The following is a 57,671-nucleotide window of genomic DNA, read 5'->3' on the forward strand; positions in this document are numbered from 1 at the left end:
CAAAATCAATACCTATCCAGGACTCCGAAGACAAATTAAGTCCTGGCTTAAAAGCGGGGTATTAGACCAAGGTGAAATCTTCCCAACTAAAGAAGGCACACCACAAGGTGGGGTCATTTCCCCACTTCTGGCTAACATAGCCTTACACGGAATGGAAGAACGGGTTAAACAATTCGTTGGAAATTCTATTAACCGACGGAGCGAAATTAGTTTAATCCGGTACGCCGATGATTTTGTGATTATTCACAAAGACATTGAAGTAATACTAGCCTGTCAGAAGATAATTGCAGAATGGTTAAGTGATTTTGGCTTAGAATTGAAGCCAAATAAAACAAAATTAACCCACACCCTCAACGAATACAATGGAAATGTTGGGTTTGAGTTTCTAGGATTCCACGTACAACAACATAAGGTAGGTAACTACCGAAGTGCTAATAGTACAAATGGAACTCCACTTGGTTTTAAAACATTAATCACTCCGTCCAAGCCCAAAGTCAAAGCCCATCTGGTTAAAATTGAAAAAGTAATAGACACTCATAACCATTCCCCACAATACGCCTTAATCAAAAGGCTGAATCCAATAATTAGGGGATGGTCAAACTATTACTCAACAGTAGTAAGTAAGGAAACCTTCTCAAGGTTAGACGACCTTATTTACGACAAGTTAAGAGCATGGGCTAAAAGACGGGGAAAAGGTAGCATCAACAAAGACAAATACTGGCGAACAGTAGGCGACAGAAATTGGTGTTTCAGCACAGAAGAAGGTTTAGAGCTAACTCAACACTTAGCAACGCCTATTATAAGGCACGTCAAAGTAAAGGGCAACTCAACACCCTATGATGGGGACTGGATTTATTGGAGTAAAAGACGCGGAGAATACCCTGAAACACCAACAAAAGTGGCAACACTGCTTAAGACACAAAAAGGTAAATGTACCCACTGTGGTCTGTACTTCACACCTACAGACATCGTAGAAGTTGACCATATCCAACCCCGCTCTTTAGGCGGTAAGGATGAGTACAAAAACCTCCAACTTCTGCACAAACATTGTCACGACACAAAAACGGAAAATGACGGCTCCCTCCAAAAGAGCTATGGTGATAACCCGTTTTGAATTGAACCCTTAACAAAGGATGGAGATATCAAGGAGCGGAATGAAGCGAAAGTTTCACGTTCCGTTCTGAATGAGAGGTAGGGGTAGAGATGCCCCTATCGACTCTAACCACCAGCGAAACTGCTGCTACTACCCAAGTTAATAAAAAACTTAGCATATCGTTTTTTTCATCTCCATCACTATTAATTGAGATTTTAACTCTTGAGTCGATCGCCCAAAGTTCGGAATACACTACCAAATATCCACCTTGCCATAACACCCAACTTATGAGACTCCGGCTACTAGCTACCTTCCTATTGACACTCTGTATCTTAATCTTCCCCCTGCCGGCTTGGGGCCAATCTAAATATTATGCCCCACCCCTGTCCTTTAGCAACGCCGAACTGACAAGACGCGATTTTTCCGGTCAAGTCTTGCGGGCTGCGGAATTTTCTAATGCTAACATGGACTTGACTAATTTTTCTAAGGCCGATTTGCGGGGAGCAATTATGAGTGCTTCGGTGATGACTCAGGCGAATTTGCATGGAGCAAATTTAACTAATGCAATGATCGATCAAGTTAAATTTACTAATGCAGATCTCAGTGACGCCATTTTAGCAGAAACTATTTTGCTGCGTTCTACCTTTGAGGGAGTTGACATCACGGGGGCTGATTTTACTGATGCCATTATGGACGGCGCACAAATCAAAGAATTGTGCAAAATAGCTAGTGGGAGTAATTCACAAACGGGCATTGATACTCGCGATTCTTTGGGATGTCGCTGAAGTCCTCGGAGGGCCGGCACTCTTGGCACAACCCCTACCAAGAAAAACCACCTTGGGGGGTTCTTCTTCCTTCTTCCTTCTTTTCCCCCCTTGGGGGGGGCAGGGGGGGGGTTCTTCTTCCTTCTTCCTTCTTCCTTCTTCCTTCTTCCTTCTTCCTTCTTCCTTCTTCCTTCTTCCTTCTTCCTTCTTCCTTCTAATTATGAACACCAAAACTTCTAAATCTGGCAATTTGATGATGCGGTTGGCATTAAGCGCGATCGCCTTTTCCACTCTTTTCCTACCTCAACCAACCTTCGCTCAAGCTAGTAGCTTAACCAATGGTCAGCCACTGCAAGACTTTCAAACTAACGACAATCCCGACCCTTTTTCCGGCGGCAATGGCGGCAGCCGAGTATTGGATTTAATTCACCGATCCCGATTGGGAAACGGCCGCAGCATGGAAGAATTTAGTAGCGAACAGCGACAAAATTTAAACGATGCAGCCGCGGAATTTCGGAATAAACAGCGCCTACTGCTGGAAAAACCAGCAGTACCTTCACCAGACGCCACACCCACTGACATTACCGCACCTGTTCCCTAAATTTCCTCCTACTCTGTTAGTGCGCCCACCATCGGGACAAAAGTTTGTGTAAACGCGGTTTTTAACCGCCTGGATTAGCCTTGACAAAACCCCCAAATACGGCCATACCGTAATATTTCCAAGGGACTGCGATCGCCTCAAATCCCGCTTGGGCTAGCATGGCCAAATGTGTATAGAGTGTCGCTAGGCGATCGGGATGAGAATACCCATAAGATACACTCGTCCCCACATTCCCGCGAATTTCTGCCAACTTTTCCCCCTGACTTGCAGCCCACTCTTCCCGCGCCACTTGATAAATCTTTTGCACGATCGCCGATTCTGCTAACATCGGATCGGCATTCCAAAAACAGCCATTAGGATTCAAATTTTCATAAATACGTTCAAACAATTTCAACTTCATTTCATCATCCAGATGATGAATTGCCAGAGATGAAATACAAGCATCAAATTTATCACGCAAACCCGAAAAATTGGGATTAGTCGCCCATTCTCCAAAATCCAACTCGACTCCAGTCCACCTAGCTCCATATCCTGCCAACTCTATTTTGGCACGAGCCAAATCAAGCATTCGTGGTGAATAATCCAAAGCCACTATTTCCGCAGATGGATAGCGTTGCAGAACTTTTAAACTAAGTTCTCCGGTACCGCAACCCAATTCTAAAATCCGGTGGTTTGCATTCAATATACAACCTGCTAATACATCCAGCATTTCATCATATTTAGGCAAAATTCGCCGAATGCCGATATCAAAATCCGCAGTATTGATAAAAACTTCTCCCGGCAATATCTCCTTGTTTACAGGTGAGGCAGTAGAATCAGAATTCACGATCGCTAACCATAGACTACAATTGTTATCTTAACCGACATACATAAATAACTACAACTAGCGTTATTAAGTTATGCGTACTTTTACGGATAACTCAAGCCATTGCAGTAAACAATCATAAACAACCTCTGACACTCTACTGTCTTTCTTTAAATCTGATGCCCTAAAAATCCCCTAAAAAAGCAGTGTTATGTTGGTAGTAAATCAAAATAACCATCAAACCTCACACTTGAGGATACCATGCAACACTTAATTTCTGGCAGTCTGGCGGCGATCGGCAAATTAGTTTACAAACGAGTTATCCTAGCAGTAACAATCCTATTCTGTGTAGGTGTAGCCATAGCGATGACCAATATGTCGGAGCTTTCATCCACCCTAATTACATCCCAAGCACTCCAAAATGCCACCCTCTATGCCCAAGCCATTAAAGAAGCCCGCACCCTTTACAGTTCCGATGCTATCAAACCCCTAACCACCGCTAATGCGATTAGCTTCACCCACGACTACAATCCCACAAAAACCAAAGTAACAGTTCCTGTACCAGCAACATTTTTGATAGAACTCGGTCAACATATCACCAACAAAAATCCAGAATTGTCAGTTCGTCTGTACAGCAACTACCCATTTCCTTGGCGGGAAAAAGAAGGTGGGGCTAAAGACAATTTTGAACGAGAAGCCCTCAGCTATTTGACGAAAAATCCCACAGCCAAATTTTTTAGAAGAGAAGATTATCTCGGTAAACCAGCATTTCGATATGCAGAAGCAGACATTTTAACTCCTAGCTGCGTTAATTGTCACAACACCAACTCCTACAGTCCCAAAAAAGACTGGAAAGTAGGAGATGTGCGGGGTATATTAGAAATAACTCAACCTCTCAATACCATCACTCAAAAGACTCACAGTGGACTCAAAAACTTGTTTTTCCTGTTAGTCGGACTTTCAGTATTAGGGATATCAGGCTTAAGTTTAGCTATCAGTAGATTGCGCCAAAACGCTAAACAATTAGAGCAGCGTGTCCGGGAACGAACAGCCCAATTGCAAGAGACAAATATAGAATTGGTAAAAGAACAAGAAAAGAGCGATCGCCTGTTGCTCAACATTTTACCAGAATCCATTGCAAATAAGCTAAAAGACGGTCAAAACACGATTGCTGATGCCTTTGCCGAAGTCACGATTTTATTTGCTGATATCGTCGGCTTTACCGTACTTTCATCTCAGATATCTGCGGAAGAATTGCTCATTTTTCTGAATGAAATATTTTCAGGCTTCGATAGTCTGACAGAAAAATACGGCTTGGAAAAAATTAAGACCATTGGCGACGCTTATATGGTAGTTGGAGGCTTGCCAAATCCCAGTACCAACCATGCCGAAAAAATTGCCGAAATGGCTTTAGATATGCAGCAGGAATTAGTTAAATTTAACGCGAAATATCAGGCGGCAATTAACCTTCGCATCGGCATCAATACAGGCCCAGCAATCGCCGGAGTTATTGGCACTAAAAAATTCATTTATGACCTGTGGGGCGATGCCGTCAATACAGCAGCACGCATGGAATCCCACGGACTTCCTGGCACTATTCAAGTCACCAAATCTACCTACGATATTTTGCGAAATAAATATCTGTTTGAAGACAGAGGAATTATCCATGTTAAAGGAAAGGGTGATATGAATACCTATCTGCTGGCGGGTAGATTAGTTAGTTCACAGTCAGTTTAAATTGTATATGATAAGTCAGGGGGCATTCTCATAAATACTGACTGCTGATTTTTTCCTTCTCATAATTAGCCATTTGCCAAACAGTAATTTTATGTCATTCAGGATGTTGTCATTTTTAGGTTTTTTCAAATCTCGCTTATCTCGGCAAATAGCCCTGTGGGTATTTGCGAGCATTTTAGTAATAGAAGCAATTATTTTAGTTCCCTCTTATTTTCGGCGGGAAGATGAACTATTAATGCAATTAGAACAGGTGTCTCGCGCTACGATTGATTCCCTAGTATTTTTGCTCAAACAAGATATCTCCGATCGCCTGTTTTTGGAAAACCAAGTAAAAACTGCTATCAAACAATCAAAAATCATCTTAGGATTATCTATTTACATGACCAATGGTCAGCTAATATATACATTTGGCGAACCACCAGAAATTAAATTAGAACAAACAAAAAATGAGCGAATTTTACGCAAGCACTCTCTAGATTGGAAACGCTATGATGTTGCTTGGACTAATGAATATCTGGGAGGAAATTATACTTTAATTGTGCGCCACGATGCTTCATCTGTTCAACCAGAATTATACGCATTTATCTGGCGCATCTCAATTTTAGTTTTGATTATAACAGCTTTTGTTACTACTGTGACCATGCTATTTTTAGGAGGAACAGTAATTGCACCTATCTTGAGACTGCGGGATGACTTGATAGCTGCGGGAGAGGCTTTAAGCCAAAATCGCATACAACCAGATTTCTATTCTTTTTCAGTCAAGCGCGATGATGAATTAGGAGAAGTAATGGTGGCTTTCAATCAAATGTTTTGCCGAGTCTATAAAGAAATTGCCCAGCGGCAAGCAGCGGAAGAAATATTGCGTGCGGAACAAGAAAACTCCGAACGTTTATTATTAAATATCTTACCAAAAACTATTGCCGATCGCCTAAAAACAGGTCAAATCAACATAGCTGACGGATTTGCCGAAGTCACAATTTTGTTTGCGGATATTGTGGGATTTACTGAAATATCATCCCGCACATCTCCTCAAGAATTAGTAGAATTACTGAACAAAATATTTTCAGCCTTTGACCATTTGAGCGAGCAATACGGACTGGAAAAAATCAAAACAATCGGTGATAATTATATGGTAGCTGGCGGTTTACCAGTCTCCTGTGCAAATCACGCCGAATCTATTGCAGAAATGGCCCTAGAAATGCAGCAAGAAATTATGAAATTTAGCGACGAAAGCGGCCAACCACTCCAGATTCGGATTGGTATTAATACAGGCCCAGTAGTCGCCGGTGTCATCGGCACAAAAAAATTTATCTACGACTTATGGGGAGATGCTGTCAACACAGCAAGCCGCATGGAATCCCAAGGATGGCCTGGTAAAATTCAAGTGAGTGATTCCACTTATCAATTGTTGTGCCATAAGTATTTATTGAAAACACGCGGTACAATCAATGTCAAAGGTAAGGGAGATATGACTACTTATTATCTAATAGGCAGAAAAATTTAAAAAAGGAGAAGTGGTGGACAAAGGTGAGTCAGTAGAAAGCTAACAACAAATAACCAACAACCAACAACAAATAACAAATAACAAATAATATCAAATCCGGTAGCATCTGAATGATTCAGATCTCTATTCTCTCCCTCTGTGTCCTCTGTGTTCTCTGCGGTTAAATCATTCCGATGCAGCCGGAAACGATATAACCCTTCGACTTCGCTGGCTGGCGACGCCAATTACCAATTACCAATTACCAATTACCAATTACCAATTACCAATTACCAATTACCAATTACCAATAACTACCACTGTGGCCGAGAAGCCATCAAAGCAGTGGCCGCCTCACTCGGTAAAGGCTTAGCAAAAAAGTAACCTTGCCCGTACTCGCAGCCGATCGCCCTTAACCTAGCCAATTGTGCCGCCGTCTCCACACCCTCAGCAATCACATCCATACCCAAAGCATGGGCGAGGGTAACAATTGTCCGCACGATCGCCACATTCTCCCCCTCGCTTTCTATCTCCATCAGCCCCACAAACGACTTATCAACCTTCAAAGTATCCGTCGGAAACCGACTCAAATAACTCAAAGAAGAATAACCAGTACCAAAATCATCAATTCCTAACTTGACATTCAGGGCTTTCATATGCTTTAAAACCGCGATCGCCGACTCCACATCATCCATCACCACACTCTCAGTAATCTCCAACTTCAAACTCTGGGCACTCAAACCCGTGGTTCCCAAAATCTCCTTAATTCGCGCCACCAAATCCGGCTGCGCAAACTGCTTCCCAGACAAATTTACACTCATCATCAAAGGTCGATCGAAATCAAACATCCCCTCCCACAGACGCAACTGACGACAAGCCTCCTCCAACACCCACTCACCAAGCGGTACAATCGCCCCCGTCTCCTCAGCCACCGGAATAAACTTCACCGGCGACACCAAACCCCGCACCGGATGCTGCCAACGCACCAAAGCCTCAAACCCAATAATCCTCCCAGTTGCCAAACACACAAACGGCTGGTAGTGTAGCAAAAACTCCCCACGCTTGAGCGCCATCCGCAAATCCGTCTCCAACTGCAACCTCTCCAGGGCCAAATCGTGCATCGAAGCATTAAACAACTGATACCTTCCCATCCCCAAAGCCTTCGCCCGATACATCGCCGTGTGGGCATCCCTGAGCAAATGTTCCGGCTGTTCCCTGACAGTAGCTGCGGTTTCGCCCCCCACCGCAATGCCGATGCTAGCAGTGACAAATACCTCTTGTCCTCTCAACTCAAAAGGTACAATTAAAGCTTGGTGAATGCGATCGGCCAAATTCACCGCACTATCAACATCGGTATTTCTCACCAAAATCGCAAAATCGTCACCCCCCACCCGCGCCACAGTCTCCCCATGGCAAAGACTAGCTCTCAAGCGCAGCACAACGCCCATCAGCAGTTCATCCCCCGCCAAATGACCCAAAGAATCATTAATCACCTTGAACCGGTCTAAATCCAAAAACAGCACCGCAAACAAATGGCTGTGGCGACCTCTAGTATTGCCGATCGCCCGCCCCAGACACTCCACAAACAAATCCCGGTTAGGCAAACCTGTCAGCGAATCGTGAAAAGCATCGTAAAGCTTTTTGTAAGCACTGACACCCACACCAGTCATCACCAAACCCAAAGTCGGCGACACCAGAGGCACCCACCCACCCACTGTAAAAATGCCAAAACTCATCCCCAACAGTGCTATCAATACCCCAACCCCACACAATCCAGCCCGCAGAGGGTGCTGAATCCGCCAAGCTATAGTCCCGCCGATCACCGCCCAGGAAGCATTCCACAAAATTTCTGCCCAAGATGGCCACATCCAAAAAAGCGATCGCCCATCCAACACTGCACTCAACAATTGGCTCAGCATTTGAGCGTGCAGCAGCACCCCCGGCATTTTTGGACTTTGCTGAAGCGCTGGGCTATAGGGTGTTAGAAACAAATCTCTGGCACTAGGTGCTGTCGTCCCAATCAACACAATCTTGTCTTTCACCCAACTGGGGTCAATTTCTCCCTTCAACACCTGGCTGATACTCACCTGTCGTGCCACGTTGTTAGCAGAATGATATTGGAGCAGAATTTGATAGCCTTTGGTATCAATATTGGCATAGCCACCACTGTTAGGTTTTAAAGGTTGGAATTGTGCCTTACCCCAGTTGATTTGGTTGGGATGAACAGGGCTATCTTCTGGTTGCAACCTGTCTTTGAGATAAAGCAAAGCTAGTTGCACAGAAAATGAGAAAGCGATCGTTCGATCGGGTTTCGACACAGAAATCAAATTGCGACGCACCACACCATCAGCATCGAGCACAAAGTCGTTAAAGCCCACTCGCTCTGGTGGTATCCCCCGTGGTGCAGATACTCCCGGACTTTCCCCATCGCTCAATTTGTCGATCGCCACCACATTCGGTGTTTTCAATTGCGCCAACAATTCCTGATTTCCCGGTGCTTGCGGCAAATCACGGTACAAATCCAAACCGATCGCCTTTGGATGATATTTTTGCAATTTTGTCAAGGTTTGAGCAAGGGTTCGATCGGTAATCGGAAATCTGCCCAAGGCTTGAATATCCGCCTCAGAAATGCCCACTACCAGCAGTCTCGGATCGGCACCCTTCGATGGCTGCAAGCGCACTAAGGAGTCAAAACTGCCTAATTCCCAGCTTTGGAACCCTCCCAACCGACGCACTCCCAGATTCAGTAGTGTTACTGTTGCGCCCGCCAATACAGCAGGCAAAACCCATACTCGCCCACCTTGACAACTCAAACCCATGGGAGTTAGGACAGAAAACAGCGATCGAATATTTTGAGATAATTTGGAACTCATCCGACAGTAAATCGCAGAAAGCAGAAGGTCGAAGGCATAATTAAACCTCATAAATTCAGAGAGAGAGCTTTGAGGCGGGCAGCAACTTCTGCCATCGGCAAAAATTGACCTATACAAATTTGCTTCTCCCAGTCTGTTTTCACAGAATGGTTTCAGAAATTGTGGCAAAAACGAGTTTGCCTCAAATAATTGCTTGATTTAACAAAGTTTATACGAACCTTAAGAGTGTGTCAGTCCTGGTAGGGTTAAAATTTAGTCGATAGACTTTCAGAATTTTTTTTTGAGATTATGGCGAATCAACTTCCAATTCCGGTGATTGTTAACGGTGCCGCAGGCAAAATGGGCCGCGAAGTAATTAAGGCGATCGCCAACGCTCCAGACCTCACCCTATTCGGGGCCATAGACCACTCTCCTGAAGTCCTCAACGCCGATGCCGGAGAATTAGCAGGGTGCGGGCCGTTGGAAGTTCCCATTACCGACGATTTGCAAGGAATGCTGGTATTAGCAGCCCAGGAAAAACAGCCAGGGGTGATGGTAGATTTTACACACCCGAAGTCAGTTTACGAAAATGTGCGATCGGCTATAGCCTACGGCATTCGTCCCGTCGTCGGCACTACGGGTTTGAGTACCGAGCAAATTCAAAAATTAGCTGAGTTTGCCGACAAAGCCAGCATTGGCTGTCTAATTATACCCAATTTTTCCATCGGCATGGTTCTGCTACAACAAGCTGCCGTCACAGCATCTCAATATTTTGAACACGTAGAAATTATCGAACTCCATCACAATCAAAAAGCCGATGCACCCAGCGGTACTGCCATTCAAACTGCCCAAATGCTAGCAGAAATGGGAAAAACATTCAATCCCCCACAGGTAGAAGAAACCGAAAAATTAGTGGGAGCTAGAGGCTCTTTAGCCGACGAAGGAATTCGGATTCACAGCATCCGCTTACCCGGTTTAATTGCTCACCAAGAAGTAATTTTTGGCGGCGAGGGTCAAGTTTATACTTTACGCCACGATACGAGCGATCGCGCTTGTTATATGCCCGGAGTCGTATTATCTATACGTAAAGTAATTGAATTGCGATCGCTCGTTTACGGCTTAGAAAAGATACTCTAGGGAATTGGGAATGGGGAATTGGAAATGGGGAATTGGGAATAGAGGGGTGTAGATATGAGTAGACCAGATTTTGAGGATTTGGATGTTTACAAGTTGGCTGAAAAGTTAGCAAATGAGGTTTGGTTTATCGTCAAACAATGGGATTATTTCACGAAAGATACTATGGGCCAGCAAATTGTACGCTCCGCCGATAGTGTTTGTGCTAATATCGCAGAAGGACGTGGCAGGTATAATCATCAAGACAATCGGCGTTTTATTAAAATTGCCAGAGGCTCTTTATATGAAACAATCAGTTGGTTGAGATTGGCATACGCCAGACAGTTGTTAGCAGATGAACAAGTAAAAAAAAATCAACCAATAATTGATGAACTGCCACCAAAACTCAATGCTTATCTAAACTCAATAGGTGACAAAAAAGATCGAATGAGTGATTGAAAACTTGGGAGAGATAGCCAATTCCCAATTCCCCAATCCCCAATTCCCCATCCCCAATTCCCAATTCCCAATTCCCAATTCCCCATTCCCAATTCCCCATTCCCCATTATGCTAATTCCCTTAACCCGCGAAACATTTCAAGAACTAATTCCCGCCGTCGCCACCGGAGCCCAATACAAATACTTCTGGGGAAAACCCCCCGACTTTCTCAGAAGAATGTTAATCTCTGCTGTCGCCGTAGTTTTTCTAGTTGTCCTCTACAACTTCGCCGGTTCCGATGTCGGGCCCCTAGTATTAATCACCGGATTAATCGCAGGTTTGTACTGGTTGTGGGGCCCGATTTTGTGGGCCAGTTTGCGCAATGCAGAATGCCGCAAATATAAATACTGTGGTTTTTGGCAAGGACGAGTTTTGGATATTTACATCACAGATGAAGTCACAAGTCAAGAAGAAACAGTCAATCAAAAAGGACAACTCGTAATTGTTGACAACTTAGAACCGCGAATCAACTTAGAAGTCGGCGACAAAACGGGATTTACTACCACACTTACAGCGCCATTGCAGAAAATTCACCAAGGAATTGTCCCCGGCCAAGCTGCTTTAATGTTAATCATGTCGAATCAAGAAGATTTGGGACGGATTGCCAAAGTTTCGGATATTTACATTCCCAGCCGCGAAGTGTGGGTTAGTGATTATCCTTATTTGCGTAAAGATGTATTTATTGAAATGAGCGAACAGATTAAAAAAGGTAGGAAAAAAGACCGCGATCGTGATAATAGAAGCACAAAAAGGCGATCGCCCGCTGATTATTAATCCGACTTAAGCGCGGGTTGGTGGCCAGAAACCGGGTTTTTGCCAGAGTCTTTGTGACGATACGGAAATTTGATAAAAAACCCGGTTTCTCGGAACTCACCGATAGCCAAACCCAATGTACCCAGGGCTCGTAGGGGCGGGTTCATCAACAATAATTGCCCATAATCCACCATCTCGAAAACCCGCCCCCACCCAACCAAAAATACCAACCTACATTTTCCGATGCGATGCAAATTCCAGGTTGATATAGGCGATCGGTGGTGGGGGGCGGGTTTATCAAGATTGTCGGTATTCGTTAGATATGGTTGGTGAACCCGCCCCTACAAAATTTGGTTCCATACCACAAACCAACCCCAAATCCATCCGCTAAATCCGCTACAAAATCCGCTGCCAATCTTGCATTCCCCCCCACAAACAATGTAAAATATCCCAAACACGGATAGTGCAATGAACAACCAACCAACCTATCTCACCCTAATTCAATCCCTCCTCAACTCCCCAGAAGACGAACAAATCACCATCCTGCAAAACAATCTCGAACTAATCGACGATAACTTTGCCCGATATCTGCGCGAGTGGGCAACTCAAACTCTCGCAGAAATGGAGTCCGAGGAAGCTACAAACATTACTATTAATATTCTTAACTTCTGTAACTTGATTCAACAGTTCCCACGGGGTAGTAAAAGCAGCAATATGGAAATTGCCATTGCAGGCTATGAAGTGGGAATGCAAATTTTTAAGCGAGATACTTATGCCGAATTTTGGGCAACTATTCAAAATAATTTAGCAGCAGCTTACTCTGACAGAATCAGGGAAGACAAAGCCGAGAATATCGAAAGGGCGATCGCCTGTTTTGAATTGGCTTTAGAAGTTTACACCCGCGCCGATTTTCCCCAACAATGGGCGACGACTCAAAATAATTTAGCAACTGCTTACAGTGACAGAATCAGGGAAGACAAAGCCGAGAATATCGAAAAGGCGATCGCCTGTTTTGAATTGGCTTTAGAAGTTTACACCCGCGCCGCTTTTCCCCAAGATTGGGCAATGACTCAAAATAATTTAGCAATTGCTTACAGAAACAGAATCAGGGAAGACAAAGCCGAGAATCTCGAAAAGGCGATCGCCTGTTATGAATTGGCTTTAGAAGTTCGTACCCGCGCCGCTTTTCCCCAACAATGGGCCATGACTCAAGAAAATATTGCCTATGCTTATCAGAAAAAAGGACTAATTCCAGAGGCTATAAAATGTTTTAAATCATCTTTAGAAATCTTCAAACCAGATGCTTTACCCCTTAGCTGTCTCAAGGCTGCGCGAAATCTCGGCAATACCACCTTTGACATAGAACAATGGGAAACCGCCATCTTCGGCTACGAAAAAGCCATCGAAGCAGTCGAACAAAGCCGCGAGTGGATTGCCTCCGAAAACCGCAAACGAGAAATCATCGAAGAAAATCTCAACGTCTACGAAAAAATGATGCAATCCTGCATCAACCACCAACAATATCACAAAGCAATTCAAACAATCGAACGCAGCAAATCCCGCTACCTAGTCGAACTCTTCACCAACAGCGAAATCTACCCCAAAACAGCCACCGCCACCGAAAAACAGCAACTCCAAAACCTGCGCCGCCAAATCGCCTCCCTCCAACAATTCCTAGAAACCCAAACCCCTATCTCCCCTCTTCCCACCCCTGTTTCCCATCTTCCTCCCCCCCTTACCAAGGGGGGGCCGGGGGGGGTTCCAGACTCTCCCTCCCAACGCACAACCCAAACCCGCCCTCACACTCCCGAATTATCCCAACAACAAGAAAAATTAGTAACAGCATTACAGCAACTAGAACAATTCCTAGAAACCTTCAAACAACGAGAACCAGAATTCAAACTAACTCAAAAAATCCAACCCATAGACATCGCCGAATTCCAGAAAACATTAGATCCAAAAACAGCAATTATAGAATGGTACATCGGTAACTCTAACTCCCCCCTTCTTAAGGGGGGCTGGGGGGGATCAGATCCCAGCATCACCACCAACAACTCCAACTCCAACTCCCCCCTTCTTAAGGGGGGCTGGGGGGGATCGGCCTTCATCATCACCCGCGACAACATAGAATTAGTCACCTACACCACAACCGAAATAGCCGAATTAGAAACCTGGAAAGACAACTATCTCAACCAATACCGCGACCAAAAAACCAACAAAATTTGGCAACAAACCCTCTCCCAAAAACTCGAACAACTCTCACAAATCCTGCGCCTCAACGAAATAGTCGCCCAAATCCCCCCAACCAGCAAACAAGTAATCCTAGTCCCCCACCGCTACCTGCACCTATTCCCCCTCCACGCCCTACCATTAGAGGGCGGGCACGCACCATCCACCGCCCCTACAGACGTGGGAGGGCCGAGGTATTTGTTAGACAGCTTCCCAGACGGCGTGAAATACAGCCCCAGTTTGCAACTACTGGAACTCGTAAAAAACCGCATCACCACCAGAAAATCTACCCCAAAAAATCAACAACAACTATTCGCCCTCCAGAATCCCACCGAAGACTTATTCAACGCCGATATGGAAGTAGAAACCATCAAAACCCGATTCGACTTGCATCAAATATTACTCAAAAAACAAGCCACAAAAATCGCCCTCAACGCCAACGGAGAAAACCTCGCAAATGCCAACTACCTACACTTCTCGTGTCACGGCGTATTCGACTTCGACTATCCGCTACAATCATCCCTAGTCTTAGCCGATTCCCTGGAACCAATATTAGAAATTAACCCCCCCCAACCCCCCCTTGCTAAGGGGGGGCTAAGAGAAGAAAATACCCTTGCTAAGGGGGGGCTAAGAGAAGAAAATACCCTTGCTAAGGGGGGGCTAAGAGAAGAAAACTCCTTTGCTAAGGGGGGGCTAAGAGAAGAAAAACCTCTTGCTAACGGTGGGTTAGAAAAAGATGGACTAGAAACTAAACGCTACGTCACCCTACGCAGCGGCAGAAAAGCCATCCCCGAAAAATGCCTCACCCTGGGCGACATCTTCGGCGAATTGCAGTTACCAAAATGCAGTCTCGTGACACTTTCCGCCTGCGAAACCGGGTTGACAAGTTCAACCACAATGACGGATGAATACATTGGTTTACCCAGCGGTTTCTTGTATGCCGGTAGCATGAATGTTGTCAGCAGTCTCTGGGCCGTCGATGATTTTGCCACGGCAATTTTGATGATTAAATTTTATCAAGAATTGCCCAATGCAGATTCGGTTGCGATTGCCTTGAATGCCGCCCAAAACTGGATGCGCGGCGTGAATCGGGAGGATTTTCTAGTTTGGATAGGATTGTTAAAATTAGATAAAAAATCGATGAAAACAGTCAAAGAGTGGTTAAGCTATTCATCAAAGGATAAACCACCATTTAAAGACCCCGAATATTGGGCAGCATTCTGTGCTACTGGATACTAGGGATCAGCATTGAGGCAATACTCGCTTACTCGTTCCCAGGCTCTGCCTGGTAACGCAGATCATGAGGCTCTGCCTCCCACTTTTATGCTATAAAAGCGAGGCAGAAACAAGCGAGGCAGAGCCTCTAGACATCGGTTACCAGGCAGAGCCTGGGAACCAGTTAAAACAACCCTAACATTTTATTAATGGAGAATTGTTCTATGACTCTTGACAAAGATATAACAAGCTTTATCTACTTACTTAACGAAGAACCGGAAATTTTTCAGCCGACAGCATGGCAAGATTTACCCAAATTAAACACAGACATTCTAAAGTTAGCAGACAATGAATCTTCCATTGCCCAAACAATCAAAGATTGGTGTATAGAACACGATTTGGGGAAAATCTTAAGAGATTGTGTGCGGAAAGAAATTGATGATCCGGGCGAACCCACCCCAACTACCATGAAGCCCCTAACCAATATCACTCAAACTCTGCGTACCAGCATCGAAGAGAGTTACAAAAAACTTCAAGAAAGCGCAGCAGAAAATAAATCAGATACCAGCAATGACTCCAAGTAGCAAAATCTATGCCCCTAACGTCTATCTGTTTGCCTTTCACCCCTGCAACGCCCTAGAATCACAGTCTAATTCCCCCGTGGAATTCGCCAGTTTGTGGCAAAAGTGCGATGAAATTTTGCAAACTAAATTAGCAGTCAGTAGCAAATTTTATGACAGCTATTTTCACAAAAAAGATGAACCAGTTGGCCGGCGTGTTAACTTAATTGATAAATCAAAAGTTAACGGCCGCAATTCTCTGGCCTTTGCTAAGGAGATTATGGTTGACAATCAGCCAATTCCTGTCAAAGGTTTCGTGGCACCGATGCGAATTGATGACAGTTATGCCTTGGGTTTGCAAATTCGCATTCCCGAAAAAGATGGAGACGTTAAAACAGCCGATGTCGATGTTAGCATCTTCAAACAGTTTAATCCCGATAATTGCTTGCTACCGGATTTTGTGCAGAGTTATTTCGGGCAAACTTTGCTGATTACGGCTAAGCAGAGTGTGGAACCAAATCAGGAGGCGCGGGAAGATTCGCAGTTTATTAAAAAATTAGGCAAACAGTGTCTAGAAAACTTGATTTCTGGCGATAATCTCCCGGATTTCTGTCGTCAAGGCGAGTTATTCGGTAGTCCGATTTTGGAATACGGGGATCTCAGTCAACCCGATAGTTACTGTCACGTTATTATCTGGTTTTTCAACAGTGCGACAACTGATGATATCTGGGATGAGACGCGCTACAGCGATTTTATGGATTTGTTTTTGTACCGCAATAAGATTCTGCGGGCTGATCAGGATAGCCGCAAGCTTTACGCGGTGATTCGCGAGGAATACAAGCATATTCAATTGGATATTGACAAGACTTTTGACTATTTGGAGAGGGATAGGGCCCAGCAACGACAATCGAAAGGTGCGGGTTTAAATGAGGAGGAATTGGAATATCTGGAAACTCAGATGATTAAGCTTCCGCAGCGGGCTGTGAAGTATGCCCGGATGCTTAGTGATTTGCAGTTTTGCGAAAATACGATCGCCATTAATGCCCAAAATTACCAAGATAAATTAAATCAAATAAGTCTTGACATCAAAGCCTGTAAAAAGTATAATGATAGTGATGCCGATTTAAGTTTTCTCGCAACATTCGGAACTCAAAATTGCCCGCAGTTTCAAAGGCAGATTCAGGCAGATTTAGGCTATTTCCAACACGGTTCGGGTTTGCTAGATAAGGCAATGGAAGCAATTCGAGGCGTTGTCTCCATTGAAGAAGCTTATCGGGATGCGAAACTTGAAGTTACGATTCAAGCAGTGGGCTTTGGTTTGGGAGTAGCGGGAGTAGTGGCTGGTGGCGCTCCTTATCTGATTAAACAAGACGCGCCCGATCGCAAATTTTACTTGCCATTATTGAGTAGTGTTGAAATTCATCCTTTTGTGTTAGTGCTATTGATTAGTTTGGGAGCCGGTGGCGCAGTGTGGTTTGTGTTTATGTTTGGAATCAAAATCAAGCAACTACTGCCTAAAATCAAGCAGCAGTTGCCACCTTTCAGGTAATATCAACTATTCCCCTCTTGGCCGTAAGCCTGCCAAGCCAAATCCACCAGCCCATTCACAATCGCCACAGCCACCACCGCCGAACCCTTCCGCCCCTCAATCCGAATATGAGGAATCATCGAATCGTGTAAGCGAGACTTAGCCACATCCACCCCCACAAACCCAGAAGGAGTCCCAATCACCAAAGCAGGGCGAATTTCCTCAGACTCAATTAAATCGACAATCGCCGACAGAGAAGTTTGAGCTTGGCCAACTACAAAAATTCCCTCTGGATAGCGTTTAGCCAAGGTTTCAATCCCCCAAGCAGCCCGCGTTTTTTCCTTTTGAGGGCGCGTCAAAGCTTCCATTGAACAGTACACCGGATTGGCAAAGGTACTTTGGAGCAGTGGCGTAATCCCCACCTGGACCATGGGCACATCTACCACAATCGTAGTCCGAGCAGCCAAAGCTGCCGCCCCAGCTTGCAAAGCCTGATCGGAAAAACTGATTAAAGACTTATATTCAAAATCAGCGGTTGCATAAATCACACGGCGGACAATTTCATATTCCGCCGCCGAAAAACCATGATCGCCAATTTCGTTATCGATTAATCCCAGACTCTGGGCATCGCTTAAGTGCCATTCCATGTGTTGAATAGCTGTCGCCTGTGAATTATCAAGTATCAGCTTATCAGCTTTTAGTTAACTGCCAACTCCCAACTGCCAACTGCCAAGGTAGAAACTAACTTTCTGATGAGGGTGAGGACTTGCCGAGTACGGGAGTGAGGAATGCCACCAAAGCCCCGATCGCAAAACCAGCCACATTCCGCACCAAAGGCAGCCACTCAGAAGTCCGAATCACCACAGGGCCGACACCGAAGGCAAAAAACAAGATGCCCCACAGAGGCGAAAAAATCAGCGCCCACTGCCAAGCCACCAACTGTCCCGGTTTCCGTGGTTGAGCTGCAAACCCGCAGATGACCCCGCCTAGCACCGAAGAAATTAAAGTCAAAATCCACTGTTCCCTAGGCAAACCGGGAACCACGCGACATCCACCTTGACGCAGACAGCCTTCGATCGACTCCAAAGATTCAATAATCGCTCGATCTTCCCCATTGTCCCGCACAAAAAACTGATTACCGTAGCGGGTTTGCAGTTCCACCCAAAAAGTGCGCGGCAACAGAGGATACAAAGAGTCTCCCACATTAAAGTTCAGGAGATTGCCACCTCGCGGATCGGCAACTAACAGCACACTCTTTTGATCTAAGCCCCAATAATTTTTGACAGCCAAACCGGGGGTGCGATCGTACTGAGTCAGCACTCGCAACTTCCAGCCAGTTTCCGCCTCAAAGGCACTTAAATTTTTTGCCAAGTCCTGTTCTTCAATGTCTGTGAGGGCTTTAGCTAAATCAATGATCGGAGTCTGAATTTGTGGCAACAAATCAGGATTGTTGAAAGCATGGGCTGCTGGTGCGATCGCCCATAGGGACAAAGCCAGGAAAAAGGCAGCAGCAGAGGCTAGAAATTTGCGTGAGAAAAACTGTGACATAGGAAGTTCTAATCTGGGTCTCAATTGTGAATGAATACTAGCTGGCAGTCTTAACCAGAGGATAAGAGAAAACTCATATTTCTTTACAATTATTTACTTTACAGGAAGCGGGGGGGAAGGGGAAGAGTTGGGATAAGGAAAGTTTGGAACAGGAAAGCAGCATCGGGCATCGGGCATGGGGCATCGGGCATGGGGCATTGGCAACTAATGACAACCGTCAACCTCCAACCGCCAACTGACTAAAACTGAGATTTAGGCGCTACCCCGTCGCAGAGGCGCCGATCGCGATCGCTGACATTGGGATTAGTCCTCAGATAATCCCCCACCCAATCGCAGCCCCTCACCAACAAATCGTCCAAGTCCAAATTCCACAAAATCACCCGATTATCCCTACCAGCAGAAGCCAGAACCTTCCCATCCGGGCTAAAACTCACACTCATCACACTGTCTTTATGTCCAGTCAAAGTTTTCAACAAAGTGCCACTACGACTCCACAACTTCACCTTGCGATCGTAACTACCCGAAGCAATCAACAAACCATCCGGGCTAAAACTGACGCTAGTCACGCTGTCGCTAGAACCCTTGAGTAGCGTCGCCACCAAAGTCCCATCCACATTCCACAACTTCACCGAATTGTCATAACCAGCCGAAGCCAGCATTTGTCCATCAGGGCTGAAAGCCACCCCCAACACAAAACTGTTGTGAGCCCCTTCAAAAGTCCTCAACAAACGACCATCCCGATTCCACAATTTCACCGTACCGTCATCGCTAGCCGAAGCCAGCATGGAACCGTCGGGATTGAAACTAACGCTAGTCACCCAGCCTTTGTGTCCCGTCAAAGTTTTAATCAACCTGCCATTTCTAGTCCAGAGTTTAATAGTTTTGTCCTTACTCGCCGAAGCCACAATCTCGCTGTCGGGGCTAAAACTGACGCTAGTCACGCTGTCGCTGTGTCCATCGAGAGTGAACAACACAGAAGGAGAACAGGGGAACAGTGGAGCCGAAGGACAAGGCAACATATTAGTAATGCCATCTTCTTTTAAACTCCAGATTTTCACTGTTTTGTCATGACTTCCAGAAGCAAGCAGCAAGCCGTCGGGGCTGAAACTAAGGCTGGATACTCTCTGAGTGTGTCCCTCCAAGGTTTCCAACAACACCCCTGTACGACTCCAGAGCTTGATAGTTTTGTCCATAGAAGCAGAAGCCAGCCTTTGGCCATCGGGGCTGAAAGTAACGCTGAGGACGCGGTTGTGGTGTCCGTCAAGGGTTTTCAGAGGTACATCATCCAGTCGCCACAGCCTGATAGTTTTGTCAAAACTTGCCGAAGCCAGGGTTTTCCCATCGGGGCTAAAACTTACCTGAGTAACTCGATCGGCGTGTCCTTCAAAGGTTCTCAGCAAGCGGCCGACTGGTTTAAATTTGCCACCATCTAACAGGTGTTTTCCATGAATATCAACCAGACTCCAGAGTTTGACCGTTCTATCAGCACCACCAGAAGCAAGAGTTTGACCATCAGGGGAGAAGCTGACGCCAAATACCCATTTGCTATGTCCCCGCAAAGTTGTCAGCAGCAAGTCTGTTTTGTCGATTGAATTTAGTTGTGGATTGTTTTGAAGTGAGCTGACATTCCAAATTTTGACTGTGTTGTCCTCACCACCAGAAGCCAGGGTTTCACCATCGGGAGAGAAACTGACGGTATAAACTTTAGAAGGTTTTCTATTTTCGCTGTGCCACAGATTCGCGATTAGCCTACCGTCAGAACTCCACAGTTTCACAGTACCGTCATCGCTGGCCACGGCTATAATTTGACCGTTGTGGCTGAGACTGACCCAATTTACTGGTGCTAGTTGTGGGATGGTTTGCAGGAGTGTACCATCGGTTTTCCAGAGTTTGACTGTTTTGTCTGTAGACGAAGAGGCGATCGTTTGTCCATCCGGGCTAAAAGTGACACTGGTAACGTTATTAGTATGACCTTGAAAAGTTGCCAGTAAAGTGCCGTCGGTTTTCCAAAGTTTGATTGTTTTATCTAAGCTTGCGGAGGCGATCGTTTTGCTGTCAGGACTGAAAGCCACACTGGTAACGTTGTTAGTGTGGCCTTTAAAAGTTGCCAGCAAGCTACCACCCCTCGCCCAAAGTTTGACTGTTTTGTCTACACTAGCCGAGGCAATTGTTTGCCCATCAGGGCTAAAATTTAGACCCCAAACTACATCTCCATGTCCTTCTAATCGGTTGCGTTCTTTGATACCGTAAACCGCCTGTTGGAGAGACGCAGAAATCAAAATTTCTGTGTCTTTGAGAGTGTGGGTTTCTTGGGAGTGTTCGATTTGCCTCCATTGTCTCCCCGCTCTCAAACTTTCCATCATGGCATCAAATTTGTTATTGGAAAAATAAAGTGCTTCAGAAGCCGCCGTTAGAGTGCTAATTTCGGCGCGCTGAGTTTGAGCTACAGCTAGTTGTTTTTGTCCCACTGCTCGCCACCAAAAGTTGACGGCGGCGACGGTGGAACTGGTTAGCAGCAGTACGCCGATCGCTGCTAATCCCAAGAGTTGTTTGAGAAAAATATTCGCCCGGTATAGCTGTGCTTGACTCATGTTTTTGTCAGCTTCTGCTTTGTGCAGTCTGGCTTCTAAGCCGAATCTATCGCGGATGGGGCGGACTAGATAGTCGTGAACTAATTGATAACGATCTTCGGGGGATTCCCGCAGCAAAAATAACAAACCATGACCAACTAAAATATCTAAAATTAATTCGAGGTTATCGGTTTTTTTGGGTTCTATTTCTGAGTTTTTGCCCAGTTTGTGCTGTAGTGAAATTAGGCTGATTCTGCCTATCCCAGACAAATCTGGTTCTTCCACATCTTCTGGTTGCACCCCTATAACTAATGAGAGTTCATGTTTGGTTTTTATCAGTCTGACTCCTCTTTCATCGGTCAGGGAAAACAAAATTTTCCAAGCTGCATCTTCATTGACCGGACCGCAGTCAGAAATGACTCGTTCGAGCGATCGCTTGACTAATTCTGCTTTGGGGTTGTCACCCAACTGCTGGTATTGTTCTATGGTCGTAATATTTTCTTCTTGCAGTTGTGCTCCCACCACTTGCAATTCTATCGGTCGAATTTCTTGCAATTCGTCTGATAAGTCTTCGACGAAGGCATTAATTAGTTCTGGTTCTAAGTAAAATTCTGCGCGTTCTGTCAAGTGTCCGATCACAGCCCGCGCATCTTTAATGGAAAAACTTCGCAGTTGATAGCGGATGCTTTTGTCGAGAATATTATTATTAATGGCATCGAGATTGGGAAAGCGATCGCACTCCAGTAAATAATGTAAATAATCTTCTCTCATACAGAGTATTACTTTGACAAACGGGAGATTTAAAAATAAGCGTAAAAACTTATAAAACTGTTGTCTTTGAGCTACGGATGTTGAGACAAAGAAAAATTCTTCAAACTGGTCAAATATTAAAATAGTCAATAAATTATTCTGGGAATTTTGTCGCAATTGTTCAACCAAAAAAGATGAAGCTTCTTCGGTACGCCCTGGTATGACTAATTGATTTTTTCGAGAAAATTCCCCGACTCCATTTTGGATTAATTTCCTGTCTTCTTCGACTTGTTTTTCGTACAGCGCGCCATTCAAAGCATTTTCTAATTCTCTGAGCCAATCACTATAAACTTTGACTAATACAGGCAAAGTATCCCGTGCGCCCGGAGTGATATTTTTTAAAGCAGGTACTAATCCCGCATTGACTAAAGAACTTTTGCCAACTCCGCTGGGCCCGTGAATAATCGTTAATTTATGGTCGTCCCTGCTAATTCTTTCCAGCAAGTTATTGATATCTTTCTGGCGGGAGTAGGCGGTCATTTCCGCTGCAATTGCTGCTTGGTTTTTGGCTGAGGGACTCGACGGGTTGACGGCTTGTCGCTGCTGCTGCAATTGACTGGCTCCGATAAAAGCTCTAAATCCGTATTGATATTCGATCGATCGCTGGTTTTTTTTAATCCGAAAAGCCTTGAGGTACTCTCCCTGCTCGAAATAAACCGCTTGCAGTTCGGTCAAAATATCAATGTAAAGCCGGGGGTCGTACTTTGGCTCGCTTTGACTTTGAGCCAATTCCAAAGAATGAACTGCGGCTTCCCACTGTCCTAGTTGTCGCAAACTTTGGGCTAACAGTAAAAGATAGGAACTTCTGTCTGATTTGGGATGCTGGATTTTTGATTTGGGTTCGTTAATTGACTGGTTAGTCCCGACAAACTCTGGATAATTCCCGGAAAAACCCAATCTTAAATCTTCAATTAGCAATCTCAAATCGTTAGGGGTTTGATCTAGTATGGCTAAGGCCAATTCGGCTAGCTGACGGGCTTGACTCCACCTCGACTGTTGCAGCGCCACTTCTGCTAAAAAGCCGTAATCTTGAGCTAGCTGGCTCGGAGTTCCGTAGGTGAAGTGTAACTGCAAGGAATTTTCCGCCAATGCTTGCAATTCTCCCCAAGCTTCCAGGCGTTGCAATACCTCTCCTAGGTGTGCCGTTACCTCTGCTACTAATTCGGGGCGATCGGCAAGGGAGAAGGCATTTCTAGACTGTTCTAGGCTAATCCAGGCTTGCTCCCAATGCTGGCGGTTGGCTACTGGATTTCTGGCTGCTTGTAAGCGGTGACACAGGGCTATGTGAAACAGCACTATGCCCTCCCTCTCTAAAAAAAGAATATTAGGGACCGGATTAGACAAAGTGCAGGAAAGGTTTTGTGTTTCCCAGGACTTTTCCCAGTTTTTGAGTTCCCAATTGCCGGTTTGCTGCTGCCAAAATACTAAGCTTTGCTGGTAGTGGATCAAAGCGGTTTCGGTTTCGTCGCTGACGTAGTAGTCTCTACCGAGAACGAATTGCAGGCTAGCTTCGAGGGCTGGTTCTAATTGTTGGTCGCGATTTTGCAAATCTCTTAAAGCTAATTCGAGTTCTCGGCGCGATAAGGAACCGATCGCCAAATCGAGGTTATTTCCCGGACTCAAGGGCGAATAGGACTGGATATTGGATGCTTGGGAGTTTTGCGATCGAGGATGAGGTGTGAGCAAACGCTCGCCCAGCAGGATTTCGCTTTCCTGAGTGGGTTTTTCTAAGTCGGTGTCGTCGTAGGTGCTAAAGCCGGATTTGGCGGCTGTGCTGTTTCCCCATTGGGGGTTGAGTTCGCCTACTCGAAATATGCCATCAGCTCGCTGGGCGAGAAAATCGATCAATTCGTCCACGGCCATTTCAAATTTAATTGTGGCCGCGGCCCAACTCTTGAAATCCGGGGCGAGACGGATCATTTTGGTTACGATGTCATCTGTCACCCACAAAACCACCGGAAAGGAAAAATTTTTGCGAAACTCGTCTCGCACTTGATTGGTAGAAGCCATCACTTCGTCGATCGCTACTACTGTTTCTAAGCCGAACACCATCACAGCAGAGACAGCAGCCCCAGGGGACTGCCCGTGGTTTTGGGTGTTGGCGAGCAAGGTACTGTAGAGGGTTTTGACTCCTGGCCGTAGGACTACATCTTGGATGGGCAGTGGGGACATTTCTCGCAGTCGCTTGACCATTTGCTGGCGTAAATGCTCGTAGTTGCAGCGCACCAAGATTAGGGAGAATTGCTGTTGAGACATCGCGATCGACCGTACCAGCGTTTTGAGCGATCGCTCGTTGTAGCTGGCAGTTTCTCGTAATTTAATCATGTCTGTCATGCGTGCACCCCATTTCCAGAAATAAACAACCTAATGATGACTGAAACTGTCTCTACTTATATACACTTATTTCCTTCAAGCACTTTATACCTTTATTACTACGTAATTTTTCGCACTTATCTAGTCTCTCCAGCCCTACTCTCCCTAGTTCAATCCAAACACATCATACCTCTCAATCTAATAGAAAGCTAGATTTATATATAAATATTAAATTAAAATTAATGTGTTTTTTAGTCAGCTACAGATAAATTTATCTAGGGGATGAATGGCTAGTTGCTAACCTATGATATCAACTCCGGTTAAGTGCTGATAAATAGTCTACTGGTATAGGCTTGAGAGCGGAACGAAGCAATGGTGTAACAGCACTATTCTCAGTATTAAATCTGACATCATCTGAGAACTCTCGGACTTAGCTATTAGTGTCAACGCAGAATTATCTGTAGCAGGCACTCAGCCAAACCAAAGGACACAAAAATTTATGAGATAGGGGATAAGACTATGTGAGGTTAAAAGCAATAGTTAAAACCAGCCCTAGGGGGTCTGACATGGGAACATCCTAGGGCTGCAAATATCTCCTAAAGGATAGAGATTTTAGATGGGAGATTTTATAAGTAAAAAATTGCCCCCTCGATTGCTCCGGGGGCTGGTTCTAGTTTTAATTTCAAATCTGTCTGCTCCCGAAGCAATCTCAAAATTTAAAACTATTTTTGGTGCACTCGCTGTTGCCACTCCTTATATTTTCTAGTTTCTGCTAGGGCTGGATTGATACCAAACCAGCGACCTTCGGGATCGCGATATTCAAAAACAAACATACTTCGCAATAAAATTTGAGACTCTTCTTCACCAGTCACTGTTTGTCGGTTTACGACTTGAAACAACAATTCCCATTCCATATCGTTGACTGCTCCCAACAAGTCGTCGCGATATTCTTGAATGACACTTTCCAAACATTCGCGAGTAAAAGGCGGGTCTTCGTGCTGCAAACAGCTATACAACAGCATCAGTAGATTGCGAACGTGACCGCCACTAATGCGGCAGAGTCTGTCTAAGGTTTCAGGAGAGTCGAACACCTTGGAAATCAAATCGAGGCGTTGGGAAGGAGCAACCTTGGGGAAGGCTCTAGCCAATACGAGCTGGCGTAGTAGGGCCATTCCTTCCGAGTGGTCTTCCCCCGATCGAATTTGTACCGGAACCATCGGCATCACCTTGGGTTTAACTCCAAATCTACTGGCGAGTCTACCGAAGTCATTGGAAAAAATTAAAGTCAGAGGAATAGTGTAGACTACGTGGCAATTGAGTTTTTTCAACTGTTCGCCACGGTCTAAAAAAAGGTATTCTGGCTGGGTGCGTCCGCTGGGTTTGAGACCTCCGTCGAGGCGATCGAGGTTATCAACAATCACTGCGAGTCCTTTTTTGCCTTGGCGCTTGAGTTCGAGGTTGGCTACATTAAGGAGTTCTTCGTTAATTGACTGCAAGATGCTATTAGTGCGGGGTTCCAGGTATTGTCTAAGCTGCGATCTTAGTTTGGGAGAGTCTTTAGTTTTAGCAGTAACTCTAGCAATCCCTACAGATAACTCTGCTTCTGCGGATAAATCAATGGGAGTCTGCAAAAATTCTGCGACTTCTGCAAACAGATTAGTGAAATAACTTGGTCTGAGTTTAATTTTGGCTGACTCCATCGTTTCGCTGACTTGGCGAGCAATGCTCAGCAAAATATCGCTGATGTCTACGTCACCCATATCTAAATCTTGAGAAGACTCAAAGTACACGACGTAAAAACCCTCTTGCTCTAGCTCAGCTTTAAGTCGAAACAATTCAGTAGATTTGCCACAACCGATATGTCCTGTAAATAGTTGACAAGTAGGCTGGTCTGGGGAGATACGGGTAATTGTCCGCTGCAAAGATTCAATGATTTTACCGCCCCGTACCGAAGCAAAATCAATGTAGTATTGATAATCTCCTGGGTCGCCCGCGACAAGGGTCTTGCTAGGGTTGCAGGCTTTATAGAATCTGTCTAATTCCAGTGCGATCACAATTGAAGCTAACTAAAAGTTAAATTTCACAGAGAAAGTATATACTTTCAAACTCTAGTTTAGTTTGAATTTTAGCCTTTTGCCATGTGGGGTAATGCCCTCAATGACTCAACAACCTCTGTCTGCTTATCGGCTTTCCTAGGCTTAAATTCTGAATAATTAACTAATTTTTAGGGGCAAACTGAATCGGTAATCTTACGGAGCCGAACGTGAATTTGGGTAATTTTGCGGGGATCTGCTTAAATAGTAGGGGACAATCAGGCGACTTGAGAAAAATTCAAGAGTTTTGAGTTGTCAATACTTTATAATTACCAAATTGTCAAGAGGTAGATGGCTAGTTTTGCATCAGTGTCAGAAACAGAGTTAGGGCACAGGCGCCAACAGTTGCAGCGGCTTCGTCGCGCTCGATTGGCGACTGTGGTGTGGCAACTGCTGGCTGCCAGTGGGATGGCTGGGGGTCTAGTGTGGTGGATAGCCCAGCCGACTTGGTTGATTGCTCGATCGGAACAAGTGAAGGTGGAGGGGAATCATTGGCTTTCGGACAAGGCAGTCCGGTCTTTGATGCCACTTTCTTACCCCCAGTCTCTGTGGGGGATTCAACCACAAGCCCTAGCTTCTAAACTTGAAGCCACCGGCCCGATCGCCAAAGCCAAGGTGACTCGCAACCTATTTCCGCCAAGTTTGACCGTAGAAGTGGCAGAACGGCTGCCAGTGGCAGTGGCCCAACCGAGGGCGGTGACTACCGCTGGCAGGGACAAGCAAAAAGTAGGGTGGCTGGATGCTAGGGGAGGTTGGATGCCCTTTGACAGCTATACTACTGACAAACAATCCCAAAGTAGCTCCCTGGGCAACAACAGTCAGGAAACACAGTCTCAGCGTTCTTTGCCAAGTTTAAAAGTCATCGGAGACTGGGAAGTCTATCGCGCCGAATGGCCGGAGTTTTACCAAGGGTTCAGCACTTTGGCGTTGAAAGTGTTTGAAATAGACTGGCAAGACCCGAATAACTTGATCCTGAAAACAGAGATTGGAACTGTACACCTAGGCCCCCATAGTTCCAGAACCATGGAGCAACTGAAAGTTTTAGACCGGATGCGACAATTGCCAAAACAGCTAGATGCAAGCAAAATAGCCTACATTGACTTGAAAAATCCGGCTTTTCCCGTCGTCCACCGAACCTCCATCCTCCGCAGTTGGTGAAAACTCAAGTCCCTCACCAACTCGCCTGCAGAATTAAGCTTCACCATCGCCCTGCTGAGACAGCCCCAGGGAGAAGTCAAGCAAAAATAATCAATCGAAAGATTTCGATCGATTTAACTCTCGGCTAGTTGCTAGGCCAAATCCAGGCTTGTGAATATTGAGCCTTGCTTGCGCTAGTTTTTTGCGCAACTTAGCCTATAGTTGATTGTAAATTAGTGCTTAGCTAACAAGCTGTAAAGTTCATACTCCTAGGATCTCTACTGACCACAAAGGCGCGCGCTAACCATACCGGAGAAATCCGACCGGGAGAAATCCCCAAATGAAACGCCCTACCGAGGCGGTCTTTTGAGAATAATATCGGTAGTCTCTATCCTGCAATCCCAGCAGGTATGCCAAGGAGTTTCACCACTTTTGAGGCGCAACGGTTCCCTCACCGACCACAGGAATAGTTATGTCACCCTTACCATGCTTTCCTTTTCCTCTCACCGCCGCTCGGCTGAGCGCTCACGTCGAAGCCAAACTGAGTAAAGCATTGGCGGGAGTCTCCAAGGAGGAAGAGAGATGACCCTGAATCCTAGACAGGGGTCTGGCGAAGACAGTCCCCCTTCCGAAGAAGTCAAAAATTTTCCGGTGGCTTACGATTCCACCAATCCATTTAGACGCAAGTCTGGTTATGTAAATGTAGATAGTATTGATATCGATCCTATGGTCAATCCCAAAGAAATCATGCCCAGTAGTGCAGCCAAAATCAAAGTAATTGGCGTCGGCGGGGGTGGGGGCAATGCCGTTAACCGCATGATTGCTAGCGAGGTTTCGGGCGTAGAATTTTGGTGCGTGAATACCGATTCCCAAGCTCTAGTTCTCTCCAACGCACCCAAACGCTTGCAAGTAGGACAAAAGCTGACGCGCGGTTTGGGTGCCGGAGGCAATCCTGCCATCGGTCAAAAGGCTGCTGAGGAATCTCGCGACGAAGTTGCCAATGCGTTAAATCACGCTGATTTGGTGTTTATCACCGCAGGTATGGGCGGCGGTACGGGTACGGGCGCGGCACCGATTGTGGCTGAGGTTGCTAAGGAAATGGGCGCTTTGACTGTGGGGATAGTCACCCGACCTTTTACTTTTGAGGGGCGGCGTCGTACCAGTCAAGCTGAGGAAGGCATCGCAGAGTTGAAAAGCCGAGTTGATACCCTGATCGTGATTCCCAACGATAAGCTGTTGTCGGTGATTTCCGAACAAATGCCTGTGCAAGAGGCTTTTCGAGTTGCTGACGATATCCTGCGCCAAGGGGTTCAGGGTATTTCTGATATTATTACTATTCCAGGTTTGGTAAACGTTGACTTTGCTGACGTGCGGGCTGTCATGGCTGATGCAGGTTCGGCGCTGATGGGTATTGGCGTGGGTTCTGGCAAGTCGCGGGCTAGGGAAGCGGCGATGCAGGCGATTTCTTCGCCGTTGCTGGAAGCTTCTTCTATAGAGGGCGCTAGAGGTGTAGTGTTTAACATTACTGGCGGTACTGATATGACCTTGCACGAGGTCAATGCGGCGGCCGAAACCATTTACGAGGTGGTCGATCCCAATGCCAATATTATATTTGGCGCGGTGATTGACGAGCGGCTTCAGGGCGAAATTAAGATTACTGTGATCGCTACTGGTTTTTCGGGGGAAATTCCCGCGCAGCAGCCGGTGAGTAGGACGCAAAATGCTAATGCTCCTTGGCGGGCTGCTACTGTTCAGGTGGCTCCGGCTCAATCGACGCCTGACCCGAAACAGCAACAGGATTCGGCATTGGATATTCCGGCTTTTTTGCGCAAGCGACTGCCACCAAGATGATTTGGGATTTGGGATTTGGGATTTGAGATTGAATCTTAAATCTTAAATCTTAAATCTTAAATTTCTAGGGTTTGACCTGGTTCGGGTTCGAGAAATTGGGTTGTAAGTCCTGAATTTGTCAGTAAGTCCCGAAATTCGGCGATGCTGCCGATCGATCGCACCAACATTGGTAAAATACCCGTGGCTCGGATGTCTCCCATAGTTGTAGGTAGGAAAAACCTAGGCTTTAGGGCTTGGGCGAGGCTCAGGGCACCCGATGGCCCGATGATGATTTGTCCGAGGAAGGGGAAAATTTGACCGATGACAGGGGCGATCGCTACGTCTACTGTCTCTATTTTTTGTTTAACTTTTTCTAAGTTTGGTAAGTGTGGTTCGTAGTAGAGTGTTTCGCCACTGGTTAAGTCTTTGAGCAAATAACCGTTTTCTTCCTGTCCCGGCTGGATTTCAGCTCCGGGAACTGCGGTTATTTGTAACTTTTCTTGATAATTAAATTCTTGCCAATTTGCTAAAGATGTGATATTTGTATAGCCTAAACTGCTGAGAACTTTGGCGGCGGTGGGAGATGCGATCGCAGGAATTGTGCGATCGAGCCGTTCGAGAGTAGGTTTGTGGCAGTGGTCGTCTAATCCTTGGGAAATCAACAACAAGTCGATGGGCGGTAAGGTGTCGGGAGTGAAAGCAACAGGCGTGTTGTGGTAGGCAGTGAACAGCCAGGGTTGACCGTAAAATACGAGGGGATCGACCAGCCAGGGATCGACCAGGATAGTTTTGTCTGCTAGGTGAAAAATCCAAGAATTGAGGTCAATTCGGGTGAGTTTCATGGCTGTTTTAAATAATACTTTACAATTCTTTCAATCATAGCAATTTAGTTGCGATTTTAAGAGGGGGCAGAGCCAGACCATCCCATCTAGAAAGGGAAGCAACCGAAAATCAGTCTGGGATGCTCTAGGAATAAATCATCGTAACGGGCTAGAATTTATACACTAACAAGATGCCCTACGGCTCTTGTAGGGCGATGGATTTTAAATTTTAAATTTTAGATTTTAGATTTTAGATTTTAGGATAAATCCCAGGGATAAATCTGGGGAGTTCTTATGGGATATAAAGCCTGGGGTTTATAGGAGAATTTTCAATGAGCGATTGTGAAAAAACTAAAGAACAACTTATGGATGAATTAGAAGCATTGCGAGCGGAATTAGCGACTCTCAAAAGCCTGAGATCGCCTCACGAACAGCATAAACTCATAGTGGATGATGCCGCTTGCGATCGGCAAATCAGTTTACCTGAGTTACTGAATGCCCTCCAAAAGCTAATCCACGAACAAACATCCTACCTGAACAATATTAACGCTCACCTCCATGAAGAAATCGCAGAGCGTAAACTGCTAGAAAAAAAACTAGCCTACTCGGAAAATAAAATTAGGTCTATATTGGAAGCGATGACTGACGTGATCCTGATCGTGAATCTCCAAGGTGAGGATCTAAACAGTATCGAAATTGCTCCCATGAATAATCAAGCCCTTGATGCTGTCCGTAGTGAGATAGTGAATCAGACGATTAATCGCTTTTTTCAAGAATCATTGAATAGCGATTGGCTGCAACGAGTGCGACAAGTAGCGACAAGTAGAAAAACCGATCGCTTAGACTACTCTGTGTCTGTAGGAAGTCAGTTGTTATGGTTTTCAGCAATGATTTCTCCCATCAATGAGACAGCGGTAACTTGGGTGGCAAGAGATATTAGCGAGCGTAAACTAGCAGAAGCAAAGCTCCAACAACTTAATACAGAACTAGAACAAAGAATTTTAGAACGCACCATCGCTTTACGACAGAGCGAAGCCCATTTACAAGAAGCACAAAAATTTGCAAAATTAGGGAGTTGGGAATTTGATGTATTCACAAACCAAGTTATTTGGTCTCCTGAAATATATCAAATCTATGGACTCGATACCCAGGATGCAGAATTCACTCCTGAACAAGTCTGGCACAAATTTTCTCCAGAGGATCGAGAACGTCTTAAGAATCATCTAAAAAATGCTATTCAGTGCCGACAATCCTATGCAACTGACTTAAAATTTATGCGGGCAGATGGTTCTTGTGGTTATATTTTTGCAAAAGGAGAACCTATTTGTAATGAGAGGGGAGAAGTTGTAAGAATTGTTGGCATTATGATAGATATCACCGAACGCAAACAATCAGAAATTATGCTGATTAATGCGGAGAAACGTTGGAAATTTGTTTTTGATAACGTGCAATTAGTGGTGGTGGAATTTGACATTAATGGTGTGATTAAGTATATCAATCCTTTTTTTTTAAATCTAACAGATTATACCGAAGCAGAAGTTTTAGGTCTGCCATGGCTGGAAACCTTTGTGCCTCGTGCTGATTGGCAACAATTTGAAAATGTGTTTTCAGAAAAATTAGGTTCTCAGAATCATTATTATTATGAAAATCGAATTTTAACAAAAGCAGGAATAGAAAGATTTATTGTTTGGAATAATACAGTTTTGAAAAATTCAGCCGGAAACACGATCGGTATTTTCAGTATTGGTGAAGATATTACCGAGCGGAAACGGATTGAAGAGGCACTACGAGAAAGTGAAGAGAGTTTACAGATAGCTCAGCGGGTGGCTCATGTTGGGAGTTGGGATTATAATATTTCCACGAACAAAATTAAATGGTCAGAAGAAATGTTTAGGATTTTTGGTAGAGATTTAGTCCAATCAGAACCAAGTTATCAAGAGTTTTTACAAATAATTTATTTAGAAGACCGCGAAAAATTAGACCGCCTGGTCACGCAGGCGATAGTGACAGGAGAACCCTATGAAATAGAGCATAGAATAATCCGTAAAGATGGTTCAATTAGATATTTACTGGGACGGGGAGAAGCACAACTAGATGCCGAAGGTAATACGATTGGACTCTATGGAACGGCACTAGATATTACCGAGCGCAAAGCAACGGAAACTGCTTTGCAAGAGTCAAAACAACAATACCAAACGCTTGTTGAAAATTCTCCCAATATTATAGAACGCTTCGATACGGAATTACGACATCTTTATGTCAGCCCGTCCTTGACAAAAATCACTGGGATTTCAGCGGAGGTATTTTTGGGGAAAACTTGTCGTGAATTGGGATTCCCAGAAGCGATGATTAATACTTGGGAAACTGCGGCGGAGACTTTGTTGACAACAGGGAAAAAACAGACTATTGAGTTTGAGACACTAACACTCAATGGCACCCGTTCCTTTGAGATGGAAATGGCTCCTGAACTGACAAGTCAAGGTATAATTGAGTCAATTGTCTGCATTTCTAGGGATGTCACCGATCGCAAACAAGCTGAAAAAGCACTGCGGGATAGCCAGCATTTGATTCAGAGAATTACAGACACTAATCCCAATCTCCTGTATATTTACGACTTGCTCGAAGAACGCAATATTTATGCAAATCGTTCGGTAGCGGAAATGCTGGGCTATGGTACTGAAACTATTAAGTTGATGGGAGCCAATTTGTTGCCCACGATTTGTCATCCAGAGGATTTACCCATGGTATATGAGGCGATGCAAAAGTGCGCTACCCTCAAAGATAATGAGTTTGTGGAAATCGATTATCGTGTCAGAAATGCTCGGGGTGAATGGCGGTGGCTGCACAGCCGAGATACAGTATTTATGAGAACTGCTAACGGTGAGGTTAAACAAACTTTTGGTACTTCAGCAGATATTACCGATCGCAAACTTGCAGAAGAAACTCTTCAAAGAGTTAATCAAGAATTGCAAGAACGAGTTGCCGAACTCAAGCAAAGAAATGCTGAGATGTTTCTGCTCAATGGGATTGGCGATTACTTACAATCTTGTTTAACAGTGGCGGAAGCTTGCGCTACAATCGGCACCCTATCCCAACCCTTATTTCCTGAAAGTGGTGGGGCTATTTTTATGATGACCAACTCGCGGGATCTGTTAGAAATGGTAACATCCTGGGGGAATCCGCTGTATTCTGAAACCATATTTGTTCCCAAGGATTGTTGGGCTCTGCGACGGGGGAGACTGCATTGGATTGGTGACGAGCGACACGATCTATTCTGCAACCATATTGACCACCAACATCCCCCTGTAGAGTCTCTTTGTATGCCGATGATTGCCCAAGGGGAGACCATAGGGTTACTGTATTTGTGTGCTTCAAAACCACATCAAATGACTGAAAATAGGCAACTATTAGCACGGAGAGTAGCAGAACAGTTGGGATTGGCGATCGCCAATATTACCCTTAGAGAAAAATTAGTCAATCAAAGCATCCGCGATGCTCTAACAGGCTTGTTCAATCGCCGCTATCTGGAAGAATTTCTCACTAAAGAAATCGCTAGAGCAGACCGCAATCAATATAGTGTGGGTATGATCATGCTCGATCTCGATCGCTTCAGGGAATTTAATAACACCTTGGGTCATGATGCAGGAGATTTAGTGTTGAAAGAAATCGGTAAACTGCTAAATAATATGATTAGAGCTTCCGATGTTGCTTGTCGCTATGGTGGTGAAGAAATGACCATAATTTTGCCAGAAGCTTCTCTGGAAGGGACTTATCAAAAAGCCGAAGAAATCAGAAAGGCGATCGAAAAATTACAACTCAATTATCAAGGAAAAAAGATGACATCTATAACCGCTTCGTTGGGAGTAGCCTCCTACCCCGATCGAGGTAAGACTGGTTTTGCGGTGATTCAGGCTGCGGATGCTGCGCTGTATCGAGCCAAGGCTGCTGGACGCAATCAGGTGATTGTTGCCGATCGATAAGCCTGGAAGATAAATCTAACATACTCCTGTTTAGAGCCTGACTCAAAATAATCTACCAAAGTCACCTAGCAAATAGACAAACTGATACAATCGTGATGAGTAAATTAATTAAGGAGATGCTAGATATGGAAAAAACAAATACTATTTCTGATGTTCATGGGACAAAAGCTGTCATTTTATTGGCAGAGGATAATGAAGCAAATATTGAAACTTTTTGTTCGTATCTGAGTGCTTTTGGCTATGAAATTATTATCGCCAATAATGGTAAGGAAGCGATCGAAATTGCTACCACAGCCACTCTTGACTTAATTCTCATGGATATTCAAATGCCAATTATGGATGGTTTTGAAGCTATCTTAACCTTGCGTAAAGAACCAAAATTAGATAGAGTTCCTATTGTGGCACTCACAGCCCTAGCACTGGTAGGCGATCGCGAGAGATGTTTGGCTGCTGGTGCTAATGAATATTTGTCTAAACCAGTTAAAATGAAATTATTAGTAACTACTATCCGAGAATTGTTAGGAGAAATTTAAACGGGGATTGGCTAGTGTTGTCAGCTAATTTTTGTGGGTTTGCTTTCCTGGGCGAAAACATTAGGTATGTTCAGGGATTTTCAAAGCTGGTTGTCGATACGAGCGATAAATTTTTCCCAGTAGGAGTCAAATAAATCATGGTAAGTGAAAAATCTCGGATTCCTGTAGCTTTGACGATCGCAGGTTCTGATAGTGGCGGTGGGGCTGGGATTCAGGCGGATTTGCGGACTTTTGCCTTTCATTGCGTGCACGGTACGAGTGCTTTGACTTGCGTTACTGCTCAAAATACGTTGGGGGTGACGCGGGTGGATGCTTTGTCTGCTGAGGCTGTCATCGCTCAAATTCAGGCGGTGGTTGGGGATATTGGGGTGGATGCTGTGAAGACTGGGATGCTGTTAAACCGCGAAATTATGGCGGCGGTAGCTTCCGAGGTGGAGAGTTTTCAGATCCAGAATTTGGTTGTCGATCCGGTAATGGTATCCCGATCGGGCGATCGATTGATTGACGATGAGGCGATCGCCTATTTGCAAAATATTTTGATTCCCATGGCTGCTGTGGTGACTCCCAATCGGTTTGAGGCGACTATTTTGAGCAATTTAGAGATTAATTCTGTGGATGATATGCGATCGGCGGCCCAGAAAATTCATAGTTTAGGGGCGAAGGCGGTGTTGGTGAAAGGTGGGGGGATGAAAGGGGAGTTACGGGGAGTTGATGTTTGGTTTGATGGTAGGGGCTCCGAGGTTTTAAAGGCCGAGACTGTTGATACTCAGAATACTCACGGGACAGGATGTACTTTAAGTGCTGCGATCGCCGCCAATCTAGCATTAGGCAAAGATTTATTCACAGCAGTTACCTTCGCTAAACATTATGTGACCCATGCTCTCCAATATGCTTTAGATATTGGAGAAGGTCAAGGTCCAGTAGGTCATTTTTTCCCGCTGTTGAAGTCAGAAGTCTCTCCACAGTCTACAATCAGTTAATTTCTTAATTTTTCTGGCGATAGGGCGATCGCAATTAAATTTTCTATTTTTTTAATATTCGGATCGCCAGCTAAATAACCGATCCCACGGTGCAAGTGGAGGCGAAACTGTTTAGCGAGAGTATCTTTTTCTGTACCTAAGTTGTCATTGTGACAGCGCTGCTTCAGAGCAATTATCAAGATATCAGCCATGTCGCCACCAAAAACATCCCAACTTAATTCGACATTGCTGTCGCTAGGAATCGGTACGGGAGATGGGATGCTCGGCTCGGCTAGCGATCGGCAAAAACCCCACCGACATAGGATGTTCCACTGGTCAATTTTGGTTGCTCGTTTCAGTTTTGATAGTTGGTCTTTCCCTGTTTGGGAGAGGCGGATGCGATCGACTGGTGGTTCCATAGGTTGATGATTTTTTGATATGTTGTATGATTGTTAATATTGAGCCGGCACAGCCTCTAGATAGGCTTTTCAAAAGGGTGCATCTCAATGAGTGCAAATATCTTCGTAGGGGCGAAGCATGACCGCTGTAAATCTCTGGTTATCACTAATAAATTGTCTGCGGTCATGCTTCGCCTATGCAAAGTCGGGATGCTCCCTTTCAAAACTCAGGTTGTCAACTAAAATTCACCACAAAAATTTACCACAAAATTTACCACAAAATTTACATTTTTTTACACGGCGCTAGGTTGATATATACGGGGTTTTCTGCTATTGTGATTATATAAGGATAAATCCTAAATAATGGGATGGTGGCAAAAATAAAATTTTCGCAACCATCCCATTATTCTATATATAGTACCGCAACCCCAGGGCAAAGTCAAGGGGTTGCGTCTATTTTTTAGGGCGAATTTTTATGTCCAAAAGTAACCAGTTTCGACGGTGGTTTGGCGTTTGGCGGAATCATATTTGAGGATGTAGCTGTGGGCGATCGCCTCTAATTCTTGCAGCTTATCATATTCTGTTTTGCCAATTTCTGTATCTGTTGATAGTAGGATGACTTGGTGGCTGGCTGAGGGGAAATAGCGTTCGACTAGGTTGTTGCGATGGGAGGAGTCGAGGCGGCCTAGGGGAGTGTCGATGGCGACTGGTAATTGTCTCCCGGATACCCTGGCTAATCCCCACAAAAAGGCGATCGCCAGCAGTTGTTTTTCTCCTGCTGACAGTCGGTGTTTCGGTACTTGTTTCCCTTCGGTGTCGTAGATGGAAAGGCTAAAGGTTTGGGTATCTATGGCTACTCTATGTACCAAGTCGGTTTTGTGCAGCAGGTAACGGAAACATTCGGTGATTTCTACTTCGAGTTTATTGAGCTTTTTGAGGGTGAGTTTTTCTTTGAATTGTTTGAGGGTGGCTTGGGCTTTGGCGATGGATGCGATGATGTGTTGGCTGTTTCTGATGGTGATGTATTCGCTGCTGTAGTTTTCTAATTCTTTTTTGGCTTGGGTTAATTCCCTGTCTAATTCTTCGATGTAGCGGTTAACCGATTCCAAGTCGGCGGCTGCATTAGCCACTGCTTGTTGCGTGTTTTTTACCTCTATTTCTAGTTGTTTGTAGGCTTCGGGAGAAGCTGCGGTGGCTAATTGTCTGTCTGTAAAGTCGATTTCTGTTTCGATATTTTGGATTTTTTCTATTGTTTCAGTGGCTGTGGTTTGCTGGAATTGGATTTGGTAGTTGAGGATATTTTCTAGTTGCTGGATGTTGTCATCATCCGCAGCTAACCAGGGCGGGGTATCGGAGCCAATTTGCTGTTCTAGTTGTCTATTTTCTTGGTGGATGAAGTCTTGTATTTTGTCTAGTTGTTCGGGGTTCAATGAAATTTCAGCGATGTAGTTGAGGAGACGATCGCTTTTTTCTTTGATAATATTTTGGGCAATTTTGGCTCGCTGCTGGCTGGCTTCTGTTTCTGCTTGGGTTTTGGCTTGGCTGAGTAGGGGGGAAATTAGGGCTAAGGGGAGGGTATTTGATGCTAGTTCAATCATCGCTTCACGGGATTTTTCAGCAGCAGCTCTGTAGTCGTTTAGTTGTCTGTCTAGTTGGCTGCGATCGGCTGCGATTTTCCCACCTTCGTAAATAAACTTATCTGATGCTTGTTGCTGATTTTTTTGAGCTTGCTCTAACTTGTTTTTTAAGTTAGCTGCATCTTGCTCGGTATCGGTCTTTTTATCAGTAATTTTATTTAATTTTTCTTCAATTTGTTCTAAAGCTGCCAAGTCTTTTTTGCCGGACATTTCTTTACGTTTGCGGCTGGCTAATATTTCTAAGTCAACGGCGAGGCGTTCGGCTAATTCTAAACCTAAAAGAGATTTAATTGCGCCCACTACAAATTCTGGTGGAGTTTCGAGTTCCGCTAGTTCTTTTACTTGTTCGCCATCAAAAAGAAACAGGTTAGATATGCCGACTGGTAGCATGGTTTCGATGTATTCATCCCAGGTGTTGCTCAGGGCTTTGTCTGCCCACCAATCGGTAACAAATTCGCTATATATGAGAATACTTAGGTTGTCTTTTGTATCGGTTTTTTTCCAGTATCTAACTATTTTAAATTTGGTTAATTTGTCATCTTGAATTTGTTCAAATATTAATTCAACCCTGGTATCGTCTAAGGGTGGAGTGTGGCGATTGACTGATTGATTGAGGAAGTCGCTGTAGCTTAAATTGCCTCTGGTGGAACATTGAGCTCTGCCGCCGTAGAGGGCGAGGCGAATTGCATCCATGAGGGTAGTTTTGCCACCGCCATTCATGCCCCCAAATAGGACTATGGGGCATGGATTACCGTCTTTTTCGGGGCGGAGATTGATGGTTTGAGTGCCTGCATAGGGACCGAAGTTTTTGAGGACGAGTTCGAGGAATTGCATTGTAGATGTTGTTGAGATGGGTGGAGAATTCTAAGTGCGATCGGCAGTCTCAAATGACGCAAGTCCTAATGATATCATTTTGTATAGGGGCAATCGCCGCTTAACGATCGCTCAGATGGCTAAGGGGTCAAAAGCCGATCGCCAAAATCTGCAATTAAATTACGATGGACTAATTGCGATCGCCATTTTTCCGGGAGGCCACCTTCACCATAAAAAGCCCCAGCCAACTGTCCGTAAACCGCACCAGTCGTATCAGCATCATCACCCAAATTCACAGCTAACAAGCACCCTTGAGCAAAAGAATCACTGTTATAAAACGCCCAAAGCGCCGCCTCCAAAGACTTGACAACATAACCCGTACCTTTAATTTCAGGAGGTTTTCGTCGCTTAAAAGAACCCGCCGCAATTTCATCAATTTCTGCCACTAGCGGGTGAGTTTCCCAATATCCAGAAATCGGACAGTATCTTTCTGAAAGCAACACATCTTTAGCAACACCATTCACCGCCGCGGCAATTAAATTACCAAAATAGCGACAAGCATCCACACAAGTAGTAGCACTGTGAGTAGTTCGAGAGCTGGCTGCTGATTTTTCTATGACTTCCAAAGGATTTTTAGCATAAAACAAAGGCACGGGAGCCAAACGCATAATCGAACCATTTCCAGCAGTATGAGCATCGGTAGAACCGCATTCAGGTTTTCTTGTAGCTTTAAAATTCAGAAGTGCTTGTCGCACCGTATTACCGATATCAAAACATTTACCATTGCTGCTCAAATGTCCATATCCCCACCACCGCAAATAAGTTTCTAATTGATGGATGGGATCGAAACCTTGTTTTTCAATCAAACTTTCAGCCAAACAAAGTGCCATGGAAGTATCATCAGTCCACTCTCCCGGTTGTAGTCGAAACGGGCCACCACCAATCATGTCATTAATAGGTGTAAAAGTTCCTGGGCGAGTGAACTCTAAAGTTGTTCCCAAAGCATCACCAATCGCTAAACCGAGAAGACTACCACGATAACGTTCTATTTGCTGCATAGATTTAATTGGGAATTGGGAATGGGGAATTGGGAATTGGGAATTGGGCGAAGCTCTGGGATTAGGCATGGGGCGGAGTGATTAGCCATTGGCAACAAATAACCCATAACCAATAACAAATAACAAATAACCACTAACTAATGACTAATGACCGATCGAGCTAAGATTGATCGTAACTTGTCCCTACCCGAACTCAGACCCGTTCCCATGATACCCGATGCCTTTCCCGGAGCCACTTCCGCCCCCGACTCTCAAGGGACACCTGAAGTCAGCCTCGATATGCAAGTCCGTCTGAAAACTGAAGATGGACAGCTACTGCTGCTGTTACCCTCAGAAACTAACACCAGTGAAACACCCACCGTCTCCGCCTCTAGTTGGACTGAAATTTGGCAACAGTTAAAGGTGAGGCTGAATGCAGGAGAACGCTTTTGGCAGGCGAATGCCGAAGTACAATTGATGGCGAGCGATCGACTTTTGGATATTCGCCAACTGCAAGAAATCGCCGAAGCCCTATCGGAAGTAGAACTTCAACTCAAACGAGTCCACACTAGCCGCCGTCAAACTGCGGTTGCCGCCGCCACTGTCGGGTATTGTGTAGAACAGCAGCCTCCTGTTTCATCCCTGAGTAAAGCCCCCACGGACAAACCGCAATCCCTGGCGGAACCTTTATATTTGCAGATGACGGTGCGATCGGGCGTAGAAATTCGCCATCCGGGTACCGTCGTACTTTTGGGAGATGTGAATCCAGGTGGTTCAGTCATCGCTGGGGGCGATATCCTAGTTTGGGGGCGTTTGCGGGGGATTGTTCATGCTGGTGCTGGCGGCAATACCAAAAGTGTGATTATGACCTTGCAGATGGAACCGATGGTGATTAGGATTGCTAAGTATGTTGCCAGAGGTCCAGAAGCTTCGCCGGCTCAGTTTTTCCCGGAAGTCGCCTATGTGACAGATAAAGGGATTAGGATTGGCAGAGCTTCTGATTTTGACAAATCTCTTTTAATTGGTTAGTTGTTATTGGTTGGTTGTTATTGGTTATTTGTTACCAATGCGCCATGCTCCATGCCCCATGCCCCATACCTAACGCCCAGTCTATAAATCTCAAATCTAAAATCGCTTATGGCTCGCATTATTGTTGTTACATCAGGGAAAGGCGGAGTTGGTAAAACCACCTCCACTGCTAATCTTGGTATGGCTTTAGCTAAGCGGGGGCGCAGCGTTGCGGTGATTGATGCCGATTTTGGCCTCAGAAACTTAGACTTGCTGCTGGGCTTAGAAAATCGCATTGTTTATACTGCACTGGAAGTGCTGGCTGGAGAGTGTCGCTTAGAGCAAGCTTTGGTGAAAGATAAGCGTCAGCCACGTTTGGTATTGTTGCCGGCGGCCCAAACTCGCATGAAAGATGCCATTAGTGCCGAGCAAATGAAGCAACTTGTGGGGATGTTGGGGACAAAATATGATTATATTTTAATTGATTCTCCTGCGGGCATTGAACAGGGTTTTCAAAATGCGATCGCCCCGGCTACTGAAGGTGTGATTGTGACTACTCCAGAAATCGCTGCTGTCAGAGATGCCGATCGAGTTATCGGTTTGCTGGAAGCTAATAATGTCAAGAAAATCAACCTGATCGTCAACCGGATCAGACCGGCAATGGTACTCGCCAATGATATGATGTCGGTGCAAGACGTGCGGGAAATCCTCGCCATTCCGCTGCTGGGCGTAGTCCCTGACGATGAGCGCGTCATTGTTTCCACCAACCGAGGAGAACCATTAGTTTTGTCCGAAACAGCTTCTTTGGCTGGAACCGCTTTTGACAATATTGCTCGTCGCTTGGAAGGGGAAAAAGTCGATTTTCTCGATCTCAATCCTCGTCCCGAAACCTTTTTTAGTCGCCTCCGCAAATTCTTCAATACTAAAATTATTTAATCTGCGGCCCCTAGGGGCGATCGACTTTCATCCATAGGGACTAAATCTAACACCATCGTCTAGATGTTCCCAAAGTTCACTTTTTCTAGGTATAACCCTTGACAAATGAGTACCAATCATGATATATACACTCCTCGAACGACTTTTCCCGCGCACGTCTGATAACAGCCGCGATGAGGTCAAACGCCGCCTGAAACTGGTTCTAGCGCACGATCGCTCAGAACTCAGTCCCGAAATGGTTGAGGCGATGCGCCGAGAAATTTTAGAGGTGGTGTCGCGTTATGTGGAAATTGATACTAGCGAGTCAGAGTTTTCCCTAGCCAGCGACCAGCGGGCGACATCGTTGATTGCGAATCTGCCGATCCGGCGAGTCAGGGTGGATAAAGTACCGGAAGAGGTACCCGAAGAGGTACCCGAAGAGATGCCGGATGAGGATTAACTACCAGCCGGGAAGTCCCTCGGTATATTCAGAGGGGACGTATCAGAGCGCTGGGCGAAGTACCCCGATTGAATTACCGAGCGTGATGAAAGGCTCGTCGGATGTTGCGGACGGAAGCCGACAATTAGATTTAGTAATTCATCGCTCTTTCTAAAGGTGATTGTAACTGGATTTGTAAAGGTCGATCGGACCGAATTTCGAGACCAGGAAAATCATTTTTTACTAATATTTTTTCGCCGATTTCCGTACTAGGTCTGGGCCAGAGTACCCAACGACTACCTTGGGTAAGAGTGCTTAAACTTGCAGAATTTTGAGTCAGCCAAATTAGCGGCAGTTTAGGTCTGTTTTGCACAACATCTTCCGCTGCATTAACTGCTGCTAAAGTTTCCAAAACTACCCGGTTCCCCGATACGATTCCAGTTCCGGTTGTCCAAAGTTTGACGTTTAACAAGCGCTTGCTAGCATAGAAGTAAAGGGACGCAGCGACTGTCACGGCTCGTTCAAATTCCTTTGGTTCCCAGGTGGCACCGCTGTCGAGAGCAATCATAATTTCTTGACCACCGGCTGCAACTTCCAACTCCCGCACCCGCAATTCCCCGTGGCGGGCGCTGGTGCGCCAATGAATCAGTCTGGTGGGGTCTCCGTGTCGGTAGGGTCTGAGGTTACGGGTGAGTCCTTCTGTAGCATTTTGCGATCGACTACGATCGTACAATTGCGGACTGTCTTCTTGGCCGATGCGATCGATCAAAGGACAAGTGTTCAAGGGTAAAACCAGGGGATAAACCACCGCCTTCGCCGGAACCGGGCGACTGCGCCGACACCAAAACAACCCCAAAGGTGCTGCTGTCCTCAAGTGCACCTCTAACCAGCGATAGACACCCCGCTGCTGCGCTTCCACATAGTATGTATCCCTGTAAATACTTTTGGGTGCGATCGCCTCAATGGGGCTAACTACGGGCTCTGTGAGTACAAAGGGCAAGACATCTATGACTTGCAACAGGGTTTGAGGTTGGTCGGAGCAATTTTCGATTTCCAGTTCGATCGTAATTTTATCGCCCACACTCACAGGTTCGATCGCGCGACGGCGGACTTCCAAAGCACGGAGCGATCTCGTAGATAAAAAAGCCGCAATTCCCAACAGCGCCAAACTCCCACCGCTGAGTACGTAAAGCCACCCAGCCATTGTATTAGTAGCAGAGCCAAAAAAGAAAACAGTCAACCCGATCAGCACCCAAGCACCGTAAGACGGTGTTGCAGCGCGACTTTCGAGCCAGTTGGCAATTTTTAGACCGATGTTCATAGCACTTTCAAGGGTGAGGAATGGTTAATCAATCGCACTCAAACTAGCAAGAAGATCGGATTTAGCCTCTTGACTGACCAACTTTTTGAGCCCGGTCTAGTCACTGAGGAATCTCGCCAAGTCCTCAAAAGCTAATTGTAAAATCTTCTAATAACTTAGCAGCGAATTAGATATTAGCGATTAGATTAGAAGTCAGCCATTTTTTAGCAAAAAATCTACATTCAATGGAGACCAAAAAATGAACCCATTAGATAATCCTACACCCGTTAGACCAGAGGTTCAAGCACGCCGCACACCGCCACCGCCACCGCCCTTAGCAGCCCCTCCTGCGCCTCCTGCTGCGGCAGTCCCGCGACAGCCAGAAGTTCCCCTCAGTACGATCGAGCAAATGGTCAGAGATGCCCATGCCGCTGGGGCTTCCGACATTCACATTCGAGTTGGTCAAGTGCCAAGATTTCGGATTCGGGGCACGATGCAAGTAGCTATGAGCCACGTCAAAGTAACTCCAGAAATTTTTGAACATTACTTAGCAGAAATTCTTTCTCCCCAACAGCGCAAACAGTTCGCAGATAGCAAAGAATTAGATGCAGCAATTTTCTATCCTGGTTTCGTGCGGTGTCGGGTAAACTGTTTTGATTCCCTCAGTGGCGGTGCTATAGTATTGCGTTTGATCGATCTGCAAATACCGAGTATCGACGCGATGAGATTGCCAGAAGTTCTCAAAAGCATTATCCTGCGATCGCAAGGGTTAATATTAGTTACCGGACCGACCGGTTCGGGAAAATCGACCACCGTGGCTGCGATGATCGACCACCTGAACCAGATGGAGCAAAAACACGTAGTTACCATTGAAGACCCGATCGAATTCATTCACCCTTCCAAGAAATGTTTAGTCAGCCAGCGGGAAGTGGGCTTGCACACCCACGAGTTTCAGCAGGCGTTGCGGGCTGTGTTGCGGGAAGATCCAGATGTGATTCTGATTGGGGAAATGCGCGATCGCGTTACCATCAATACAGCTTTGCAAGCAGCTCAAACAGGTCACTTAGTCTTGGGTACTCTCCACACTCGCAGCGCCATTAACGCTATCAACCGCTTGTTGAATATGTATCCCCCAGAAGAACAGCAGGCGATGCGGATTCAAATCTGCGACTCGTTGGTAGCAGTAATTGCTCAACTTTTGTTACCAACCGTTGACAATCGTCGCGTCGCAGTTCACGACATTTTGGTGAATACCCCTGCTATGCACGATTACTTAATGAAAGGTGCTGATGACGAGGCTTTCCGGTTGATGGAAACTGATACTTATGAAGGAATGCAGATTATCAATCAGGCTCTTTATAACCTTGTAATTGAGGGCAGAGTGACGATAGAAGAAGCAAATAAAGCTTCTCCAGAAGCGACCGATTTAGACCGTCGCTTGCGGACAGGAGGCTATGATGCTGCGGATGCTCGTGGCTTTAAAGGTAGCAAAAAAGAACGCGGCGTTCGTGCTAAGTAGCAGCACATCTCAGAAGGGTAAGAGTATATGGGACTTTACCCTTTTTTTACTAAATGTTAAAGAAATTTAATATTAAATTTCTTTAACAAACACCGTGCTTTACATAAACTTTAAAAATAGGGAAAAACCCTGAGATGATTGCAAAGAAATGATAAAGATGTGTTGTGACTATTGCCAAGACCTAGGAAGTTCAGTTTACAATAGTGGCAATTGTAATAATAATATTTTTTGATAAAAACTTTAAATTTAGAATATGCCCAAATTAACCAGTCAACCAAAACCCTTAGTCAAGCTACAAACAGGATGAATAGAATAATCTGTGTCGCAGCAGGTTTTTAGGGAGTTCTATTAACCAGTGTATAAAAAAAAACCGGTATTTTTAGTCCGAGTTATTTGGGCTGTTAAATCAGTGTTAGTTAGAACGAGTATATTTTGAAAAATCAAAGGAGCCAAACAAGTGAAGAGTGCATCTAACCCCTCAGAAGTATTGGAATGTCCAAGTAAAGCAGAAATAATCGATCGCATCCAAAAGTTAGTTCCTCCAGGCTCCTTGGAACCGCAAGCTCCTGAAACTATAGCTGCTTTACAAACTTTGACCGCACAGTTAATCAGGGCCTACAAGGCAGACGGACAATTAGAAAGCGAACCTTTTGAGGACGTGCGCGATCGCGAAGTACACCTGTGGGCCACCGCAGTCAGCAACAAAATCCAAGGCAAAACCATCCTCGTCACTGGTGGCGAAGGATGCGTCGGCCGTTTCTTAATCGAAAAACTCCTGGATTTAGGCGCAAATCAAATCATTTGCGTAGACAAAGCCCGATGTCAAAACCCCTTAGAAACTCTTTCCCTTTGTCAACAAGAAGGTGCTGTTACCTTCTATGCTACCGACATTCGCAACTTTGGAGCCCTTAAACACATATTTGAAGTCCACAAGCCAGAAATTGTTTTTCACCTAGCAGCTCAACGCTCCCCAGGACTAGCTGAAATTCAAATCCGAGAAACAGTGACAACCAGTATTTTAGGAACCAAGCACGTCATCCAACTCTCGGAAGAATACGGTGTGGAACAGTGCATTTTTTCTTCCACGGGAAAAGCATCTCGGTATTTTACCACGGAAGTTTATGCAGCTTCTAAAAAATTTGCTGAATGGCAATTTGCCAGAGCAGCTAAGTCAGGAAAAGTCACCTACGGGATGGTTCGCTTTACTCATATGCTGGAAAACAGCTTGTTCTGCGAACAAATGTCCAAGAAAGTAGAGCAAGGAAAAATTGTCAACGTTCACGCTCCCCACCGCTACGTCACCGCTCAAAATGTTCTGGAAGCAGTCCATTTATTGCTGAACTCACTGGTTTTATCCGTTCCCGGAAAACTGAAATTTCTGACGGTGCGAAATCTCGGATGGCCCACAGAAACTTTGGAAGTAGCTCTCTATAAAATTGTTGAGTCAGGTAAAAATCTGCCGATTTATTTTCAAGGACTTTTACCAGGCTATGAAGAACCATTTTTTATGGGACAATTTGACTGGAGCCAACCTACAGACATTCACCTCTTAATTAATGTTCTGGAAGACCCTTTTAGAATTGTTGACGATTCGGGCGATATCGTGAGTGCAGAGTTGGCTCCTTTTTCTTTCCGGGTGTTTGATAGACAAGTGTCTCACTTGGAAAGTTTTATCAACGCTTCGGATTTCCCAGAATCACAAATTAAAGAAGTTCTGGTAGCGGCAGAAAAAGAAGTAATTGCTTCCTCTTTTGCCTGGAGTTCTGCTCCAGATTTATTGAAAATCTTGCAGTGGGGAATTAATCCGAAGAAATTGCAATGTTACGGAAGTGACATCTATAGCTATAGCGAGATTATCGAACTACTGCTGCAAGGAATTTACGGCAGAGTCGATGCAGAAGTGTTGCAAAAATCGGGAATTAGCGCTGATGAATTTCATGAATTAGTGAATAGTTTGGCTCCCCTTGATTCTCTGGAATCGGAGGTACATTATTTGCGATCGGTGTCAAGAGCTGTGAGAGAATTGATGCCATTGGCATCATTAACTAATAAAAATTATGAGGGTGTTAGCATCCGTGATGCAGCCTAACATGATCCGAAATACTCAGTGAGTTGTGATTTTAACAACAGAAAACCTAGAAATCGAGAAGCCCGACTTTTTTAAGAAGTCGGGCTTCTCGGTATGTGAATTTTAGGTTAGACTAGGATTGGCAAAATTAAAATAAGGTACTAGAGCGTGGAAAATAGTCAGCTAGTGTTCCTATTTATTGATATCCTGTTATGGGCGATCGCCCTAATTCTGCTCATTCCCGTTGCAGTTCTATTTCTAGAATGCACAGCCTCTTTATTTTCAGCTAGCCAATCCACCGCAGATACTAAATCTCCCCGTCCGAAAGTAGCCGTTTTAATTCCAGCTTACAACGAAGCAGCAGGCATTGCAGCCACGATATCCACAATATTGCCACAATTAACACCGGACGATCGCCTATTAGTGATTGCAGACAACTGTACCGACTCCACAGCAAATATCGCCCGCAAATGTGGTGCAACGGCGCTAGAACGCCAAGACACGGAACGCAAAGGCAAAGGATACGCCCTAGATTTCGGCTTACAGGCGATCGCCTCCGACCCCCCAGAAGTAGTGATCATGGTGGACGCAGACTGTATCTGTCAACCAGACGCCTTAGAGACATTAGCCAGAGTTGCAGTTGCTTCCCAACGGCCAGTCCAAGCAACTTATCTCATGGAACAGCCGCCAAATCCTACTCCCAAAGATTCCATTTCTGCCTTAGCATTTCTAGTCAAAAACTTAGTCAGGCCAAGCGGATTAAAACAGTTAGGATTCCCATCATTACTAACAGGAACTGGCATGGCTTTTCCCTGGTCGATAATTCGATCGGTTTCCCTAGCCAGTGGTAATATTGTTGAAGATATGCAGATGAGTTTAGATTTGGCGATCGCCGGATCTCCCACCGTATTCTGCCCCGAAGCCAGAGTCACCGGGTGTTTACCACAACAACAGGAAGCCGCTAAAAGCCAAAGAACCAGATGGGAACACGGACACATACAAACATTGCTAACCCAAACTCCCCGCCTGACAACAGCGTCTGTCCAGCAAAAACGATTTGACTTATTGGCGATCGCCCTCGACTTATCAGTCCCTCCCCTGTCTCTTTTAGTCGCCCTTTGGCTAGCAGCTTTTGCAGCCTCATTACTAGCAACAACCTTGGGAACATCCCCACTTCCAGCCATCTTGTTAGCAATACAAGGATTGCTGATTTTAATTTCAATTGTCGGCGCTTGGGCAAAATTCGGGCGTGCCGACATTTCCGGTTCTACTCTGTTATCTGTTCCTTTTTACATCCTGTGGAAGATCCCTTTATATCTGGGTTTTATCCTGAAACGGCAAACTAAATGGATACGCACAGAACGCGATGTTTAGTATTCGGCATGGTGCGTTATATTTAGTATTTGTATAGTGCCTCAGCCAAATAGTTGAAGCAATTAAAATCTCTCGCTTAGGACGCACCTGACCCTAAATAAACGGCTGGGGAAAAAACTAGATTCACGAAAGAAGATTCCGATGAGGAGTAAGAATGGGTTGACAGATATGAGCGATCGGGAGCATCTCAGTTTTGGTTTTATAGTGCGAGCGTCCCCGCTCGCTTCGTTCTGCAACCTTCGCTGTGCGGGGACGCTCCGACGAATAAAAAAAATGCTTTTTGCAAAACTGAGATGCTCTCTGAGCGACCTGGGGTATTTTTAGGTTAGACAAGGTATTATACCATCTGCGATATTATATGATTGCATTTCTGCACTCTAAATAATCCTGTATAACCATTCTTGTGCAACAGACTCACGAACGTCGCTGGTTATGAGTTCCAGGTTATTGGTAGCCGCTGAATCGGAATTTTATTTCGCCAGCGCAACAAACATAAAAAATCTGAAGCTAGAAAACTCTAACTTCAGACTTTTAGTAACTCCCCGGGTAGGATTTGAACCTACGACCAATCGGTTAACAGCCGACCGCTCTGCCACTGAGCTACCGAGGATTGGTGCTTTTTGCTTGCCACATTTACTAATAGTAATACCAACATCCTGAATTTGGCAAGGCCTTTGACAAACTTTTTTTTAAGTCATACAGAAAGCGGGTTTCAGGAGTTAAGGCAATCCCATTCTCAGTCTAGCGAGCCGCTGTTGGGATTCAGGATCGAGGGAACTCGCTAGAAAGCGACTGGAAGTTTGTTTACGAGATTTTTGTAGGCGTTCGCTGCGACGGGCGGTGGATTCGACATCAGCAGCAAGTTGATCGGCTGACATCCATTCTGCGCCGTAGCCGACGACAGTTAGTTGCTGCGCTCGGTCTGAGGTGGCGACGATCATGCGGCCTTTTCCCGATCGCGATCGCAATTCATAGCGCAAACTAGCACAAGATTTTTCAATATAAGTATCTGCTGTCTGACCGAAGTCAGTGTAGTGCACAGATAAATGTTTTGTAATAATTTCTTTGACGCTGGGAGTGTGTCGATAGTGAGCATCAAACACCAGTCGAGCCTCAAAATCTTGAACAGCGCTGTAGTTAACTAAAACTTCTATTAACTCGCGGCGAGCTGTTTCGAGTTCGTCGCGATCGCGCCTCTCTCGGAGTTTAGGCCAAAGCCCAATCATGTTATAGCCGTCTACAAGTAAAACCGCTTGCGATACATAGGGTGACATGGTTCAAAGCTGAAAATCTCCAGCGCGTATAGGACATTATTTGCATTGTTTATCAAAGCTTTTGTTGCATTTTATTACAAATCGATGTCTAGTATCAAGTTCCGTTGAGTCCAAAAGATTGACTCTTTGGGAATGATTTGGACAAAAAAAATGGCGTTTGCACTTGACAAACGCCATTTTTTTTGTTATGAACGCGGCGTTTTATCTTGTTTAAAAGCCGCTAACCATTCGCGAATTTGCTCGGAGGCAATATCGCGCCCCCCCAAACCAAATGCCAGAGCAATCCCTACGGCGATCGCCCCTAGCAGCAGCCCAAAGGCCAAATTCACAATATCGCTAGCAATGCCCATCTGTTGCAGCGCCAAGGCCAACACAAAGGCAATAATCGCGATCCGAGCCGTTTGGCCCAACAACCGGGCTTGGCGAGTGCCAGAACTGGCAATCAAACTAAAGGCCAGATTCGCTAAGTATAAGCCGATCGCAAATACGACCAAACCAGACAAAACCCGACCAGCTACCAGCACAATACCGCTGACAATCGCCGTCAGTGCCGGAATGCGCAGCACATCAGTAGCAGCCACCACAGCAAACAGGATAATACCTACTTGCACCACAATCCCCACAAACTCCGAAGGAGTACGGGATGGAATTTGTGGTTCCGCCTGGAGTACCGTTGCATCGGGATCTAGCTGGTTCTGGGCGATGGACAATGGTGGCTTCGCTGGCACACCCAACCAAGAAAAGACATTATTAAAGCCAATCCCCGTCAGGATATTAATCACCAAATCGCTAATCCAGCGTCCCAAAATGTAAGCAACCACTAAAATGATGGCTGCGGTAAAAATATTGGGAATGGCGCCCAAAATCGTGTTGAGCATCGCGATTGCCGGCTGGGAAATCGCCTGAATGTCCAAAGCGTTGAGTGCAGCGATCGCCGTTGGAATTAAAATCAAGACATAGACGATAGTCCCGACAATCCACGACAGCGATTGGCCGCCATTCGTCCGCGAAATTCCGAACCTAGCGCCCACACTGTCCGCCCCAGTAGCAGCCAGCAAATTTGTGACAATCCGCCGCACCACCTGAGCCAGCAGCCAGCCCACAGCCCCAATCAGCACCGCTTCCAAAATCTTAGGAATAGCAGCCAGAATTTGATTGAGCAAATTCTGAACCGGCAGCAGCGCCTGAGACAATTGCAGAGATTCCAGAATCAGTGGCAAAAACAGCAGAAAGATAAACCAATACAGCGCATTTGCTACTGTTTCGCTCAGCAGTAAAGGGCTTTCTCCTGGTGTTCCACCCACTTGCTGATTCAAACGCTCATCCAAACCAAAAGCCCGCATCGCCCGTGATACGGCCAATTTGGCCACTGTTGCCAATACCCAAGCTATCCCCAACCAAATCAGCGCCCCTGCTAACTTCGGTAAGAAAGCAGCTATTTGATCGAGAAAAGTATTGAGGGGTTGCGAGACAGCAGTCAAATTCAGTCGGTTGAAAAAGGCTACCAGGAAGAAGATAAAAATGATCCAGAATACAGCAGTCGCCACCCATTTTTCGACTGGTGGTGACTCTGTGGAGTCTGGACGCCCTGTAACCCAGGCCGCCATTTTGTTGTCGATGTTAGTTTTTTTCAGCAACCCTCCGATTACTGACGAAACTAGGGTGGCTACGATCAAACCCAACAGCAGAATACCCACTGCCCAGATGAGATTTTCAATGTTTGAACCCTGAAATAGATTGTTTAATCCACGTTCGGCATCTGCCAGCGGATTTGGGGCGGGCTGCCCCTGGGCTAAGATGCGATCGGACAGAAGCCCCATGGGAGTCCATGTCGGTTGAGTGATTTCTTGCCAAGTTTCATTCATTTTTTTATCCGGTTTAGGTCAGATTTGACAAGGAAGATAAGAAACTGTAAGAATACGCTTCTAGCTTGCAGGTTTTCATGTCAATTCGTCAAGTTTTCGAGCAATCAATTGAAATTCGCGCTGCTGCTACCTTGGTGGAGCGCTGTATCGCCGATCGCACTTTAATGCACCAGTGGCTCAATCCATTACTCCGCTGCGAGCCTGTAGGCGAATGGGATACTGCTGTCGGAAGTCGCAGCTTATTTATCATAAAAATTCCAGTTTGGCAACCCACTTTAGAGAGTGTAGTTTTAGAGCGAGAACCGGGTTTAATTGTCTGGGGGTTTGATGGATTTTTTCAAGGGTGCGATCGCTGGGAATGTCAACCACAAATCCAAGGCACACTTTTGATCAACCGCTTTGAATTTGAGATTCCCAATCAGTTAATTCGATTTGGTTTCCATCGCTTTGCAGCCCCTTGGACTCAGAAAGACATGAAAGACCAACTTCGTCGCCTCAAACGAGTAGCCGAGCAATTATAACAGAAGCAACAAGGAAGAAACTGGGGAGCATTGGAGAGCGAGAGAAAAGACTATCAATTCCCAATGCTCGATTCCCCATTTCCCCTACCCGCTAACTGGATTTTTTTACTTCATACTCCCCGATGAATTGGGCTGACAAATCATTTGTCTCGCCGAATTCAATGCTTGACCAGCAGTGCCTTGCATGGCAGATGAATTTTTATACATTGCCTGCAAATCTTGCATATCTTTCATCACCCGCTGATAGACAGCCATAGCTTGATTTCCATCTACTTCCAAAGCCGAAGGGGTGTAATTTTGCATCACTTCGATCAGGGATATTTTGCCATCTTTGGAAGCTCCGACTAAAGCATCTCGCAGGGCCGGAGCGCTTTGAGCGCGAGTTGCGGGTGCATAAGCTACTTCGCCCAATTGTTTCAAAACAATTTCCCCGAAGTAGGAATTTGCGAGGCGCGTTACTAATTGAGAATCTAAAGCTACTTCTCGCGTTAATATTTCTCGCACTGATTCAGGAGTTTGTTTCGCCAGACTTAGAACGCTTTGCAGTTGAGGAGATGGTTTGCCAGTTTGTGTAAAGCTTTGCAAGTCGGCTAGGGGTAAAGTGACATCAATAGCACCATATTTGACAGTCACTGTTTCTAATGCCAAAGCCTTACCGCTGCTGAGCAATACTGCACTTGTTCCTAACAAAAGTGCCAAACCTAATGATAAAGACTTTGACATTTTCTTGGTAAAATGGGCTGACTGCCGGCGCATTCCATCGAGATAACCTGATTGAAACTGAAAGTTCATGGTTTTTTGCCTGTTTACGTCAAAATACTTTTTTGAGCGATCGTCTCTGTGGGTGTCAATCTGAAAAATAGATTTAGGAGTTAACCCAAGAATATCTGATTTTACAGTGATGTCAAGGAATTTTAACCTCTCATCAGATAGGTGTCCATTTGTCACTTATATGTTAATTCACCACCTTACCTATTTTCCTCCATTGGTTATATATCTTTGCAAAACTTTTGACCCTCCGGGTATGACAACACGGGGTGGTGATGACAAATTGTATAAAATCTACATCCACGTTAATCTAGGGACGATCGCTCCTGCAAGTTGGGCTCACATATCCCGATCGAGCATATCGAGTAATTGGCGAATTCTAGGAGCATCAGGAGCATTAGGAGCATTTCTTAGGTATACTTCCAAATCGTGACGTGCTTCTGCCAAACGCCCCAGTTGATAGTACAGAATTCCGCGATCGCGCCTTTCTCCCAAGGCATCTGGAAACAGCAGTAAAATTGCTTCGATCGCCCTGAGCACCCTCCTAGCATCTTGCTGTTGCAAATAAATCGCCTTCAGATTTCCCAACATTCGCGCCAATAATTGCCGGGGACTGACTGCGGCGAGAAATGCCGGCTGCAACTCCATAGTTTGACCATAAATTCTAGAAATTCTCTCTTGACAATCTTCAGTAAATAAAATCTCACCGCCGTTAAAAGCATCAACAAAAATTCCAGCCTCTTCAAAATCTGGTTTAATTAAAAAATGTCCTGGCATCCCAATTCCCACCATCGGAAAATCAATCCGCTTGGCAACTTCCAAATAAACCAAAGACAAAGAGATAGGAATACCCATACGGCGATCGATCACTTGATTCAAAAAACTATTCCGGGCGTCATAATAATCCGCATCATTGCCCGCAAATCTCAAATCCTCGTATAAGTAACGGTTAATAGTTTGAATGATTCGCAGGGGATAATTCTGTGCCGGCAGGCGATCGCGAACTTCATCCGCCATGTCGTCCAAGGCATTAAGATATTCCTGTGTCTCTAAGTTCGGATATTCTTCTAAAGCTATATACAGGGCTGCTTTTGCCAGATCTATCGAGTTATCTGGTTGATTAATTTCTAAATGAAATAGTTGTCGCGCTCTGGGAAAATCCATTTTTATTATTGATTTAAAGGCTCTACTCTAATGATTTTTATCTAAATCAGCCACTATTTTTAATAAAGCTTCACGATAGATGATTTTGCCATCAGCATTGAGATGAACACCATCCGATGTCAAATTAGCCTTCAAAGCTTTGCCCTCAAATAACGGCTGCACAACTTCTTCGTCAATTGATAATTTTTCTACCACAGCAACTTGACGAATCAACCGATTAAAGCGATCGACTCTTGAAATAGGAGCAGCAACAGTCACATCGTGGCTTGCCTCAACAGTTGAATAAACAACTGGTAGCAAAACCACTTGTTTCGCCCCCATATCTTGTTTAACAGTCGCGATTATTTGCCTCATATTGTTCACAAATTGCCCATCCATAGTTCTGTAAATAGCATCATTAGTACCCAGAGCAATGATGGCCCGATCGCACTTAACTTTAACAGCAGTGAGAAACTTAAGCTGTTCTAGCTGAGAAATTGCACTCATCCCGCCCATCGCCCAATTAAAAGTATCGTTTCCGAGAGTATTTCCCAACATCGAAGTTATAGAATCTCCAAAAAAACAAGTTTTAATTTGCCTATGGTTAGCCACAGCAACTTGATATTTTATCTCATCCAGCCACCCTGGTTGAGAACTCAGTGTATCTGTGGGTAATTCCAGGTAATTAGCATTCGCCATCACCAACATCCTGCCTAAATATCCCCGTTTTCCTGCATAGATAAAAATCACCCCTATCAAAATTATATTAAAAAAAATAGAAAAAATTGTGACGGTATTTTTCATGTTTTATTTTAAAATTGCCAAGTTTAAATTCCGTGACTCTTGCCAATCACCCAATTGCGCCGAAAAATCCGAGCCAAAGTCGATTCTTCCAAAGCAAAATAGATTGGGCGGCCGTGAGGACAAGTGCGAGGATTCCGAGTTTGTTGCCATTCATTCAACAAATTTTGCATTTCACCCAGAGTTAAAGGAGTACCATTGCGAATGGCACTACGACAAGCCGTAGCAACTTGAGCTGCTTGCAAATCGGCTACTTTACTGAGTTCAAAAATAGCATCTCTACAGTCATCTCGCTCGGCCAATAATGCAGGAACTTCCCGCAGCGCCCATAGCTGTTCGCCAAAAGTTTCGACCTCTAAACCTAAGCGAGACAAATTTTCAATTTGCAACGCCGATAATTGACTGAAAATTAGGGGTTTTTCTAGAGGTTTTAACTGCCAAGCAGCGCATAATTGCTCGTACAAAACACGCTCGTGAGCGATGTGTTGTTCTACTAACCACATTCCGCTGGGATGTTCCGCTACAATATAAGTATGGTGAACTTGAGCGATCGCCCTCAATTCCATAAATCCTATGGGATGAGCTGTTACCTGTTCGCCGTCGTCATTGGGTTGGCTAGATATCCCCAGATTATAAGTACCTTTTTGTTCCGATGCTTTGAGCAATTTTTCCACTCGATCGGGAATAGTCGGCTGCGGCAAAACATCTTCATTCAACTCCAAAGCACGAGCAATTGCCGCTCTAACTTGTACTTGCCAAAAACTAGGATCTTGCAAATAAATTTCCACCTTAGCTGGGTGTCGATTCCAGTCAATTTCCGAGGGAGAAATTTGCAGGTGAATAAAACACAGAGGATAGCGATCGCGCGGACAAGTACGAGCAAAGGCGCTGAAAATAGTTTGCTCCAATTCGGGCGATCGCACCACCCGCCGATTCACTGCCACCTTCACCCAATCCGGGCGTCTGCGATGACAGCGATCGGGCAAACCAATTACTAACTCCAATTTATTGCTATTGGGAACAGAGGGCAAATTTACCTTTAAATACTGCAAATCATGCAAGCGCACTCCCCGCACAAATTGAGGTAAAATTTGTTTCCCTGTGAGACCTGGATTTATCTGAAAACAAGGGGTATTTGCTTGTCGCAACTGCCAATTGACTTGAGGGTGACAAAGAGCAATTTGCTGAAGAATTAATTGTACCGATCGCATTTGGTGTGCCGGTGCCAAAAAGCCGCGACGGACTGGCCAATTGCCAAACAAGTTACTAACTGTCACCACCGTCCCTGGAGCGATCGCAATTGTTTCCACCTCCACAGGTTCCCCAGCGCCATCGTAAACTACCCGCCAGCCCGATCGAGCATTTTCTATTTTCCCCCTCGACGCAGACAGATTTGCAAGAGCCACATTCTCTGGATTTTCATCTAAATCGGCGAATCCCAAATCATTTGTTCTGCTCAAGATTTCCAAAGAACCCAACTGAGCCAAACTATGCAAAGCTTCGCCACGAAACCCCAAAGTAGAAATTTTGTAAAGGTCTGCTTCAGTGCTAATTTTACTGGTACTATGAGCAGAAGCAGCCTGCTGCAAATTTTTCAAATCCATTCCCGCACCGTTATCTGCAACTTGCAGTCGCCACTGTTGGGGCCATACAGAAACAATTATGCGAGTTGCGCCAGCATCCAGAGAATTTTCCACTAATTCTCGCACCGCCGCAGCCATCGAGTCAATTACCTCACCGGCGGCAATTAAATCGATCACTTCTGGGGGTAAAGTTTGAATACTAAGTGGCATTATAATTTTAGCTATTCCTCAACTCAATTATACTTCATTTTGCCCTTCATTTAACTTATATTTTTAGGCAAACGAATATAAAAAGTTGTTCCTTTATCATCTTCCGACTCATAGGTAATTTCCCCTTTGTGAGCATCAACCATCGACTTAGCAATCGCCGTTCCCAAACCAGTACCCGTGCGCTTTCCATAGGTCACAAAAGGTTCAAATAATTTTTCCTTAATTGCCCGCGGAATACCAGGTCCATTATCGTAAATGCTAATTTCTGCCCAGTCCTCACTTTCTGTGACAGTAATCTCTACACGACCCCCTCGTCCCCCAAAAGCTTCCACAGCATTGCCGACTAAATTTTGCAAAACGCGCAAAATCTTATTTTCGTCAGCCAGCACTATCACTTCTGTTACCCGTACTACCAACTCTACTTTTGCCGCTTCAAAATAAACCCTATTCAACTTTTCAAATTGGTGCAAAGTCTGGATGAGATTAATTGATTTTTTATGTAAAACAGAATTTCCACGAGAAAATTCTAATACTTCCTCTGCCATTCCCAACATTCGCTGAACCTGCAATTGAATCAGGTCGCACCACTCCTGAGTTTCCTCGTCCGGGTGAATTTCTTTGAGCATTTCACTTGAGAGTTTAATTCCTGTAAAAGGACTTTTGAAATCGTGAATAATTGTACTCACCATTTCTCCAACCAGAACCATTTTTTGTTTATGTACAAACTGGTTCACGTACTGATCGGTTGTGTCGCGCAAATTTTGAACAATAAAGCTAAAAATTTGCAGCACGGAAGTTCCTTTGCTAAAATGAAGTGTATCTATGAGTTCTGTGCGAGATATTTTGGCTAAAGTTGAGCCTGCAATGGCTAAGGCCCTAGCACTGCGCGGCTGTCCGTCTAAAACTCCGAGTTCCCCAAAAAAGTCATCCGGTTTAGCTAGAGCAACAGTTTGATGTTTATTGTTGTCAATCCGTTTGCTAAATTTGACTTCACCTTCTAAGACTAGATATAAGAAATCCGCTGGATCTCCCTCCTCAAAAACCAGGGTTTCCTGGGCAAAATTCTCCAAGATCGCTATTTTGCACAGGTGCGCTGCTTGTTCGGGTTCAAAGTAGGACATAAATCGATGAGATGCCAAATCCATGTGAAAATACCACCTGAAGTTTAATCTAAAC

At 45.1% G+C, this 57,671-nt stretch carries 41 protein-coding genes and 1 tRNA gene; 23 read left to right on the top strand and 19 right to left on the bottom strand.

Annotated features, from left to right (window positions below):
* The 3 genes from ACBR23_RS14215 to ACBR23_RS14225 all read left to right on the top strand — a co-directional run.
* Positions 1-1,114, top strand: a 1,114-nt coding sequence (locus tag ACBR23_RS14215; RefSeq protein WP_371120770.1) for a group II intron reverse transcriptase, incomplete at its 5' end; no start/stop codon positions are given.
* 89 nt (positions 1,115-1,203) lie between these two features.
* The gene (locus ACBR23_RS14220) at positions 1,204-1,878 is read left to right on the top strand and encodes a pentapeptide repeat-containing protein (RefSeq protein ID WP_371116754.1); all 675 of its coding nucleotides are present in this window, start codon (positions 1,204-1,206) and stop codon (positions 1,876-1,878) included.
* A 199-nt stretch (positions 1,879-2,077) separates the two neighbouring features.
* Positions 2,078-2,458 carry a hypothetical protein gene (locus ACBR23_RS14225; RefSeq protein WP_371120769.1) on the top strand — a complete coding sequence of 127 codons (381 nt, stop codon included), beginning with the start codon at positions 2,078-2,080 and terminating at the stop codon, positions 2,456-2,458.
* A 61-nt stretch (positions 2,459-2,519) separates the two neighbouring features.
* Here the strand turns inward: ACBR23_RS14225 and ACBR23_RS14230 are convergent, their stop codons facing one another.
* On the bottom strand, positions 2,520-3,284 hold the full coding sequence (locus ACBR23_RS14230) for a trans-aconitate 2-methyltransferase (RefSeq protein ID WP_371120768.1): 765 nt from the start codon (positions 3,282-3,284) through the stop codon (positions 2,520-2,522).
* Positions 3,285-3,524: 240 nt separating this feature from the next.
* On the opposite strand from ACBR23_RS14230, the gene ACBR23_RS14235 reads away from it, so the two are divergent.
* Positions 3,525-5,000 (top strand): adenylate/guanylate cyclase domain-containing protein, encoded by a 1,476-nt coding sequence (locus ACBR23_RS14235; protein WP_371116751.1) that lies wholly within the window; start codon positions 3,525-3,527, stop codon positions 4,998-5,000.
* Between the two features lie 91 nt (positions 5,001-5,091).
* Positions 5,092-6,504: an adenylate/guanylate cyclase domain-containing protein gene (locus ACBR23_RS14240; RefSeq protein ID WP_341736645.1), complete on the top strand. Its 1,413-nt coding sequence runs from the start codon at positions 5,092-5,094 to the stop codon at positions 6,502-6,504.
* Positions 6,505-6,794: 290 nt separating this feature from the next.
* On the opposite strand, the gene ACBR23_RS14245 is transcribed toward ACBR23_RS14240, so the two are convergent.
* Positions 6,795-9,353, bottom strand: coding sequence for an EAL domain-containing protein (locus tag ACBR23_RS14245; protein WP_371120767.1), 2,559 nt, complete (start codon positions 9,351-9,353; stop codon positions 6,795-6,797).
* 288 nt (positions 9,354-9,641) lie between these two features.
* Here ACBR23_RS14245 and dapB point away from each other — a divergent pair, with 288 nt between their 5' ends.
* The 6 genes from dapB (at position 9,642) to ACBR23_RS14275 (ending at position 17,249) form a co-directional block, all read left to right on the top strand.
* Positions 9,642-10,469 (top strand): 4-hydroxy-tetrahydrodipicolinate reductase, encoded by an 828-nt coding sequence (gene dapB / locus ACBR23_RS14250; protein WP_371120766.1) that lies wholly within the window; start codon positions 9,642-9,644, stop codon positions 10,467-10,469.
* A 54-nt stretch (positions 10,470-10,523) separates the two neighbouring features.
* Positions 10,524-10,904 carry a four helix bundle protein gene (locus ACBR23_RS14255; RefSeq protein WP_371116748.1) on the top strand — a complete coding sequence of 127 codons (381 nt, stop codon included), beginning with the start codon at positions 10,524-10,526 and terminating at the stop codon, positions 10,902-10,904.
* A 108-nt stretch (positions 10,905-11,012) separates the two neighbouring features.
* Complete coding sequence (locus tag ACBR23_RS14260) at positions 11,013-11,717, top strand: phosphate ABC transporter permease (protein WP_371120765.1); 705 nt, start codon at positions 11,013-11,015, stop codon at positions 11,715-11,717.
* 447 nt (positions 11,718-12,164) lie between these two features.
* The gene (locus ACBR23_RS14265; RefSeq protein ID WP_371125657.1) at positions 12,165-15,164 is read left to right on the top strand and encodes a CHAT domain-containing protein; all 3,000 of its coding nucleotides are present in this window, start codon (positions 12,165-12,167) and stop codon (positions 15,162-15,164) included.
* A gap of 200 nt (positions 15,165-15,364) precedes the next feature.
* A complete protein-coding gene (locus ACBR23_RS14270; protein ID WP_371116745.1) occupies positions 15,365-15,724 on the top strand; it encodes a hypothetical protein in 360 nt (119 codons plus the stop codon).
* Positions 15,711-17,249, top strand: coding sequence for a hypothetical protein (locus ACBR23_RS14275; RefSeq protein ID WP_371120178.1), 1,539 nt, complete (start codon positions 15,711-15,713; stop codon positions 17,247-17,249). The genes ACBR23_RS14270 and ACBR23_RS14275 overlap by 14 nt, the downstream gene beginning before the upstream one ends.
* A gap of 2 nt (positions 17,250-17,251) precedes the next feature.
* Here the strand turns inward: ACBR23_RS14275 and ACBR23_RS14280 are convergent, their stop codons facing one another.
* The 4 genes from ACBR23_RS14280 to ACBR23_RS14295 form a co-directional block, all read right to left on the bottom strand.
* Positions 17,252-17,875: a precorrin-8X methylmutase gene (locus tag ACBR23_RS14280; protein ID WP_371116743.1), complete on the bottom strand. Its 624-nt coding sequence runs from the start codon at positions 17,873-17,875 to the stop codon at positions 17,252-17,254.
* 94 nt (positions 17,876-17,969) lie between these two features.
* Positions 17,970-18,776, bottom strand: a complete 807-nt coding sequence (locus ACBR23_RS14285) for a TPM domain-containing protein (protein ID WP_371116742.1) — start codon at positions 18,774-18,776, stop codon at positions 17,970-17,972.
* A 239-nt stretch (positions 18,777-19,015) separates the two neighbouring features.
* Positions 19,016-24,490 carry a hypothetical protein gene (locus tag ACBR23_RS14290; protein ID WP_371120177.1) on the bottom strand — a complete coding sequence of 1,825 codons (5,475 nt, stop codon included), beginning with the start codon at positions 24,488-24,490 and terminating at the stop codon, positions 19,016-19,018.
* Positions 24,491-25,191: 701 nt separating this feature from the next.
* Positions 25,192-26,523 (bottom strand): ATP-binding protein, encoded by a 1,332-nt coding sequence (locus tag ACBR23_RS14295; protein ID WP_371120176.1) that lies wholly within the window; start codon positions 26,521-26,523, stop codon positions 25,192-25,194.
* Between the two features lie 330 nt (positions 26,524-26,853).
* Here ACBR23_RS14295 and ACBR23_RS14300 point away from each other — a divergent pair, with 330 nt between their 5' ends.
* Together ACBR23_RS14300 and ftsZ are read left to right on the top strand one after the other, a co-directional pair.
* Complete coding sequence (locus ACBR23_RS14300; RefSeq protein WP_371116740.1) at positions 26,854-27,720, top strand: cell division protein FtsQ/DivIB; 867 nt, start codon at positions 26,854-26,856, stop codon at positions 27,718-27,720.
* Between the two features lie 561 nt (positions 27,721-28,281).
* Positions 28,282-29,550 (top strand): cell division protein FtsZ, encoded by a 1,269-nt coding sequence (ftsZ, locus tag ACBR23_RS14305; protein ID WP_341734918.1) that lies wholly within the window; start codon positions 28,282-28,284, stop codon positions 29,548-29,550.
* A gap of 56 nt (positions 29,551-29,606) precedes the next feature.
* On the opposite strand, the gene ACBR23_RS14310 is transcribed toward ftsZ, so the two are convergent.
* Positions 29,607-30,371, bottom strand: coding sequence for an MBL fold metallo-hydrolase (locus ACBR23_RS14310; protein ID WP_341736660.1), 765 nt, complete (start codon positions 30,369-30,371; stop codon positions 29,607-29,609).
* Between the two features lie 311 nt (positions 30,372-30,682).
* On the opposite strand from ACBR23_RS14310, the gene ACBR23_RS14315 reads away from it, so the two are divergent.
* From ACBR23_RS14315 to thiD, 3 genes are all read left to right on the top strand, one after another.
* A complete protein-coding gene (locus ACBR23_RS14315; protein ID WP_371120175.1) occupies positions 30,683-34,330 on the top strand; it encodes a PAS domain S-box protein in 3,648 nt (1,215 codons plus the stop codon).
* A 125-nt stretch (positions 34,331-34,455) separates the two neighbouring features.
* On the top strand, positions 34,456-34,863 hold the full coding sequence (locus ACBR23_RS14320; RefSeq protein ID WP_341736662.1) for a response regulator: 408 nt from the start codon (positions 34,456-34,458) through the stop codon (positions 34,861-34,863).
* Between the two features lie 137 nt (positions 34,864-35,000).
* A complete protein-coding gene (thiD, locus tag ACBR23_RS14325; protein ID WP_341736663.1) occupies positions 35,001-35,843 on the top strand; it encodes a bifunctional hydroxymethylpyrimidine kinase/phosphomethylpyrimidine kinase in 843 nt (280 codons plus the stop codon).
* Here thiD and dndE read toward each other — a convergent pair.
* The 3 genes from dndE to ACBR23_RS14340 all read right to left on the bottom strand — a co-directional run bounded on the left by dndE (position 35,840) and on the right by ACBR23_RS14340 (position 39,728).
* The gene (gene dndE / locus ACBR23_RS14330; RefSeq protein ID WP_341734347.1) at positions 35,840-36,241 is read right to left on the bottom strand and encodes a DNA sulfur modification protein DndE; all 402 of its coding nucleotides are present in this window, start codon (positions 36,239-36,241) and stop codon (positions 35,840-35,842) included. The genes thiD and dndE overlap by 4 nt on opposite strands.
* A gap of 452 nt (positions 36,242-36,693) precedes the next feature.
* Positions 36,694-38,691: a DNA sulfur modification protein DndD gene (gene dndD / locus ACBR23_RS14335; protein WP_371116738.1), complete on the bottom strand. Its 1,998-nt coding sequence runs from the start codon at positions 38,689-38,691 to the stop codon at positions 36,694-36,696.
* A 119-nt stretch (positions 38,692-38,810) separates the two neighbouring features.
* Positions 38,811-39,728: an ADP-ribosylglycohydrolase family protein gene (locus tag ACBR23_RS14340; RefSeq protein WP_371120174.1), complete on the bottom strand. Its 918-nt coding sequence runs from the start codon at positions 39,726-39,728 to the stop codon at positions 38,811-38,813.
* A 207-nt stretch (positions 39,729-39,935) separates the two neighbouring features.
* Here ACBR23_RS14340 and minC point away from each other — a divergent pair, with 207 nt between their 5' ends.
* The 3 genes from minC to minE all read left to right on the top strand — a co-directional run bounded on the left by minC (position 39,936) and on the right by minE (position 42,090).
* Entirely contained in the window at positions 39,936-40,736 is an 801-nt protein-coding gene (gene minC, locus ACBR23_RS14345) for a septum site-determining protein MinC (protein WP_341736683.1), read from the top strand.
* 108 nt (positions 40,737-40,844) lie between these two features.
* Entirely contained in the window at positions 40,845-41,651 is an 807-nt protein-coding gene (gene minD, locus ACBR23_RS14350; protein ID WP_340520546.1) for a septum site-determining protein MinD, read from the top strand.
* Positions 41,652-41,769: 118 nt separating this feature from the next.
* Entirely contained in the window at positions 41,770-42,090 is a 321-nt protein-coding gene (gene minE / locus ACBR23_RS14355; protein WP_340520543.1) for a cell division topological specificity factor MinE, read from the top strand.
* A 130-nt stretch (positions 42,091-42,220) separates the two neighbouring features.
* Here the strand turns inward: minE and ACBR23_RS14360 are convergent, their stop codons facing one another.
* Positions 42,221-43,390 carry a DUF58 domain-containing protein gene (locus ACBR23_RS14360; RefSeq protein ID WP_371117839.1) on the bottom strand — a complete coding sequence of 390 codons (1,170 nt, stop codon included), beginning with the start codon at positions 43,388-43,390 and terminating at the stop codon, positions 42,221-42,223.
* Between the two features lie 238 nt (positions 43,391-43,628).
* On the opposite strand from ACBR23_RS14360, the gene ACBR23_RS14365 reads away from it, so the two are divergent.
* The 3 genes from ACBR23_RS14365 to ACBR23_RS14375 all read left to right on the top strand — a co-directional run bounded on the left by ACBR23_RS14365 (position 43,629) and on the right by ACBR23_RS14375 (position 48,330).
* Entirely contained in the window at positions 43,629-44,888 is a 1,260-nt protein-coding gene (locus ACBR23_RS14365; RefSeq protein ID WP_371117838.1) for a type IV pilus twitching motility protein PilT, read from the top strand.
* Positions 44,889-45,345: 457 nt separating this feature from the next.
* Positions 45,346-46,977: a polysaccharide biosynthesis protein gene (locus ACBR23_RS14370; RefSeq protein WP_371120173.1), complete on the top strand. Its 1,632-nt coding sequence runs from the start codon at positions 45,346-45,348 to the stop codon at positions 46,975-46,977.
* Between the two features lie 147 nt (positions 46,978-47,124).
* Positions 47,125-48,330, top strand: coding sequence for a glycosyltransferase family 2 protein (locus ACBR23_RS14375; protein ID WP_371117836.1), 1,206 nt, complete (start codon positions 47,125-47,127; stop codon positions 48,328-48,330).
* Positions 48,331-48,868: 538 nt separating this feature from the next.
* Here ACBR23_RS14375 and ACBR23_RS14380 read toward each other — a convergent pair.
* From ACBR23_RS14380 to ACBR23_RS14390, 3 genes are all read right to left on the bottom strand, one after another.
* Positions 48,869-48,940: transfer RNA gene (locus ACBR23_RS14380), tRNA-Asn, on the bottom strand.
* Between the two features lie 109 nt (positions 48,941-49,049).
* Positions 49,050-49,604 carry an NYN domain-containing protein gene (locus tag ACBR23_RS14385; protein ID WP_371117835.1) on the bottom strand — a complete coding sequence of 185 codons (555 nt, stop codon included), beginning with the start codon at positions 49,602-49,604 and terminating at the stop codon, positions 49,050-49,052.
* Between the two features lie 185 nt (positions 49,605-49,789).
* Positions 49,790-51,469 carry a mechanosensitive ion channel gene (locus ACBR23_RS14390; RefSeq protein ID WP_371120172.1) on the bottom strand — a complete coding sequence of 560 codons (1,680 nt, stop codon included), beginning with the start codon at positions 51,467-51,469 and terminating at the stop codon, positions 49,790-49,792.
* Between the two features lie 77 nt (positions 51,470-51,546).
* On the opposite strand from ACBR23_RS14390, the gene ACBR23_RS14395 reads away from it, so the two are divergent.
* Positions 51,547-51,990, top strand: a complete 444-nt coding sequence (locus ACBR23_RS14395; protein WP_341736672.1) for an SRPBCC family protein — start codon at positions 51,547-51,549, stop codon at positions 51,988-51,990.
* 105 nt (positions 51,991-52,095) lie between these two features.
* On the opposite strand, the gene ACBR23_RS14400 is transcribed toward ACBR23_RS14395, so the two are convergent.
* From ACBR23_RS14400 to ACBR23_RS14420, 5 genes are all read right to left on the bottom strand, one after another.
* Positions 52,096-52,782: an alpha/beta hydrolase gene (locus ACBR23_RS14400; RefSeq protein WP_371120171.1), complete on the bottom strand. Its 687-nt coding sequence runs from the start codon at positions 52,780-52,782 to the stop codon at positions 52,096-52,098.
* 315 nt (positions 52,783-53,097) lie between these two features.
* Positions 53,098-53,922, bottom strand: coding sequence for a SirB1 family protein (locus tag ACBR23_RS14405; RefSeq protein WP_371120170.1), 825 nt, complete (start codon positions 53,920-53,922; stop codon positions 53,098-53,100).
* A gap of 27 nt (positions 53,923-53,949) precedes the next feature.
* On the bottom strand, positions 53,950-54,705 hold the full coding sequence (locus ACBR23_RS14410; RefSeq protein ID WP_371117831.1) for an SGNH/GDSL hydrolase family protein: 756 nt from the start codon (positions 54,703-54,705) through the stop codon (positions 53,950-53,952).
* Between the two features lie 23 nt (positions 54,706-54,728).
* On the bottom strand, positions 54,729-56,495 hold the full coding sequence (gene mutL / locus ACBR23_RS14415) for a DNA mismatch repair endonuclease MutL (RefSeq protein WP_371117830.1): 1,767 nt from the start codon (positions 56,493-56,495) through the stop codon (positions 54,729-54,731).
* Positions 56,496-56,545: 50 nt separating this feature from the next.
* Positions 56,546-57,640 carry an ATP-binding protein gene (locus ACBR23_RS14420; protein ID WP_371117829.1) on the bottom strand — a complete coding sequence of 365 codons (1,095 nt, stop codon included), beginning with the start codon at positions 57,638-57,640 and terminating at the stop codon, positions 56,546-56,548.
* Positions 57,641-57,671 lie beyond the last annotated feature (31 nt).

This window comes from Microcoleus sp., assembly GCF_041354475.1.
Taxonomy (GTDB): Bacteria; Cyanobacteriota; Cyanobacteriia; order Cyanobacteriales; family Microcoleaceae; genus Microcoleus.

Coding starts and splice junctions, on each gene's coding strand:
- ACBR23_RS14220 (WP_371116754.1), top strand. CDS start 1,204: ATGCCCCTATCGACTCTAACCACCAGCGAAACTGCTGCTACTACCCAA.
- ACBR23_RS14225 (WP_371120769.1), top strand. CDS start 2,078: ATGAACACCAAAACTTCTAAATCTGGCAATTTGATGATGCGGTTGGCA.
- ACBR23_RS14235 (WP_371116751.1), top strand. CDS start 3,525: ATGCAACACTTAATTTCTGGCAGTCTGGCGGCGATCGGCAAATTAGTT.
- ACBR23_RS14240 (WP_341736645.1), top strand. CDS start 5,092: ATGTCATTCAGGATGTTGTCATTTTTAGGTTTTTTCAAATCTCGCTTA.
- ACBR23_RS14245 (WP_371120767.1), bottom strand. CDS start 9,353: ATGAGTTCCAAATTATCTCAAAATATTCGATCGCTGTTTTCTGTCCTA.
- dapB (WP_371120766.1), top strand. CDS start 9,642: ATGGCGAATCAACTTCCAATTCCGGTGATTGTTAACGGTGCCGCAGGC.
- ACBR23_RS14255 (WP_371116748.1), top strand. CDS start 10,524: ATGAGTAGACCAGATTTTGAGGATTTGGATGTTTACAAGTTGGCTGAA.
- ACBR23_RS14260 (WP_371120765.1), top strand. CDS start 11,013: ATGCTAATTCCCTTAACCCGCGAAACATTTCAAGAACTAATTCCCGCC.
- ACBR23_RS14265 (WP_371125657.1), top strand. CDS start 12,165: ATGAACAACCAACCAACCTATCTCACCCTAATTCAATCCCTCCTCAAC.
- ACBR23_RS14270 (WP_371116745.1), top strand. CDS start 15,365: ATGACTCTTGACAAAGATATAACAAGCTTTATCTACTTACTTAACGAA.
- ACBR23_RS14275 (WP_371120178.1), top strand. CDS start 15,711: ATGACTCCAAGTAGCAAAATCTATGCCCCTAACGTCTATCTGTTTGCC.
- ACBR23_RS14280 (WP_371116743.1), bottom strand. CDS start 17,875: ATGGAATGGCACTTAAGCGATGCCCAGAGTCTGGGATTAATCGATAAC.
- ACBR23_RS14285 (WP_371116742.1), bottom strand. CDS start 18,776: ATGTCACAGTTTTTCTCACGCAAATTTCTAGCCTCTGCTGCTGCCTTT.
- ACBR23_RS14290 (WP_371120177.1), bottom strand. CDS start 24,490: ATGACAGACATGATTAAATTACGAGAAACTGCCAGCTACAACGAGCGA.
- ACBR23_RS14300 (WP_371116740.1), top strand. CDS start 26,854: ATGGCTAGTTTTGCATCAGTGTCAGAAACAGAGTTAGGGCACAGGCGC.
- ftsZ (WP_341734918.1), top strand. CDS start 28,282: ATGACCCTGAATCCTAGACAGGGGTCTGGCGAAGACAGTCCCCCTTCC.
- ACBR23_RS14310 (WP_341736660.1), bottom strand. CDS start 30,371: ATGAAACTCACCCGAATTGACCTCAATTCTTGGATTTTTCACCTAGCA.
- ACBR23_RS14315 (WP_371120175.1), top strand. CDS start 30,683: ATGAGCGATTGTGAAAAAACTAAAGAACAACTTATGGATGAATTAGAA.
- ACBR23_RS14320 (WP_341736662.1), top strand. CDS start 34,456: ATGGAAAAAACAAATACTATTTCTGATGTTCATGGGACAAAAGCTGTC.
- thiD (WP_341736663.1), top strand. CDS start 35,001: ATGGTAAGTGAAAAATCTCGGATTCCTGTAGCTTTGACGATCGCAGGT.
- dndE (WP_341734347.1), bottom strand. CDS start 36,241: ATGGAACCACCAGTCGATCGCATCCGCCTCTCCCAAACAGGGAAAGAC.
- dndD (WP_371116738.1), bottom strand. CDS start 38,691: ATGCAATTCCTCGAACTCGTCCTCAAAAACTTCGGTCCCTATGCAGGC.
- ACBR23_RS14340 (WP_371120174.1), bottom strand. CDS start 39,728: ATGCAGCAAATAGAACGTTATCGTGGTAGTCTTCTCGGTTTAGCGATT.
- minC (WP_341736683.1), top strand. CDS start 39,936: ATGATACCCGATGCCTTTCCCGGAGCCACTTCCGCCCCCGACTCTCAA.
- minD (WP_340520546.1), top strand. CDS start 40,845: ATGGCTCGCATTATTGTTGTTACATCAGGGAAAGGCGGAGTTGGTAAA.
- minE (WP_340520543.1), top strand. CDS start 41,770: ATGATATATACACTCCTCGAACGACTTTTCCCGCGCACGTCTGATAAC.
- ACBR23_RS14360 (WP_371117839.1), bottom strand. CDS start 43,390: ATGAACATCGGTCTAAAAATTGCCAACTGGCTCGAAAGTCGCGCTGCA.
- ACBR23_RS14365 (WP_371117838.1), top strand. CDS start 43,629: ATGAACCCATTAGATAATCCTACACCCGTTAGACCAGAGGTTCAAGCA.
- ACBR23_RS14385 (WP_371117835.1), bottom strand. CDS start 49,604: ATGTCACCCTATGTATCGCAAGCGGTTTTACTTGTAGACGGCTATAAC.
- ACBR23_RS14390 (WP_371120172.1), bottom strand. CDS start 51,469: ATGAATGAAACTTGGCAAGAAATCACTCAACCGACATGGACTCCCATG.
- ACBR23_RS14395 (WP_341736672.1), top strand. CDS start 51,547: ATGTCAATTCGTCAAGTTTTCGAGCAATCAATTGAAATTCGCGCTGCT.
- ACBR23_RS14400 (WP_371120171.1), bottom strand. CDS start 52,782: ATGAACTTTCAGTTTCAATCAGGTTATCTCGATGGAATGCGCCGGCAG.
- ACBR23_RS14405 (WP_371120170.1), bottom strand. CDS start 53,922: ATGGATTTTCCCAGAGCGCGACAACTATTTCATTTAGAAATTAATCAA.
- ACBR23_RS14410 (WP_371117831.1), bottom strand. CDS start 54,705: ATGAAAAATACCGTCACAATTTTTTCTATTTTTTTTAATATAATTTTG.
- mutL (WP_371117830.1), bottom strand. CDS start 56,495: ATGCCACTTAGTATTCAAACTTTACCCCCAGAAGTGATCGATTTAATT.
- ACBR23_RS14420 (WP_371117829.1), bottom strand. CDS start 57,640: ATGGATTTGGCATCTCATCGATTTATGTCCTACTTTGAACCCGAACAA.